A 56,892-nucleotide genomic window follows, 5' to 3' on the forward strand; every position below is an offset into this window, starting at 1 on the left:
GCCGACTGGTCGAGCCGGCCCGGCGAGCTGTGCCGCGTCGTCCTGATCGAGCTGCTGGCCTGGCAGTTCGCCAGCCCGGTTCGCTGGATCGAGACACAGGACCTGCTGTTCGGCGCCGAAGGGTCCGGAGGCCTGGGTGTCGAGCGCTTCATCGAGGTCGGTGTGGGCCAGGCGCCCACCGTGGCGAACCTCGCGTCCTCGACGCTCAAGCTGCCCGGTCGCCTCGGTGGTCCGGTCGAGGTGCTCAACTTCGAGCGCGACAACGCCGCGGTCTTCTCGACCGACGAGGAGCAGGTCGTCGAGGAGGACGAGGCTCCGGCCGAGGCCGCCACGGCGACGGATGCGGCTCCAGCCGCTGCGGCGCCCTCCGCTGCCACCTCGAGCGGGCCGCGTCCGGCGGACCTTTCGTTCGACGCGGCCGATGCCACCACGGTCCTTATCGCCTGGTGGACCAAGATGCGTCTGGACCAGATCGGTGCAGCCGACTCGATCGAGTCGCTGTGCGACGGTGCATCCTCGCGCCGCAACCAGCTGCTCGTCGATCTGGGCGGCGAGCTCGGTCTCGGTGCGATCGACGGTGCGGCAGATGCCGACCTGCCGACCTTGTCGGCCCAGGTCAAGGGTCTGGCCCGCGGCTACAAGCCGTTCGGGCCAGTGCTCAGCGAGGCTCTTGGCGATCACCTCAAGAAGGTGCTCGGCCCGACCGGCCGGCGCCAGTCCTCGATCGCCGAGCGGGTCACCGACGTGTGGCAGCTCGGACCGGGCTGGGCGAGTCACGCACTCGTCGAGCTCGCGCTGTCGAGCCGCGAGGGTGCCAGCATCCGCGGCGGCGACTACGGCTCGTTGAGCGGGCTGGGCTCGGCCGCTGACGCCGATGCTGCGATCGACGCGAGCGTGCAGGCCGTGGGCGCTCGCCACGGCGTCAACGTCGACCTGCCGGCGACCGGCGGGGGAGAGGCCACGATCGACGCGGCCGCCCTCGGCGAGTTCACCGCCCAGATCACGGGGCCCGATGGCGTCCTCGCCTCGTCGGCCCGACTGGTCCTGGACCAGCTCGGACTCAACGACGTGCCGCCCGCGGTCGAGACCGACGAGGCTGCGGCCGAGGTGCTCGCCCGGGTGGAGAGCGAGCTCGGCAGCGACTGGGCCAAGCTCACCGCTCCGGCGTTCGACGAGCTCAAGGCCGTCCTGCTGGACGACCGATGGGCCAGCGCACGTGAAGACCTTGCGCGCATCGCGACCGGCGACACCGTCGAGGCGTGCTTCGTGGGTGCCGGACCGGCCGTCGCGGCCCAGGCCACCTGGCACTCGACCCACTCGGACCCCGCACTTGCGGACCGGTTCAAGCAGATCGCGGCTGACGCCCTGAGCTCGACGAAGGGCACATGGGCCGATGAGCTCGCGGTCGTGACCGGCGCCAGCCGGGGATCCATCGCGGCCGCCGTGACCGGCAAGCTCCTGGCTGGGGGAGCGACCGTCATCGCGACGACGTCGGGCCTGGACTCGGCCCGGCTCGGGTTCTACAAGGAGCTCTACCGCACCCACGCGATCGATGGCGCAGCGCTGTGGATCGTCCCGGCCAACATGGCCTCGTTCGCCGACGTCGATGCCTTGTCGAGCTGGATCTCCAGCGAGCAGACGCAGACCCGCGCCGGGACCACAACTGTCCTGAAGCCCGCCATGACGCCGACGCTGCTGTTCCCGTTCGCCTCCGGCCGGGTCGCAGGAGACCTGACCGACGCTGGCAGCCGCACCGAGATCGACATGCGGATCCTCGTGTGGTCGGTCGAGCGGTTGATCGGCCGGTTGTCGGCCCGCACCCAGGATCGTGACCTCGCGTCGACGTTGCACGTCGTCCTCCCGGGCTCGCCCAACCGCGGAATGTTCGGCGGCGACGGCGGCTACGGCGAGGCCAAGTCGGCGCTCGACGCGCTGGTGGCTCGCTGGTCCGCGGAGCGTACGTGGGCCGAACGCGTGACCTTGAGCCACGCCATCATCGGCTGGGTCCGCGGCACCGGCCTGATGGGCGGCAACGACCCGTTGGTCGAGGCCGTCGAGGCGGCCGGTGTTCGCACGTGGTCGCCCGATGCGATGGCCGAGGCGCTGATGGACACCTGCTCGGCCGAGGCGCGGGCAGCAGCCCGTCTGGAGCCGCTGACGGTCGACCTGACCGGCGGCCTGGGCGGCGCCAAGCTCGACATGAAGGCGCTGGCCGAGGGCATCGAGAGCCCAGCCGTCGTCGAGGAGGATCCAGGCGCCACCATCACGGCGCTGGCCGGATCGCCCGCACAGCTGGACCGGGTCGAGCAGATCGACTGGGCGCCGACCGATGCGCAGCCCGAGGACCTCGTGGTCATCGTGGGTGCCGGCGAGCTCGGTCCGTACGGCTCCTCACGTACCCGCTACGAGATGGAGGTCTCGGACGAGCTGTCCGCGGCCGGCGTGCTCGAGCTGGCCTGGACAACCGGGCTGGTCTCGTGGGACGAGCAGGGTGGCGGCTGGTTCGACACCGCGACGCAGGACAAGGTCGCCGAGGCCGATCTGGTCGAGCGCTACGAGGCCACTGTCCGCGAGGCCGTCGGCATTCGTCGCTACGTCGATGAGGGCACCATGATCGACAACACGGCGCCGCTGCTGACGTCGGTGTTCCTCGACAACGATCTGTCGTTCACGGTCTCCAGCGAGTCCGAGGCGCGCGCACTGAGCGCCGCGGATCCCGAGCGCACGGTCATCACTGCCACCGCGGATGGTGACTGGACCGTGACTCGCAAGGCCGGCACCGAGATTCGAGTGCCGCGCCGCATGGAGCTGACCCGCACGGTCGGCGGCCAGATCCCGACCGGCTTCGATCCCACGGTGTGGGGCGTGCCGGCCGAGATGGTCGAGTCGATCGACCGGGTCGCGCTGTGGAACCTGATCTGCACCGTCGACGCGTTCCTGTCCAGCGGCTTCGATCCGTCCGAGCTGATGCGCTGGGTCCACCCGGCGATGGTCGCCAACACGCAGGGCACCGGCATGGGCGGCATGCAGTCGATGCAGTCGCTCTACCTGGACACGTTGCTCGGCGAGAGCAAGGCCAACGACATCCTGCAGGAGGCGCTGCCGAACGTCATCGCAGCGCACGTCGTGCAGTCGTACGTCGGCTCGTACGGCGCCATGATCCACCCCGTCGCCGCGTGTGCCACGACGGCCGTCTCGGTCGAGGAGGGCGTTGACAAGATCCGGCTCGGCAAGGCGGACTTCGTTGTGGCGGGCGGCTTCGACGACCTGAGCGTCGAGGGCATCGTCGGCTTCGGCGACATGTCGGCCACGGCCGACTCCGGAGCCATGCGGGCCAAGGGTCTCGAGGACCGCTACTTCAGCCGGGCCAACGACCGTCGCTACGGCGGATTCGTGGAGTCGCAGGGTGGCGGCACGATCCTGCTGGCCCGCGGTGACGTTGCCGCTCGGATGGGGCTTCCTGTCCTGGGTGTCGTCGCGTACGCCGGTTCGTTCGCCGATGGCGTGCACACCTCGATTCCGGCTCCGGGCATCGGAGCGCTCGCCGCGGCTCGCGGCGGACGTGAGTCGGGCCTGGCCCGCTCGTTGCGGTCGCTCGGCGTGACCGCCGACGACATCGGCGTGCTCTCCAAGCACGACACCTCGACCGGCGTCAACGAGCGCAACGAGTCCGAGCTCCACGAGCGCATCGCCACGGCGATCGGTCGCAGCGACGGCAACCCCCTGTACGTCATGTCGCAGAAGGCCATGACCGGTCACGCGAAGGGCGGTGCGGCGGCATTCCAGCTCATCGGCTTGTGCCAGGTCCTGTCGGGCGGGGTCATCCCGCCCAACCGGAGCCTGGACTGCGTCGACGATGATCTTGCCGAGCACGAGCACCTCGTCTGGCTGCGTCAGCCGCTCGAGACCGGGCAGCTCAAGGCCGGGCTCCTGACGAGCCTGGGCTTCGGGCACGTGGCCGGACTGCTCGCGATCGTGCACCCACAGGCATTCCTTGCAACCTTGAGCGGTGAGGAGCGCGACTCCTACGCCGCCCGTGCGGAAGCGCGGTTGATCGAGGGTCGGATGCGTCTGGTCAGGGCGATGTACGGCGGTCCCTCGCTGTACACGCGTCCTGCAGACCGGCGCCTCGGCAGCGAGGGAGTGCGGAAGCGGGAGGCTGGAATGCTCCTGGATCCGCAGGCACGGCTGGGTGAGGACGACGCCTATTTCGGGGCGTCCTGCTAGTGACGATCGCCGGAGTCGGAGTCGATCTGGTCCACGTTCCCACGTTCGCGGACCAGCTCGACCAACCCGGCACCACGTTCGTCACGGCATTCCTGCCCGGCGAGCGAAGTGACGCGCGGAGTCATCCCTCCGACGCTGCGCGTCACTTCGCTGCCCGCTGGGCGGCCAAGGAAGCGGTCATCAAGGCCTGGTCGGCATCGATGTACGGCCAGGCGCCGTTGATGGACGAGCACGTGCACCACCTGATCGAGCTGGTGTCCGATGCGTGGGGTCGCCCCCGCATCCGTCTGCACGGCGAGGTCGCCAAGCACCTCGACGGGCACACACTCGAGGTGTCCCTGAGCCACGACGGCGACTACGCCATCGCGTACGTCGTCCTGCACCGGCCGTAGCCGGTTCAGGCCTGCTCGGCGCTCAGCAGGTAGGCCATGACGAGACGCTTGAGCTCGATGATCGACTCGCTGTGCTCCTGGCCGTCGCGGATCGAGAAGTTGAGCATCGAGTAGACGACGTGCACCAGCACCTCGGCCATGATGGTGCGGCGTTCGCGCGGGGTGCCGGGCGTCAGCGGCGCGAGTGCCGGGGAGACCTCGGCGGCGAGCCCGCGCTCGGTCACCGCGGCGGTTGCCCGGGTGGCGGGGGTCGACTGCACCGCGAGCCAGACCGCTCGACGTGAGGGGTCGCTGACCCACAGTGCGGCCATGTGATCGATGAACCGGTTGAGGAACTTGAGCCAGTCCAGGGTCGGGATCGCCTCGGCGAAGCTCTGCAGCTCCATGCGGACGGCCACGGCGTCGACCCGGTCGAGCTCGCACACGATGACGTACTTGTTCTGGAAGAACTGGTACAACGTGCCGATCGGGAGGCCGGCCCGGTGGGCGACCTCCTCGCAGGTGAACGACTCGAACCCAACCTCGAGCAGCAGCTCACGGGAGACCCGCAGCAGGTGGTCGAACTTCTTGTGGCTGCGCTCCTGCGTGGGGCGGCGCCGGGGTTCAAGGATCTCGGCCGTCACGCGCGCCACCCTATCTTGAAGCGGCCCGTCCCGCGGCAACCAGTGGAACGATCATGTCGCCGATCCCGTCGAACCCGCTGCCGACCGTCTGTCCGTGGGAGTGCCGGTAGTGGATGCCCTCCAGGATCACGGCGAGTTTGAAGAATGCCAGTGCGAGGTGGAAGCCGATGTCGCTGACGTCCCGGCCGGAGCCTTCGGCGTAGCGTGCGAGCACTGCGTCGCGGCTCAGGTAGCCGGGGGCGAGCGCTGCATCGGTGACGAGTGCGGCCCCGTCGGCCGACGGGGGAGCGACCTCGGCGAGCTGCTGGTAGGCCAGCAGGACCGCGACGTCGGTCAGTGGGTCGCCGAGGGTGCTCATCTCCCAGTCGAGCACCGCGGTCACCCGGTCGTTGTCGTCGACCAGCACGTTGTCGAGGCGATAGTCGCCGTGCACGATGGTGCCCTCAGAGCTGGTCGGGATCGTGCCCTCGAGCTGCGCGATGAGCTCGTCCATGCCCGGGAGCTCGCGGCTCGTCGACGAGACCAGCTGCTTCTTCCAGCGTGAGACCTGGCGACCGAGATAGCCGTCGGGCCGGCCGAAGTCGCCCAGCCCGACCTCCTGGTAGTCGACCGCGTGCAGCGCCACGAGGGTGTCCACGAGTCGTTCGGTGATCGCGCCGGTGCGCTCGGCACCGAGCGGCTCGAGCTGCGCCGCCCGGCTGTACGGCGTACCGGCGACCCGCTCCATGACGTAGAACGGGGCGCCGAGCACCTCGGTGTCCTCGCAGTGCGCGAACATCCGCGGCACGGGCACGTCGGTGGGTGCCAGCGCCGCCATGACCCGGTGCTCCCGGCCCATGTCGTGCGCCGTGGCCAGCACGTGCCCCAGAGGGGGGCGCCGGACGACGAGGTCACGGCTGCCGTTGCTGACGATGTACGTCAGGTTGGACTTGCCGCCCGTGATCAGGCTCGCGGTCAGCGGCCCGTCCAGGATGCCGGGGTGCTTCTGTCCCAGCCAGCCCTGCAGCGCAGTGAGATCGAGGCCCTTCGGATCGGTCATGCTCAGTCCGTCGGTCCGCCGGCGACGTAGATGACCTGGCCGGAGACAAACCCGGCACCCTCGCTGACGAGGAACGAGGCCATGTGGGCGATGTCCTCGGGCTGACCGACACGGGCGACCGGGATCTGCTCGGCGCTGAACTTGAGGAAGTCGTCGAACGGCACCTTCATGCGCTCGGCGGTGGCGGCGGTCATGTCGGTCTGGATGAAGCCCGGCGCGATGGCGTTCGCGGTGATGCCGAACTTGCCGAGCTCGATCGCGAGGGTCTTGGTGAAGCCCTGGAGACCGGCCTTGGCGGCCGAGTAGTTGGCCTGGCCGCGGTTGCCCAGCGCCGAGGTGCTGGACAGGTTGACGATCCGGCCGTACTTGGCCTCGGTCATGTACTTCTGGGCGTACTTGGTCATCAGGAACGAGCCACGCAGGTGGACGCCCATGACGAGGTCCCAGTCCTCGACGCTCATCTTGAACAGCAGGTTGTCGCGCAGGATCCCGGCGTTGTTGATCAGCACGGTCGGTGCGCCGAGCTCGCTGGTGATGCGCTCGAAGGCGGCCGCGACCTGCTCCTCGTTGCTGACATCGGCGCCCACGGCGAGCGCCTTGCCGCCGGCTGCGGTGACGGCGTCGACGGTCGCGGCGCACGACGCTTCGTCGAGGTCGACGATGGCAACCTGGAAGCCGTCGGCGGCCAGGCGCTTGGCCACTGCCGCGCCGATGCCTCGTGCGGCTCCGGTGATGATCGCTGTACGGGTTTCGGTCACGGGTTGCTCCTTCGACGGCGCGCCTAAGCGCTTGCTTAGTAACTTCTCCAGCACGGTATCGCACCGGAGGTGGAGTGTGCGAGATCACCTCCGAAAATAGCGCGCTAGAAGGTGAAGGATTCCTCATGTTTGTGTATAGTTGAGGAAAACCTCATGTTTTAGGAGACCTTGTGACGCAGCTCGACACCCCCTCGGTTGTCTCGGCACCGGATCAGACCGAACACCGCACGGCACTCACGCAGCGCCGTCAGGATCGGTTCGTCCGAGTCGAGCCCAAGGGCAAGCGTGTCTTCACGGCGCGCGAGCGTGCCGAGATGCTCGTCGATGAGGGCTCCTTCGTCGAGATGACGCCGTTGCGCACGGCGGGCGGGGGTAGCGGCAGCGGTGTCGTGGCCGGCTGGGGCACGACCGACGGTCACGCCGTCGTCGTGGTGTCGCACGACGCCGCGGTGGCTTCGGGCGCGATCGGTGCCGTGATGGCCGAGGCAATCATGAAGGCGCAGCGGTTCGCGATCGCGAAGGGCTACCCGATCGTCTACATCAACGACTCGGGTGGCGCCCGCATCCACGACGGCATCTTCGCGCTGCACGGTTGTGGTGGGATCTTCGCGCTGAACATCGAGGCGCAGAAGCGCATACCGCAGATCTCGTTGATCCTCGGGCCCTGTGCGGGTGCTGCGGCGTACTCGCCAGCGCTGACCGACTGGACGATCATGGTCAAGGAGCAGGGGCAGATGTTCCTGACCGGGCCCGAGATCGTCAAGGCGGCCACGGGCGAGGATGCCTCGGCCGAGGACATCGGCGGATCCGCGCTGCACACCAAGGTCAGCGGTGTCGCCCACCTCGAGGTCGACAGCGAGGAGGAGGCGTTCCACGCGACCCGCCTGCTCCTGTCGTTCCTCCCGACGCACAAGGGCGGCGCGCAGAAGCGGCACAGCCCCGTCCCGGCCAACCCCGGTGCGGTCGATCGGCTCCCCGGGCTGGTCCCGGCGAAGTCCAGCATCGTGTTCGACATGAACGCCCTGCTGGACGGCGTTCTCGACAACGGCGCCCGGCTCGAGCTCATGCCGACCCACGCGCCCAGCATCCTGACGCTCTTCGGCCGCCTCGACGGTCACGCGGTCGGCATCCTGGCCAACCAGCCGAACGCCCGCGGCGGCATCCTCGACTCCAAGGCCTCGGTCAAGGCCGCGCGGTTCGTCGAGTTCTGCGGCCGTTTCGACCTGCCGGTCCTGACGTTCGTCGACGTGCCCGGCTTCCTGCCCGGCACCGTTGAGGAGGGACGCGGCGTCATCACGCATGGCGCCAAGCTCCTCAAGGCGTACGTCGAGACCACCTCGCCCAAGCTGACCGTCGTGGTCCGCAAGGCGTACGGCGGCGCGTACATCGCGATGGGTGCCGCCTCGCTGGGTGCCCACGTCAACTGGGCCTGGTCGAGCTCGGAGATCGCCGTGATGGGTCCCGGCGGCGCCGTGGCCCTGCTGCATCGTCGGGCGCTCAAGGAGGCCGAGGAGCCGACCGTCCTGCGTGACGAGCTGGCTGCGGTCTATCGCGAGGAGGTCGCCCGGCCGTACATCGCGGCCGAGGCCGGGATCGTCGACGACGTGATCCATCCCGAGGAGACTCGCGGCCGCATGGCGGCAGCGCTCCGGATGCTGACCCACGAGTCGGCCAGCTGATGTTTGCTGCCAGGGCCGAGATCGTTGCGAACGTCTGGAAGATCGTCGCCCGCGAGGGCGACCAGGTCGGGGCCGGCGACATCCTCGCGGTGCTCGAGAGCATGAAGATGGAGATACCGGTCTACGCCGAGGCCAGCGGGCACGTCAGCAAGATCCTGGTGTCGGTCGGCCAGATCGTCCAGGAGGGCGACCCGCTGATCGAGATCGACGAGACCGCGAGCGCCTGAGGCCGCGACGGTCTGGCATCATCGGCCCGTGCCTGCCGACGAAGTAATCCACGAGCTGCCCATGCGCTGGGCGGATCTCGACTCGCTCAACCACGTCAACAACGTCGTGTACGTCGACTACGCCGTCGAGAGCCGGGCGATGCTGATCGAGGACGGGTTCCTCCCGGATCGGCCGATCAGGCGGATGACGGTGCGGTATGTCCGTCCGCTGCTGCTGAGCCGCCACCCGGTGATGATCGTGTCGACGGTCGACGGGGATGTGCTGACGCAGGAGATCTGCGTTCAGCGCGATGGTTCGCGTACCGTGTTCGCGCAGGTCGTGACGGTGCTGGGCGACCCCCAGGCGTTCGAGCGGCACGAGCCCGCCGGCACACCGTATCCCTCACGGATCAGGCGCAGCGATCTCGACCTGACCGGATCGGTCAGCGCGACCAAGGTGTTCGAGCTGCTCCAGGAGTCCCGGGTCCTGCTGATGACCAGCGGTCCGTCTCCGATCGGGCCCGGCCGATTCGTGGTGGGCACGGTCGACATCACCTACGTCCGGCCGATCGCCTGGCGACGGCAGCCGTACGAGATCCGCAGCTGGCTCGGCCGGATCGGTGACAGCTCTCTCACGATCGAGTCCGAGATGTCCGACGGCGACACCGTGCTCGTCCGGGCGACGTCGGTCCTCGTCGGGTTCGACCTGCCGAATCAGCGAGCCCGCACCGTGACCGACGAGGAGAAGGCGCACTTCGTCGCGCTCATCGGCTGAGGGCAACCGACTGTCAGTCCGCCTGGTTGACCATGAACTGGGCCGCGTGCTGCACGTACGCCCAGAACTGAGCGTCGTGCTCGGGGGAGAGGTCCGCCCGGTCGAGACCTTCACGGAAGTGCACGAGCCAGCGGTCGCGGGCCGCGGGAGTCACGGCAAAGGGCGCGTGTCGCATGCGCAGACGCGGATGTCCGCGCTCGTCGGAGTACGTGGTCGGCCCGCCCCAGTACTGCTCGAGGAACATGCGGAACCGCTCGTTGGCGGGGCCGAGGTCCTCCTCGGGGTAGAGCGGCCGGAGCAGCTCGTCGGTCGCGACACCGTCGTAGAACGTGTCGACGATCAGCTTGATGGTGTCGTGACCGCCGATCGCGTCGTAGAACGTCTGCTCGCTCATGTCGCCTCCTCGTCCACGATCGTGTGGAACGTTGCGGGGATCCGGATCCCGGACTTGTCGAAGCGAGCCTTGACCCGCTGGCGCATGGCTCGGGCGACGGTCCACTGCTGCAGGGGTGCGGTCTTGAGCACCACCCGGACGACGGCACCGTCCTTGTCGAATCGTTCGACACCCCACACCTCCGGGGGCTCGATGATCACACCGGCGAACTGCTCGTCCTCGTACATCGCGGTGGCCTCTTCCTGGAGGACCTTCTGCACCAGGTCGAGATCTGCCTCGTAGCCGACGGTGATGTCCAGGACCGTGCGGGCCCAGTTCTGGCTCTGGTTGCCGACCCGGAGGATCTCGCCGTTGCGGACGTACCAGACCGTGCCGTTGACGTCGCGCAGCCTGGTAACGCGGAGCCCGACGGCCTCGACCGTGCCGCCGGCCTCGCCGAGGTCGACGACGTCACCGACGCCGTACTGGTCCTCGAGGATCATGAAGATGCCGGACAGGAAGTCCTTGACCAGGTTCTGCGCACCGAAGCCGAACGCACCCCCGAGAATTCCCGCGCTGGCGATGATCGGCGCGACGGGCTGGCCCAGCTTGGACAGCACCATGACGATGACGATCGCCAGAGTCACCCCGGTCGTGATGCTCTTGAGCAGCGAGCCCATCGTCTCGGCACGCTGGCTGCGGCGTTCCTGCGAGCCGGGGCGCAGGTCGGCCAGGAACTCCCCGGCCTTGGAGTTGGCGATCACGCCGGGCATCGTGCCGGTGACGGCGCGGGCGACGAGGCGGTCGATCGCGCGGCACGCGAACCACCGGAACACCAGTCCCGCGACGATGATCAGCAGGATCGATCCGGGGGTCGCGACGAACCATCTGTAGGCCGTTCCGTCGGGCAGGTTCCAGTTCACGTCGAGGTGCGGCATTCCTCCAGCGTACGGGTGGATAAGATGGCGGCCATGAGGACTCCTGCTCGCGTGCTCGGACTCGCTGCCGCCTTCGTCGCCACGTTCATCGCCAGCTCTGCCGCAGCGTGGGCCGACCAGCCCGCAAGCGACGCCTGGCCAGCCGGCCCGGACCGCAGCCACCTGTATCTGCTGGTGCTTTTCGGTGGCGGAACCCTCGGGCTATTCGTGGTGATCTCGCTTTTCGGCCTGCTGACCGCCCGCAACAACTACGTACCTCCCGCGCCGGGCACCGACGTCGAGGTCCGCCCGGGCAGCTCGCCAGCCCACCACTGACTCGCCACCAGACCTCACCTCCTCGCTGGGCCTGACGTTTCTGCGGCGAGTCGCCGTGCCATGGCAGTAGAAGCGCCAGGCTCAGCGCGGGCTGTGGATGAGCGTGGGCGTGCGAGTCGTCGATCCCGCACGATCGGCGAATGGGCAGCGCTGATGGTGCAGGGCAACACGTGGTTCGACGGGCTCGACCGCTCCGGTGACGCGCGCGATGTGCTGGTCCACTGTCGTCCGGGCTCACAGCTCGGCGTGCGGGCGGGGATCCGTCCCACCGAGGGTCGGCGACTCGCACCACAAGACCCGCGGCATCGTGCAGGCGCGAAGGGCCGTCGAGCTGGCGTGCTCGCGGTCAGCGAGTCCGCGGGAGTCGCGGACCCGGATGCTCGCGGAGCTCGATGCGGGCATCGCGGGGCTCCTCGTCAACGTCCCGGTGTTCGACCTGGCGGGATCGCTGCTCGGGATCGTGGACCTGCTCGACCCGGCCTCGAGGCTGGTCATCGGGTCGGACGGCGCTGACCACCGCTCCCAGGAGCTGGGCCTGACGTTTCTGCGCACGCCTCACGGCGATTCGCGACACAAACGTCAGGCTCAGCGGGGAGGTGAGGGTCAGAAGGCTGCTTGGGCCTTCAACGCGCGGGAAAGATCGTCGAGACCCTCCGACACATAGCGCTTCGCCGCCGGGTTGGCCGACGTCGAGGCGAGCCAGCCGGCGACCTTGTCGAGCGTCTCCTGGGTCGGATTGGCCGACGGGAACAGGTAGATCAGCACGACCTGGCCGATCCAGACGCCCATGTCGTCGATGATCGTGTCGGCGACCTCGAGGTAGCGATCGACGAACGGCTCGAGGACCTCATCCTGTCCGGAGACCTGGAACGCGAGCGCGGTCGAGCGGCGGGTCTCGTTGGGTGTCAACGGGTCGACGGCCGCGATCCGCCAGGCTTCCTCCTTGGCCGCGCCGAGGGGGCGAATGGCCCGGGCCGCGGACGCATTTTCCTGGCCCGAGATCGTGTTGTCCCGCTCGAGCTCGGCGGCGATCTCCGCCTCGTCGGCGGCACCGATGCGCGCCAGCGCCGTGAGGATGGTCCACCGCAGGTCCGTGTCGACCGCGAGGCCCTCGAGTGAGCCGGCAAGGAGCTCCCGCAGCGGCTCAGGGCTCGAGGCTGTCGACGCGTACGCCCGGGCCAGAGCGAGCTGGTGGTCGCTGCCAGCCTCGGCCGCGTCCAGCAGTCCACGGACTCCCGATTCCCAACGCTCGTGCAGTGCCGGTCGCGCCGGTTCGGAGGTGTAGAGGTTGACCGCCGTCTTGCCCTGGCGCAGCAATGAGCTGACGGCAGTCAGGTCGGTCTCCGAGCCGACGCCCGCGAGCACGAGGGTCACGAAGTCCGAGGACGACAGCTCGGCGTCGCGGGTCATGTCCCAGGCCGATCCCCAGCACAGCGCGCGGGGCAGCGACTCCTCGAACGTCGCGATGCTCTCGATCAGCGTCGCGAACGACCGCTCGTCGAGCCGGATCTTGGCGTATGTCAGGTCGTCGTCGTTGAGCAGGATCAGGTCAGGCTGCTTGGTGCCCAGCAGCTCGGTGATCTGTGTCGATGCGCCGCGGATGTCCGTCTCGACCCGTTCGGTGCGCACGAGGCGCCCGTCGACCCGGTCGTACAGGCCGATCGCGATGCGGTGGCGACGCAGGGTCGGGTACGCCTCGATCGCGGTCTGCTCGACCGTGAACGACGTGAAGTAGCCCCTGTCGTCGGTTTCGAACTGGGCGCGCAGGGTGTTGACGCCGGAGGTCTGCAGCCACTCCTCGGCCCAGGCGCCGAGCTCACGGCCCGAAGCCGCCTCGAGCTCGACGAGCAGGTCACTCAGCTGCGTGTTGCCGTACGCGTGCTTGTCGAAGTACGAGCGCAGGCCGGCGAAGAAGTCCTTCTCGCCGACCCAGGCCACGAGCTGCTTGAGCGACGAGGCGCCCTTGGCGTAGGTGATGCCGTCGAAGTTGGCCTCGACCGCGTGCAGGTCGTAGTTGTCGGCCGCGATGGGGTGCGTCGACGGCAGCTGGTCCTGGCGGTAGGCCCAGTTCTTGCGCGCGTTGGTGAAGCTGGTCCACGAGTCGGTGAACCGGGTCGCGTGGGTCGCGGCGTGCGACGCGGCGAACTCGGCGAACGACTCGTTGAGCCACAGGTCGTCCCACCACTTCATCGTGACGAGGTCGCCGAACCACATGTGCGCCATCTCGTGCAGGATCGTGTTGGCCCGCTGCTCGTACGCCGCGACGGTCTGCCGGCTGCGGAAGATCATCTCGTCGCGGAACGTCACGGCGCCGGCGTTCTCCATCGCGCCCATGTTGTACTCCGGCACGAACAGCTGGTCGTACTTGCCGAACGGGTAGGCCATCTCGAAGGCGCCCTCGAAGAACTCGAAGCCCTGCTTGGTGATGAGGAAGATGTCGTCGGCGTCGAGGTGCTCGACGAGCGACTGCCGGCAGAAGATGCCGAGCGGGATCTCGCCGTACGCGCCTCGGTAGGAGTCAGTCACCGAGACGTACTCGCCGGCAATCACGGCCGTGATGTACGTCGACATGCGCTTGGTCGGCGCGAAGTGCCACGTCGCGGTGCCGGCGGCGGCGGCGACGGGCTCGGGGGTGGGGGAGTTGGACACGACGGCCCACTCGGCAGGCGCGGTGACGTGGAACTCGAACGTCGCCTTGAGGTCCGGCTGCTCGAACGTCGCGAACACGCGGCGCGCGTCGGGGACCTCGAACTGCGTGTAGAGGTAGACGCGCTGGTCGACCGGGTCGACGAAGCGGTGCAGGCCCTCGCCCGATCGGGAGTACGGCAGCGTCGTCTCGACGACGAGCTCGTTGTCCGACGCGAGTCCGGTCAGCGCGATGCGGTTGTCGTCGTACGCAGACAGGTCGACCGGAGCTCCGTTGAGCATGATCGACGAGATCTCGGCGTCGACCAGGTCGACGAACGTCGAGGATCCCGGCGTCGCGCCGAAGCGGATCGTCGTGACGGAGCCGAAGCGGGTGTCGGAGTCGAGGGTGAGGTCGAGCTGCACGTCATACGTCTCTGTGGAGACGACTGACGCGCGCTCGCTGGCTTCTTCGCGGGTGAGATTTGTACCAGGCATGTCGCCATGCTTTCACGAGATGCTTCCCCGCCCCAGTCGGGTCTGACCTCCGATCTCGGGCAGGATGAACACATGACCGAGCGCGGCGGGGGAATGGTTCAGCGTGGCAGATCCGGCGCCTCCTGCGCGCACGGAGCGGGGCGAGCGCACGCATGAAGATCCCGTTCGCGCAGTCTGAACGTTCGACCATCGGGATCGAGTGGGAGCTCGCCCTGGTCGACTCGGACTCCGGGGATCTGCGCCAGGTCGCGCGGACCGTGCTCGACGCGATAGCGCCCGCCGACGGGAGCGAGCACCCACACATCCGGCAGGAGCTGCTGCTCAACACCGTCGAGGTCGTCTCCGGTGTGTGCCACACGGTTGCCGAGGCCGGCGCCGACCTCGAGCGGGCCATCGAGGAGATCCGTGTCGTGACCGATCCCCTGAGGGTCGAGCTGATGTGTGCCGGCACGCATCCCTTTGCTGCGTGGGACCACCAGAAGGTCACCGACAAGGAGCGCTACGCGACCTTGATCGACCGCACGCAGTGGTGGGGCCGCCAGATGCTGATTTACGGCGTCCACGTCCATGTCGGCATCGAGGACCGCGACAAGGTCCTGCCGATCAGTCGGGCCATGCTGACGTACTACGGCCACTTGCAGGCGCTCAGCGCGTCCTCGCCGTTCTGGGGCGGCAAGGCGACCGGATACGCCTCCAACCGGGCGCTGATGTTCCAGCAGCTGCCGACGGCCGGACTGCCGTTCCAGTTCGAGCAGTGGACCGAGCTCGAGAGGTATGTCGACGACATGCTGCATACCGGCGTCATCGACAGCTTCGACGAGATCCGGTGGGACCTGCGTCCGGCGCCCAAGTTCGGCACGCTCGAGGTCCGCGTGTGTGACGGGATCCCCTCGCAGTCCGAGCTGCTCAGCATCGCCGCCCTGACCCACTGCCTGGTCGAGCACTTCTCGTCCGAGCTGGACGCCGGGCGTGACCTGCCGACCGTGCCGCCGTGGTTCGCGCAGGAAAACAAGTGGCGATCGGCGCGATACGGCATGGAGGCGATCCTGATCCTGGACAAGTCCGCCGAGGAGGAGCTGGTCACGACCGATCTCGAGCGGCTGCTCGAGCAGCTCGCACCGGTCGCCGAACGCCTCGGGTGCACCGAGGAGCTCGGTGGGATCCACGACATCATCGCCGGCGGCGCGTCGTACCAGCGCCAGCGTCGGGTCGCCGCAGCACACGGCGGGGAGCTGGATGTGGTGGTGGGAACGCTGGTGGAGGAAATGCGAGCCGGTCGGCCGTTGTTCCACCAGACATGACCTTGACTGACACCATCACGCCCGACACCTCGACCACGACCGAGCAGGTCGACTTCTGGTTCGACCCGCTGTGCCCGTTCGCCTGGATCACCTCACGCTGGATGCTGGAGGTCGAGAAGGTCCGCGACGTCAAGACGTCCTTCCACGTCATGAGCCTGTCCGTGCTCAACGAGGACAAGGACGTCTCGCAGGACTACAAGGACCTGATCGAGAGCGGCTGGGGACCTGTGCGCATCGCGATCGCCGTCGAGCGGGCCCACGGGTCCGAGGCGCTTCGCCCCTTCTACACCGCGATCGGCACCAAGCGTCACAACGAGGGTCGTGAGTTCGACCAGGCGATGTACGTCGAGGCGCTGGCCGAGGCCGGTCTCCCGACAGACCTCGCGGCCGCGGCCGACGACACCTCACTCGACGATGCCGTGCGTGCCTCGCACCAGGACGGCATCGAGCGGGTCGGCGAAGAGGTCGGCACGCCGGTCATCTCGATCGGCGGCACGGCATTCTTCGGACCGGTGCTGCAGAGCATCCCACGCGGCGAGGTCGCCGGTTCGGTCTTCGACGGCGCGCGCCTGCTGGCGGGCTTCCCGGACTTCTTCGAGCTCAAGCGCACCCGCAAGGGCGAGCTGTCCTTCGACTGAGTCGCACTAGGCTCGTGTCATGACGCTGCATCCCCAGTCCCGAGCACTGCTGGAGGCGCTCGAGTCCGCCGCGGCCGGCCCCGTGGCGGACACGTACGGGCAGATCCGCTCCGCCGCTCGCGAGGCCGCGCTGGCAGACACCGAACGGATCGGGCTGGACCACGTCGAGGACGTTGACGCTGCGGGGGTGGCGTGCCGGCTCTACCGGCCTCGGCAGGGTGCGCCGGTCGCGCTGTACGTGCACGGTGGTGGGTGGGTCCTGCACGACCTCGAGACGCACGATGCGTTCTGCCGCCACCTTGCTCACCAGAGTGGCTGGGCGTTGCTCGCCGTCGACTACCGCAGAGCCCCCGAGCACCCCTACCCTGCGCCGCTGGACGACGTGCAGGTCGCCGCGCACTGGTTGCGCGTGCATGACCGGGAGCACCGCGTCGATGCCTCCTTCCTGCCGGCGATCGGCGACTCGTCCGGCGCGAACCTGGTCGCCGGACTGGCGGTGCGCGAGCCTGCGGCGATCGACTTCCAGGTGTTGTTGTACCCACCAGTGGACCGGCGCGCCGACCTCGGTGGGCCAGGGGAGACCCCCGCGCTCGAAGCCGGTTCGATGGAGTGGTTCTGGCAGGCGTACGCCCCGGGCGACCTCGGCGACCTGCCGGAGGTCTCGGTCGTCAACGCGACCAACCTGGCGGACCACCCGCCGGCGCTGATCGTGAGCAACGAGCACGACCTGCTCCGTGACCAGGCCGAGGCCTACGCCGCCCAGCTCGCCGAGGCCGGCGTCGACGTCATGGGCGTCCGGGCGCTCGGCATGGTGCACTCCTACTGGCGGCAGCCGGCACTGTTCGACGCCTCGCGTTCGACCGTCACGATCGTCGGCGCACTACTTGACGCCCACCGGTCGCGCGCCCGCTGACGGCCCGCGACCGAGGGCTCGTGCGAGGCGGTCTCGTGAGTCGCATGCCGGGCTGGGAGACTGGTCCCATGCGCGTCCACATTGCGGCCGACCACGCCGGCTACGAGCTCAAGACCCACCTCATCGACTGGCTCACAGCCAACGGACATGAGCCGGTCGACCACGGTGCCCATGTGCTGGATCCGGAGGACGACTACCCGCCGTTCTGCATCGCGGCCTCCGCTGCTGCGGTCGCCGAGCCCGGTTCGCTGGGCGTCGTGATCGGCGGCTCGGGCAACGGCGAGCAGATCGCTGCCAACAAGGTCCGCGGTGCGCGCGCCGCGCTCGCCTGGAGCACTGAGACCGCCTCGCTCGCTCGTCAGCACAATGACGCCCAGGTCGTGGCCGTCGGTGCCCGCATGCACACCGCCGACGAGGCGACCGCGATTGTCGAGGCATTCCTCACGACCCCGTGGAGCCACGCCGAGCGGCACCAGCGCCGGATCGACATGCTGCTGGCGTACGAGAAGTCCGGCGAGATTGCCTGAGGGACACACCCTCCACCGGCTCGCTGAGGACCTGCATGCCGCGTACGTCGGGCGGGTCGTCGGGTCCTCGAGTCCACAGGGACGGTTCGTCCCCGAGGCGGCTCGGCTGGACGGACGTGTCCTCGAGGACGCCGAGGCGTGGGGCAAGCACCTGTTCGTCTCGTTCGTCGACCTGCCCGAGCAGGTCCACGTGCACCTTGGGCTCTACGGGACCTTCGCGATCGCCCCAGCCGTCGGACGCCCGGTCGTCGGACAGGTCCGGTGGCGCCTCGAGGCTGAGCACACGGCCGACCTGCGGGGACCGAACGCCTGCGAGCTGCTGAGTCCGCCCGATGTCGACGCGATCCTGGCCCGCCTTGGGCCTGACCCGTTGCGGCAGGACGCCGATCCCGAACGAGCCTGGCGCCGCATCCACGCGTCGACCGTCCCGATCGCGACGCTCCTGATGGACCAGTCGGTGCTGGCCGGCGTCGGCAACGTCTACCGGGCCGAGGTGCTGTTCCGACATGGGGTCCCACCGATGACAGCGGGTCGGCGACTGGCCCGCAAGCGCTGGGACGCGATGTGGGCCGACCTGGGCGGACTCATGCGGACGGGCGTCAGGTCGGGGCGGATCGACACGGTCAGACCTGAGCACGAACCCGACGCGATGGGCCGTCCGCCGCGTGCCGACGATCATGGAGGCGAGGTTTACGTCTACCGCCGTGACGGGCAAAATTGCCTCGTGTGCGATTCCGTCATCCGCCGCCGGTCAGTATCGGGCCGAAATCTGTTTTGGTGCCCGTCGTGCCAGCACCGTGGATAGGGTCGAGGGTGTGACGAACCGCCTGCGCCGCTCGCTGCCTACGGTGGCCCGGTACCTCGACGAGCGCATGCTGCGCTGGCGCACCGGGACGACCGAGGGACAGGTCGCGGTGCTCGCGGCCCTCCTGGTGGTGACCGTCGCGATCCTGGTGGCTTCGGTCGCCAACTACAGCGCCTTCCCCGTGGCGACGTTCGTGATCCCGCTCCTGCTCGGGCCAATGGCTCTTCGTTACCGGCCGCTGCTCGTCCTGATCCTGTGCGTCGGCGTCGCGGTCGCGATCACGGTGACGGTGCAGTCGGTCGGCTACGGCATGACGACAGGTCGCATCAGCACGTTGATCGTCATGGCCCTGGTCGCGATGCTGGTGCTGTTCGAGTCGAGTCGGCGGCGCAGCGGGTTGCCCGGACCGCTCGGCGAGGCGATGCTGGTCGATCTGCGGGACCGGCTCCAGGCGCAGGGCGTCGTACCGCCCCTGCCGGTCGGCTGGGCCTCGCAGTCGGCCATGCGGTCGTCCGGCGGCACCAAGTTCGCTGGTGACTTCCTCGTCGCCAACCTGTCGGAGGACGAGACCAGGCTGGAGATGATCCTGGTCGATGTGTGCGGCAAGGGGGTCGCGGCCGGCACCCAGTCGCTGCACTTCGCCGGCGCGCTCGGCGGGCTGATCGGCGCGCTTCCACCGCTGGGGCTGTTCGCGGCTGGCAACGACTTCCTGATCCGGCAGAACTGGGACGAGGGGTTCGCCACGGCCGTCCACATCCTGATCGACCTGCCGTCGGGCGACTACTCGATCATCAACGCGGGACACCCGCCGGCTCTGCGGTGGGACTCCGGAAGCCTGGTCTGGGAGATCGACGGTGCACGAGGCACGGCGCTCGGCATCATGAAACGGCCCAACTTCCAGCAGACCACAGGGACGCTGGGTGTCGGGGATGCCCTGATGTTCTACACCGACGGCGTCGTCGAGTCTCGCGCGCAGGACTTCACCGCCGGCATCGAGTGGCTGCGCACGACGGCGACGGGCATCGTCTCGAGCGGTTTCGACCAGGCCGCCCGCCGTATCCTCAAGCTTGTCGCATCGGGCGACGACGACCAGGCCGTCCTGATCCTCAGTCGGTCCGGGGTGCAGGACCCGTCGGCGGGGGACGCTGGGACCGCAGTGCGGCGGCCCGACCGCGCCCGACCGTGAGGCTGCAGATCTCGAGGAAAGCCGAAGGGCCCCTCCGAGGAGGGGCCCTGACGTGGAGCGGACGACGAGACTCGAACTCGCAACATTCTGCTTGGAAGGCGCGTTTAGCGGTGACGGTGTTCATGCAGGTCAGCGCCAATATGTGCTGTCCTGACGGTGCGAAAGTAGCACGACTTCATGACAGGCGTGGCCACTGATGGACACTGTGTGCCGGTAGTTCAGGCACGTTCCGGCACATTATCCGGCACATACCGGCACGGGTGTGGTCCTTCGGTGAAGTGCTGGACCAGAGGTCGAGACGATGAAGTCCATCAGAGCCGTCGGCCTACTGGCTCGCGCGGTCCCCAGCCGGACATGAGCCCCAACGTCCCCAAGCAGGTGGTGCTCAGGTCCTAAAGTGACGGGCAGTCATCACTACGTCGAAGGTGAGCATGAGCGAGCAGACCTGGCACGAAGCGCGTCTGATACCAACCTCGGGGATCAGCGGCGCCCCTGAGCAGGAGCGTCGAGCCACTTCCGCCCTCCTCGCCGTGCTGAGCATCGTTCCGGACTACAGCAAGCGCTTCTCGGTGCTGTGGGAGCGCCAGGCGGCAAGGTGGCTACGTACATAGAGGTGCCGTTCGATCTTGAGGGCGACCGGGTCTATCCAGACGGATTGATGCGGGTGAAGCGGGGTTCGCGCGAGTGGACGGCGCTGGTCGAGGTCAAGACCGGAAAGAACTCCCTAGAGACCACTCAACTCGAGAACTACTTGGACGTCGCCCGGGCCAACAACTTTGATGCCCTGATCACGATCAGCAACGAAATATCGCCCGTACCAGGACAGCATCCAACGAGTGTCGACAAGCGAAAACTTCGCAAAGTGGAGATTCACCACGGGTCATGGTCCTACGTGCTTGCCACTGCCATCGTCCAGAAGGAGCACCGAGGGGTCTCGGATCCGGAGCAGGCATGGATCCTTGGCGAATTGATTCGCTATCTCGAGCACGACAGATCTGGTGCTCTGGAACTAGACGACATGGGACCGAGCTGGATAGCGGTGCGAGACGCCGTATCTGCAGGCACGTTGCGATCGAGCGACAAGACGGCCGTTGAGATTGTGTCGCGTTTTGATGCGCTTCTGCGATACGCCAGTCTCCGGCTGGGGCAGCGACTCGGCACAGACGTCACTCCGTTGTTGACGCGCCAAGAGGTCGCCAATCCCACCTCACGTGCCGATTCGCTGCTGTCATCACTTGTGGAAACAGGGGAGCTTACTGGAACTATCCGCATACCCAACGCAGTCGCACCGGTCCACATCACCGCTGACCTGCGCGCCAACCGAGTGACCTGCTTCGTGGACGTTGCTGCCCCCCAACAGGGCCGGCAGACCACTCGAGTCAATTGGATTGTGCGTCAGCTCAAGGACGCGAGGCCTGACGTGAGGGTTGAGTCATTTGTCGCCCGGGCCCGCGGCGCTGGGTCCGTAGAACTCTTGGCGGACGTGCGCGAAGACCCGAAACTCTGGGCGCCGGATGCCGAGAGGGACATTCGGTCATTCCGCATTGCGCTATCGGTAGTTGCGGGTTCAAAGAGGGGTCGGGGTCGCGGGGCGTTCATAGACTCAGTCCTCGACACCTTGGACACGTTCTACGGTGAGGTTGTGCAGCACATCAAGCCTTGGGCCGCAGCCCCGCCGAAGTTGCGAGAGGCCGACCGCGGAGAACACGTCGCCGCTGAACTGGTTTCGACCGACTTGTCGTCCCAGGATGGTCCAGAGACAGTCGGGTAGAGGCGTCCCCAGCGCCGACCCCGCCGAGGGCTTGGCTACGAATCCGCACGAGCGGAAGGGCGGCATACCGCCCAGATGGGCCCACCTGCACAAGATCAACCCAACCTGGCACGACGAGCGCAGGGGCTACGCTCCGATGCAGCGGCTAGAGTTCATTCACCCACTCGTCCGACGGGGCCGAGTCGTAGCAGTGGAGTGCCATGAAGATCATCTCGACATTGCGAGATAACAGAATCAATGCCTCGAACGTGTTGATCGAGATGGGACTGTCCGAGTACGCGGAACTCGTCAAGGCCAACCTGCAGAACAACGAGTTCCAACGAAAGCGAGTATCTTCCTCCAAAACGGTCTACTCGTTGTTGAAATCTGACCTGTTGATCGGATGTGTTATCCCGCCCGTGGTGTTGGCGCTGAACTCTGAAGCCGGACTCGCCGATAGCGAAAAGGCGTCGATAGATGTATGCACTATCCTCGACAACTCGTCAAGTATCGTCATCCTCGATGGACTTCAGCGCACCTATACGATTCTCGATTTACTGGACGAGCTTGATGGAAGCCCAGAAGAGCTCGCTCGCGTAGCTGAATCCAAGATGCGCGTTGAGGTGTACGTTGGGTTGAATCGTCTAGGAATCCTCTATCGGATGCTCACCCTAAACACAGGGCAAACTCCGATGTCGCTCCGTCAGCAAATCGAAATGCTCTACAGCGACTACATCGGGGCAAATGTTGGCAACATTGAACTTCTTCGTGAGTCCGACGGAAAGTACGCCACGCAGGAGAATCAGTACGTTTTCAAGGATGTGGTGGAAGGCTTCAACGCCTACTTGAATCGAGATGAGTTGCCGTTTGATCGCTCCGGACTGCTGGAGAACATTCGTAGTTTGGAAAAGCTGTCAAAGTTGAATCAGAATACCGAGATATTCGAGGATTACATAGGCATTCTTGACGCCTTCGTACGTCGTGCCAATGATCAAATCGGCGGCACTAAACTCCCGGATGACTGGCACGAAGAAAGTGCCACTCCGTTCGGTCGAACGGTTAGCCAGGTATTCAAGAAGGCCCAGGCGATGTCGGGTCTGGGGGCTGCAATCGGCAAGCATATCGACCGCGAGGTATTAGGCGGCCTAGGCGAGGCTCGCGAACTTGTTGAACGTGTCGTGTCGGAAAACCCTGAGGATTTTCTGATTGATATCAATGCATCACTGGATTGGCTGAAAAATAACACTTCAAAAATCGGTAACGCGCAGCGGAACTTCTTCACGTTCTTCTTTAGGGACCTTCTCAACGATGAGTCCGATACCTTCTTGAATCTCGAACAGTCAGCTGGTAGTGCGCTCCGCAAGTACCAAGATCAGAACGTCTAGATCGGCTTTCGCTGTGTCGGGTGACGGTACAGAGTTCGAAGTCCGATTCGAAGCGAACGCGTTCTACCTAGTGACCAACTCGGATATGGGCGATCTCAGAGTCACGACCGGTCTGCACCTTGACGTGGGTTCTGAGGCCCATAAGTTCGAGGTGGTGCCGCTTCTGCGGACCGATTTGCACGAGAATGCGGTCCGCGAGGTCTTCTTGGCTGGGGGTACGGAGGACGTTCGTATTGGTTGGATAATCCCCGCGAATGCGCTTTCCTCAGACGCCCATGACCGTGCAACAGACTCTCACTTCCTCAAGTACGCCTACGTGACGATTCGCGAGGTTCTCAGAGATCACCAACGGCTGTTCGCGGCAAAAGTCAGGCAGGGTCAGGCGCAGGGAGTTCTCGAGTCGAGCTTCGCCGACCTGTTCCACGACAACGTTTGTTTCTTGGCAGTGTCGATGAAACGGTTTCCTGATGGATCTCCGCTGGAATGGCTGAAGCCGAGCCTGATTGGCGAAGGATACGTGCCCTTCGGTGCGAGCGACCCTGACTCGTTGCGATGGATCCCTCATGGCGAAAGTGTGGGCAAGAAGGTCAAGTTGAAGTTGATTGGCCCCGGCATTGCGCAGCCGGAAGTGGCAATCAAAATGATGACTATCGCCGCTGCAACCAGCTCGTCGCCCGTCACCCAGTTCTTCTATCTGTATCAGGTTGTCGAGTTCTTAATGGAGGTCGTGCTACGCACTTCGATAGCTACGATCGGATCCGAAATTGGGCGATCCATTGAGGCGGGTAGGTTCCAGGCTCTGCGGGACCACTTGGAAGACTTTCAGGCCGCGATGAGTGAGAAGCACCGTCTGAAGCTCTTGATGGAGTGTTGCGTCGGCAGCGGGAAAGCGGTCGGCGAACTGGAACAAGCCGCTGCAGACTTCCTTTGCACAGTCGAGGTTAAAGCGAAGACCGGGATCTCGTCGCTGTATCAGGTGCGGAATTTTGTGGTTCACCAGGTCAGGAGCATGCCGGATGAGGCCGAGGAGCAACTCCTCGTCGTAGTTCATGAGTTCGCGCGGTTCCTGTCGGCAATTCTTGCGACATTCGAAGCCGATCAACCGGACCAAGTATCAGCGCCGGCCGTTGTGGAAGACCTCACCCTCGAAGAGGACGCTATCCGCTGATGTAGCGGTATAATTTGCGTTTCGTCCAGACTTCGGCATACCGGTCTGAAGTCGGTTGGCCCGCCGCGACCGGCCTGACCCTTTCCACGGTGGAACGGTGCCGGTCAATCGACGCGAGGACACTCCACGTCACACCACCGTGATTGCACCTCGGGGCTGCTGCACCACCCTCGCCATGCTGCAGGCCGTGGCGCCGACGCCGACCATCATGAATGGGTTTGGACTGGAAGTAGCGGAGTTGCCGCTCTCCGACCAGGCGGCAGTCTCGGGCTCGGGCCCGTTGAAGGCAACAGGCGCGTCACTTTGTAATAATGGATCTGGTTGGAATGGGGATCGAGAACGCCCGGCGGCCCGATCTGTGAGAGGCCACCCAGGTCGACCGCGCTTCCTGCAGATTTCTGGCAATCTCGACCCACACTGAGGCCTTGCAAACGAATGCGGGACTTCCCGTCACTTGTATTCAGAATAGATCCTCTGGACTAAGCCGATCTCAAAGGAGGCCGGTCGCATTCCTAAAGTGGAAACGGCCAGTCGTTTACCATCGCTCTGCGCGTCAACCAGCGCCAGAGCCATGTCCGCGAAGTGATCGCTCACCTCGCCCAGTGCCAACCTTTCTTCAGCGACATACCAGTGCGCGACTCCATTGCACATCTCGAGCAGAGCGAGTCTGGCCAAGCTTGGCTCTGCCACGTGAAAAATGCCCTGCTCGACACCCGACTTAATGGTTTGACTCCAGAGCGCTTCGTACTCATCGCGTACGCGCATCACCGCATCTTTCGACGCACCTATCAGGCTCCGAACCTCACTGTCATTGACGATCGACATGAGGGGGTGGAGCCCTTCCGTCGCGACGTGTATCCGAACGAGAGCCGCCAGGCATTCAGCTGGACTTGTCAGGCCCTCCAAGGACTGCCGACCCACGGTTACGAAGCGCTCGAGACTGGTGCGCATCAGATGAACGAGCAGATCTTCCTTCGTGCCCATGTAGTGATAGAGCGAAGCTGTTGTGATGCCGGCCGCACTTGCAATTTCGCGAATGCCAGAGGCCGCAAATCCTTTCGTTGCAAACAATCGCAGCGCGGAACTAGCGATACGAGCTTCCGTTGATTCCGGAGAGACCGTCGTCGACGAAGTGTTCTTCGAGCCTGTGAGGGCACGACGCACGGCGGTAGCTTCTGCCTCAGACCTGAAATTCACGCCGTGTCTCCATCTCCTGTAATCCGTCACTTCCGACCCTTGACTCTACCTGTCGAGCAACTGTACCTTTCAGGCAACCGATCGATCGATCGGTTGCGATGAGTGCCATTGGATGCCGACCAGACGGAGCGAAAATGACGAATCTAAATACCCCGCCCGAATCGCCGCCGAGGCGGCTGGAAGCCGATTCGATCGGATTGTCCGGCGCGGTCGCGCAGTCAGCAGCTCTGGTGGGTCCCGCGGCGGGCGCGATTGTCGGCACCATTTTTGTTGCTGGATTGGCAGGGCCGGCGGCTAGTCTCGCTTTCCTTATTGGAACTGCGATTTGCTTGTGCATTGCGAAGGTGATCGGTGATCACGCCCGGTTTTTCCCTAGTGCCGGATCGTTCTACACCTACCTGACGCAGAGTTTTGGACCCAGAACGGGATTCGTAGGAGGCCTCCTGCTCTTCGGGGCCTATCTTCTCCTGCTTCCATTTCAGCTGGCGTTCTTCGGCACGTTCGTGAGCAGTCTGTTCAAGAGCGGCTGGGGGTGGGATTTGCCGTGGCAGATCCCCGCCGCGCTCTTGGTGGCCCTGAGCGTAGGCCTCGCCGTTGCAGGGGTGGCCTACTCGTTGAACGCCGGCCTCATCGGGCTAGGCGTGGAGGTCGCCATCCTGGCCATCTTCTCGTTGACAATTCTCGTGCAAGGTGGGGCGAACGGTCTTTCGCTCGAGCCCTTCAACCCGACGGCATCGCCAAAGGGCTTCATCGGCGGCGTAATGCTCGCCTGTGTCTTTACGATCTTCGCTTTCGTTGGTTTCGAATCCGCAACGACGCTAGGGGAAGAGGTGCGTGAACCCCGCAAGATCATTCCTCAAGCCGTCATGTTGACGACTCTTGTCATCGGCTTCTTCTTTCTCCTAGTGAGCTACACCGCCACGATCGGGTTCGGTGCGACGACCGCTGGCGCCGCCGAACTTGCTGCTGACCCGGCCGCGTTCAACACACTGGCCTTGGAGTTCGGCGGCCCCTGGCTATCGATCTTGATTAACCTTGCGCTTATTTCGAGCTTTGTGGCTCTGAATGTTGTCACGGTGAATGCAGGCTCCAGGATGCTGTACGCCCTGGGGCGAGACCACATGTTGCCTGAATCGCTGAGTGCGCTGAACTCGCGAAACGCCCCGGGCGCGGCCGCTTGCTGGATTGGTGGAACTGGGATCGCTGCCACCTTGCTGTTCGGCGGCATCTGGGGACCCGGCGACTACGCCAACTGGTCAGCGTTCTTCGCGACGTTCTTTTTCATTGCGGCTTACACGTTGTTGTGTATTGGAATTCTCCGCTACAAGCGGCAGCAGAGAGGGAGTAAGCGCCCCACCGGCCGCGAGATGTTGAGTGACGTAGTCCCGGTGATTGCGCTAGCAGGGCTGGCTCTCGTTTTGTACGGAAACGTGCATCCCCTCCCGCCGTCTCCTCTTCGCTACTTCATCTGGATCACCGTCGTTTTGATCATCGCAGCCAGTGCCGTCGCGGTCTATCTCGGTAGAACCCAACCCGAGCGCCTGCGCCGCGCGGGGCAGCTGCTGGCCGGTGAGGAAGTGACCTGACCCTCGGCTCGTCTTCTCCAAGCGACCGGCCAACGAAGGAGCAAAATGTCTGTACTGATTGAAGTTAGCGACGGGATCGCCGTCATCACAATTGATCGGCCTAGCAAGCTCAACGCGATGGACCCCGATGCGTACGAGGCAATCGGCGAAGCCTTTCTGAGAATCGAGAACGATCCCGACATCCTGGTTGGAATCGTTACCGGCGTCGGGCATAAGGCCTTCAGCGCGGGAGCGGACCTGAAGGAGATGCACAGCGACCGACCTGATGACGCCGGCTGGGAACCGTGGCGCCCTACGCGGTGGGATTTCGGACTCGGCACATCCAAGCCGTTGATTGCGGCAGTCAATGGTTACGCCCTTGCCGGCGGGCTCGAACTCGCTCTGGTGTGCGATATCCGAATCGCTTCCTCCAGCGCCGTGTTTGGAGCCCCCGAGGTCAAATGGGATCTCCTCGACGGCTACGGCGCCTATCGGCTGCCACGAGTCGTGGGGCTTTCGAATGCGATGGATCTTCTCTTGACAGGCCGCTTTATAGACGCCGAAGAGGCGTTGCGCATCGGACTCGTAAGTCAGATCGTCGAGGGTGGCGCGCTCATGCAGCACGCGCAGGAAATTGCTCAGACGATTTGCGCGAACGGGTCTTTGGCAGTGCGCATGACGAAGGAGCTCGTGCAGCGGGGGCTGGACAGCTCGGTCGAGGCGCACTTCCGCCTCATGCATATGTTCTACGACCGCATTGACGGATCCGACAGTCAGCGCGAGAGGCTAGATTCCTTCGCAAGCAAGCGACCGTCAGGCCGGCCCTCAACTTCAATTCCAGACCAACCAAACAGCCTGACGGAGGGTTCACGATGACCAAGATGTACGCATTTCATGGCGGTGGCGAACAGCTGACGAGATCAGTCATTGATCCATTCGATGATGATTGCGGGGCGATTATCGATGCTCCCTATTTCTTCTACATGATTCAACATCCTGAAGGAACGATCCTCTTCGATACGGGCGCTCATGTTTCATTCATCGACGACCCTCGCACGCGGCTCGGCGAGGGCGCTGACAAGTATGCAATCAGCATGAGCACGGGCGACGATGTAGTGAGCCAAATTGCTTCGGTCGGGGTCGAGCCTGAGTCGATCGACGTGATTGTGCCGTCCCACCTGCACTACGACCATTGCGGTGGGATGGAGTTCTTCCCGAACGCGAGAATCTATCTGCAGCGGGCAGAGCTTGAGTTCGCAAATAACCCTCCGATCTACCAACGCGATGTCTACGTGCCGGCCGATTACGAGCAACCACTGGACTGGAACCTGCTTGACGGTGAACACGACGTGTTCAACGACGGCAGCGTCGTCATTTTTCCCACGCCAGGGCACACCCCGGGACATCAATCAATGTTGGTGAGATTGAAAGACAGCGCTTTCATCCTCGTCGGTGACGCTGCATACGATCCCGAGAAAATGCAGCAACGTAGGCTGCCGGCCGTGATTTGGAGTCCCGACGAAATGATCGCGAGTTGGGAACTGCTTGAGGCCAAACAGCGGGAGTACGATGCGGAGCTCATCTTCACCCACGACATCAACTTCCGCGAGAAGACACGTGTCGCTCCCGCGGAGTGGTACGAGTGAACGCCGAGTCCTGGAGCGCAGTCGACGCTCGGACCATCCTCGACGTGTTGATCAGCGCGCATGAGAGCGGGCCCGATGAGCCGGCCCTCATTTACGAGGATGGAGTTGTCGTCAGCCGTAGGGACCTTTTTGAGAGGGTGGAGAGGTTCGCCGGCTATCTGGCCTGCAAGGTCGAGCCGGGAGACCGGGTGGCGATCATGCTTCCCAATCGGACCGAGTACATGATCGCCTGGTTTGCAGCGGCGGCGTGTCGCGCCACCTTGGTGTCAATCAACCCTGCTGCAAAGGTGCACGATGCGGGCCATCTGGTTCGAGACTCGGACGCGAAGCTAGCGATCATCGGAGAGGATGGGCGGTCGCTCTTCGAAACCATTCGTTCTAGTTGCCCCAGTCTCAAAGACGTCGTCGTAGTGGAGGGCAGCGAGCCCGACGGGCTCGACTCAGTGGGAAGCCCTGGTTTTTCGCTCGTGGCGAGTGCCGCAGATGCGCAACGAGCCGATATCACCAACATCTACTACACCTCAGGGACAACGGGACTCCCCAAGGGCTGCATGGTCGATCACGAGTACTGGTTGCGCTTCGTAGACCTATTCCAGCGGCGGTACGGGATGGGGCCCGAAGACCGATTTCTCTGTTGTCTCCAATTCTTCTACAACGATCCTCCCTGGCAATTGCTGCTCTCGCTGCACGCAGGGAGCCCGCTAGTTGTCATGCGGACCTTCAGCGTTCGCCGTTATTGGGACGTCGTGCGGGAGCACCGAGTAACGATCGTTTTCGGCATCGCGGCGACGGCGTACTTCCTGCTTGGCGGCGAGCCGTCTAAGGATGATCGAAATACCAAGGTTCGACTTGGTGTACAGGTTGGGATAGTGGCGAACACCCATCAACAGCTTGTCGAAAGATGGGGCTTTCCGTGGGTGGAAGGCTACGGGTTGACCGAAACCGGCCTCATCGTCTCCATGCCGCTGGATCGCGCAGAAGAGATGGTCGGAAGCGGCTCTATTGGCATGCCGTGCGGCGAGGTCGAACTCCGCATTGTGGACCACGACGACAACGATGTGGCCGAAGGCAGCATCGGCCAAATCATCGTGCGCTCGCCGGGGATGATGCGCGGCTACCTCAATCGACCCGACGAGACCGAGGCAACCATGCGCGGGGGTTGGCTGCATACCGGTGATTTGGGCTGTATCGACGACAACGGATTCGTCTACTTCAAGGGGCGACAGAAAGACATCATCCGGCGCTCAGGTGAGAACGTGGCGGCCGCCGAGATCGAAGAGGTAATTACCGTGCATCCAGGAGTGCTAGAAGCCGCCATAGTTCCGGTGGCCGATGACGCCAGAGGTGAGGAGATCAAAGCGGTCATCGTGCCGACGGATGGTACGGAATCCGAAGGTGATCTGTTCAAGGAGATCGTCGAACTCTGTCTGCAGCAGTTGGCGAAGTACAAGGTGCCCCGGTATTTCGAAATACGGAGGGAGCCGTTCGAACGCACTCCTTCCATGCGCGTCAAAAAGGATGATCTCCGAAATGTCCTCAGTGAACCTCCTGAGATGTGGGACAGAGAGTCGTCAATGGGTTGGTAGGGACCGAAAGCGATGCGCATCGAAACGCCGAAAATTCCGAAAGGTCAAATCAAATGATAGTCAATTTCAGGGTCAGGCTTCCGCAGGAGCTTCGTCCCGAAGAAACTTTGCAGTCCGAATTCCATCAGCAATACGACGCGGTCCTCGATCTATCGTCCAATCGCAACCGAACATTCTTCCAATTGCAGGAGGACATGGCCGTCGCCGCGGTCGACCATGCAGTTGTCCACGCTGAATATGAGGATGGTGACCCGGCTGACGCCCTCAACGAGGCCGTCGCGAAAATCGTGAACGACGACCCGCAGCACTTTTCCGGGTTCGGAACGATCTCGATGGAGAAGTTCAGCATCCGACGGGCCACCCAGCAGGTTGAGAAGGTCGCGTCGCTCGGCCTCTCAGGCGTCGCATTCCAGCCGTCCTTCGCCGGAATGCCAATGGACGATCGTCTTCTCTATCCCGTATACGCAAAGGCGGCCGAACTTGGTCTTCCGGTCGCGCTTCACACTGGTGTGAACTACACGACTCACAGGCCGCTCAAAAATGAGCATCCTCTGCAACTCGATCAGGTTGCCTGCGATTTCCCGGAGCTCACGCTCATTGCCTGCCACGCCGGTTGGCCCTGGGTACCAGACTTGGTTGCGGTGATGCGGAAGCACCCTTCCGTGTTCGCAGAATTCGGCGGTCTCTCTCCGAAATATGTTCTTGCCACCGGCACCGGCTGGGAGGTCATGCACCGCTTCATGAACAGTTTGCTGGCGGAACAGGTACTTTTCGGAACAGACTGGCCTGTCTTTCCAATGGACCGAGCGCTTGCAGAGTGGTCGGACGGAGACCTCAAGCCTCACGTTCTGAGAGCATTAACCGGGGGAAATGCCGAGCGGATGTTAGGCCTCGGCTAAGCCAGTCTTTTAGTTGAAGCAGCATGTCAGCAGGAGTCGTTTTTCGCGCTGGCGTGCGGTTGGCTGGCAGGGGTCTTGGTTCTACCTACTTCACTCCTTCCGCGCGACTCGAGGAAAGCCTGTCAGCACTCGCCAACACCGCGGGCGTCGTGATTGTTCTGAGTCTCCACTGAGAGTGGGCAGCGCAACCGCGGTGATATACGAGATCTACCGGAAGGTGGCAGGCGCTGACTCGCGAGATGAAATCCGCCGAACTGCAAGATCTGGTGGCGAGGGAACGCGCTGTGCAGGAAGGGATCAAGCGTCGGCCAGCTATCGGCTCATCGTCTTCGTTGAGGACCCTGTGTCGAAGAAGCCGCGAACGACGCCCGCGGGCCGACGGTAGGAACTGTTCGGACCGGCTAGGCGAGCGGACAATGCCACGTCAGGAGTTGGACAAGGTCAGTGGACTTTATGACTCGCAGGTTGGGGGTCGCTGGCTCCGGGTGATGCGAGACGAGGGCAAAGTCGAAACGATGGGCGGAGTTGCCCGCAGGGCCGACATATATTTGCTACCGCCGAACGGCGGTAGACGAAGAACTGCAGCGGGGTCAGCGAATGCTTGACGTATCCCGCGGACTGACCGTTTTATCTCGATGTCAAGAATCTTGGCGGGGAGAGATGCGGGCAGGTCGGGGGCTTTCCGACACCAAGTTGCATGGGAAAAGGCGCACCGGCAAGTAGGACGTTGGTGCATCATTTGGCGTCTGGTCCCTCGGTCATCCGTCAACCAAGATCAGGCGTTCTTCATCTCCCGAGTCACTCGTGTTGCTGCCGACCTAGTTGATCAGTGTCCCTGGTGAGATGTTCGGCTCGCGGCAATTTTGCTCGTGGCCTTTTCCTGTAGTGGTTCCTGTAGTAGTTCCTTGGTACCACGGTGAGCGTGCGAAATGCGCCACGGTAAGCGTGAGGAATGGACCACGTTCAGCGGCGAAGGCGGACCACGGTGGGCGTGGCCCGCTCACCACGATGAGCGTGGTTCATTGTCGGACGCGTCCACAGCTGCGCGCGACTCCAGACGCAGAACGTACTCCGCCTGTCGTCCGGGTCGAGGTACGTTCGTGCGTTTGATTAGCTCGGCACGAACGAGCGTGGCGACCGCCCGATCCACGGCTCTGCGAGCCGCATTTTCCTTGGCCGCTGTTGGCCACGAGCCGTCCACGGCTGGCCTCCTGTCCAGAGCTCGTGCCAGCGGCGTCCAGCCGCCCCAGTAGCGGGGCACAGGATCGGTGTCCTTGGCAGTCAGGGCCATGCGGACCAAGACGAGTCGCGCTGCATGACTGTCGAGATCAGCGTGAAGTGCCATCGCGGCTAGCGAGGCGCCCATCACTGATCACCGGGTCGCCACTGAGCGCGTCCTAGCCGATCGCGTTGATGGGTCCGGATGTTGAGTAGATACACAGCACGCTGTCCATGGCCGCCACGACGCTTGCTCGCGATGGCACCGACACCTTTAAGATCACCCACGGCGCGCGCGACATTGTGGCGCGCTTTGAGTTCCAACCTGTCGGCCTCCACCGGCCAGTCACTCGAATCTGGCATCTGGAATCCCAAGGCCTGAGCGAGCAGCTCCCAGCTACCGCTAAAGGTAGGTGCCGGCTCGTCGTCATCGGCGATCAGAGCCATCCGGACGAGCAGGATCTTCTGCCGGTGCGACAAGGCGGGATATTGGTCGTAGACGGCCTCGGCCAGATTGATACCCATCAGTGACCACTCCCGAAGGCGTGCTGTCGGCGGGAAGCCTCGGTGTGCGCGTGTCCGTCGCTGCCGGTCAGCGGTACTGATCTACGGCCAACGACGGGAGCGCAGCCGAATGACCAGCACCGGAGGTCCAAATCCCGGGCTGTACCCAAGTGGATACTCGAACGTCCCATGTCGCTGTTGCAGTCAACAAGAATCTGGGTTGGCCCCACTGGTGCACGCACGAGCGTGGGGCTCATAGTTCGCTCCTGGTGAGGTAGTTCTCCAGGGCCGAAACGCGCAGGCGCACGAGTTTGTCGCCGATGCGCAGGGCTTGGAGATCCCCACGGGCAACAAGGCGCCGCAGCGTTCTTTCGGAGACGGCGTGCTGCAGGTACTCGGCTGCTTGGGGGAACGTCAGCAGCGGATCAGGGGTGGTGGTCACGAGAGGTGTCACTTCCCGGCAGGTCACCCGGCGCGACTCCCGGTCGCTGGTGACGACCACTGTGGGGGAGCGAGCAGCGGCCAGCCGGACTTCATGTCGCCGGTCGACCGTGAGCGCACTCGCTGACGCGATGGGTGCCTACCGAGCATTGAGTCGCATCACGAATCGTGTGCGGTGCAGGTGACGCCGGGGATGGGCCAGCGTCGGGGTTGCTCAGGCAGCGAGTGCGAACACGGCCTGAGGCGGTGCGTTCGCAGTTCGTGGTTCGACCAGGGGTCGCAGGCGTGGAGGCGGATCTTCCTCGCAGTGGCGATCGATGCGTTCGAAGGCGACCTCGTGGCTGAACTGTTCGGCCCGTCGTGCGGCTCGGTTGAGGGTCGCCTCGCTCGCGATGAAGCCACGCGGGTGGTTGCGCGGATCGCGACTCGTCGACGCCAGTCCGCGCGTCTCGTGTCGCCACGTGCGCATGTCGGGCCACTGACACCGACGAGTCGGGCGCACTCGGCTGGCTTCGCTGCGATCGTCCATGCACACGTTCATGTACTGGCGGTCGCGGTAGGCGTACCGGCTCGCGGCATATACGCGCATCAGGTTGAGCACGGCACGCGCATCGGCAGCGAGCGGGTCGCCGGCCGACTCCAAATGGAGGACGTGGTCATTGAAGATGCGGCTCAGCCCGTCGATGCGTTCCCACGAGTCAATCTCGACGTTGCCGGAGTAGTCGAACCAGCGTCGAGCTGTGGGGCTCAGCGTCGGGTACAGCGCAGACAACGCATCGATGATCGGCTCAGCGAGATATTGCGCCTCGTGGGCCCTCAGGCGCTGACCCAAGGCGTTCAACTCGTTGCAGGTCATCTGCGAGGGCGTCGATGCCATGACAAATGCGGCACTGGTGCCCGCATCTGCCTGTTCGATTCCCCGCATGTGCCCATGCTGACATTCGGCTCTGACATTTCCGCAGATGCATCTGTGGTGGATCGTCATGACGGTTGGTTCGAGGTCTGGTGCAGGGAGGCGCCGGCCGGTGGCTACTGCGTGTGAGCAGATGAGGTCGCCTTGCAGCGGTGCGCGGACTCGGGTGGCCGTTGGCTGTGGGTCACGGTAGCTGTGACCTCCTTCTCTGTGTCGCCGTTCGGCGTTTGTCATGCCAGTCGCAGAACAGTGGCGTTCCCTGGCTGGTCGGCAGCGGCATAGACGTCGAGCCTTTCGGCCAGTTCACGGTCGCGGTCTGCGCTGGCGTGCTGGTATCGCATCGCGGCAGCGAACGTCGAGTGTCCGAGGCGGTGCTGCAGCTCGCGGATCGAGGCTCCTGCTCGTGCAGCGAGCGTCGCTCCGGTGTGCCGCAGGTCGTGCCAGCGCAGGTCCGGTCGGCCGACCGTACGACGGGCCCGGTCGAACATCTGCCCTCTTTGGTCGCGCGACAACGACGTGCCGTCGGCGTGTGCGAACACCAGCGCGTCGGGTCCTTCGGCGGTGTAGACCTCCATGTGATCGCTCAGCCGCTGGACCACCGAGGACGGCAACGCCACGGTGCGCAGACTGGCCACAGTCTTGGGTGAGCCGAACGTTCGGGGGTGGCCCGCAACGTCGATCAGCGCGCGCTCGACGGTGATGGTGCCGGCGTCGAGGTCGACGTGGCGCCTGGCCAACGCGAACAGCTCCCCGGCGCGCAGAGCCGACCACGCCGCAACGTCAACCGCCTCGGCGAACCTCGGTGGCATCGCTGCGCACAGGGCGCGGACCTCATCGGGGGTGGCGTGCGGGCGTTCAGCCGCGACGACCAGCCCACCTCGCTTGACCCGGCACGGATTGGCCGTGATCAGGCCGTCGTCCAGAGCAGCGTTCAGGCACGCCCGTAGGTACCGGTAGGCCTGCACCACCACAGCGGCCGGCCGCCCCGACAGGTCCGCACCAGCTGGCGATGCAGGTGCGTGAGGTGCGCCAGGGCTGTCTGCCGCCTGCCAGGCGTCCAGGAAGTTGGCGGGCAGGCGCCCTGTCTCAGCGACCTTCCAGCCGTTCGAGCGCCCCCAGGCTCGGATCGGTGCCGTGGGTTGGCGCTGTACGGCGTGACGGTGCTGGCCGTTCCTGCTGCGGTCGATGCGCTCGCGGACCTGGGTGGAGTGCGCAGCGGCGTACCACTCGCGGATCGTGGCCGGGCTCAGCGCGTTGAGGGGCTGAGCGCCGAGGTGGACACCGATCGCCTTCCCGCCGCGAGGAGCCTCAAGCATCAGCTCGCGGTCGATCCACCGCGCCAAGGCGGTGCGGTATCCCTCACGTGTGGACAGAGCCAGGTCGGTGCGCTGATCGATCCACTGAGCCATGAAGGTCGCAAGGGTGGCGCTGCCAAGATCTGGTGAGCGCCAGACTCCGCGGACGAGGTCGGCTCGCACCGTGGTCAACCAGTCGTCGGCGTGGCGCTGGGACTCAAAAGTCTGCGGGCCGCTGTGGGTGCGTCCGCGGCTGTCCTCCCAGCGCGCCTGCCACCGCCCCGAGGACAATTGTCGGACGGTGCCGAATGCTCGGCGTGGTGCCTTACGGCGCTTGTTCTGGGCGCCTTGAGAGGGCTTCGAAGTGGTGGTCATGTGGTTGGTGCTCCCGGAGAGATCCGGCACGTAAGCCGTCACTCGCCGCTCGAATTTCCATCCGGGGCGGGATACCAAACCTGCCCTGACCTGCGGTGATGCTGAGAGCGGACGACGAGACTCGAACTCGCAACATTCTGCTTGGAAGGCAGAGACTCTAGCCAATTGAGTTACGTCCGCGAAGCCTTGCGGCAACGACGAACATTCTGCCACATGCGATGTGTGGTTCACCCATCGGTGCGGGCGAGGACGTCCGCATGGCGACGGGTCTCGTCGGCGTGGAAGTGTGCAGCCTCCTGCGCCGCCCAGATGTCCCAGAACGGCGCGTAGGTCTCGCCGTCCCGGGCGAGGGCGCGTCGCTTGCGGAGCTCGGTCGGGGCGTCGACCCAGATCAGCAGGCTGAGGAACGGACGGATCACCGCAGCTCCGCTGCCCACCCCATCCAGGATCAGCACAGGTGCTGGCGGGACGTGCATGACCGGCCCGGGTCGGTCATGCGCCCAGTCCCAGCGGTGGATCGCTCCGACCGCGTCAACCGCGATGGCGTCGAGTACCGAGCGCGCGACCATCGGCGGAGTTGCGGCGAGGCCGTGCCACCCCGGGTAGACGTCATCGAGATGGAGCACCGGCGCCCCGGCCATCTCGGCGAGTTGGTCGGCCAGGCTGGTCTTGCCCGAACCGCTGGGTCCATCGACCGCGACGACCCGGGTCGAGCCGCACGCGGGCTCCCGTTGGTGGACCAGTCCGATCAGGTCGGCATACCGCTGCGAAGTCACTGGTCCAGTGTCCACTAGACTGGCGCGGCTACGGGATGTAGCGCAGCTTGGTAGCGCGCGCCGTTTGGGGCGGTGAGGTCGCAGGTTCGAATCCTGTCATCCCGACTCCTCGCGATTTGTGACGGTTTGCGCCCTGTCGGACACCGACAGCGTTGGGACCGTCACGATTCGCGAAGGGGCGGCGGGTGAGACTCCTTTGGGAGCGCCCGCGGTCTCATGAGAGACTGGTACGTCGCTGTTTCTGCCCGAGGTTTACCGGCAGCAGCGCCCACCTTCCAAGCGCCGAGATCATGCAGGAGTCAGTCACGTGAAAAGCACCACCGAGGCACTGAGCCCGACCCGGGTCAAGCTCACCATCGAGGTGCCGTTCGAGGAGTTCAAGCCCAGCCTCGATGCTGCCTACAAGACCATCGGCTCGCAGATCACGATCCCCGGCTTCCGCAAGGGCAAGGTCCCCGCGGCGATTGTCGACCAGCGTGTCGGCCGCACCGCGGTCCTCGATGAGGCCATCAACTCGGCGCTCCCCGGCTGGTACAACCAGGCCCTGCAGGACACCAAGATCCAGCCCCTGAGCCAGCCCGAGATCGATCTGGCCAAGTTCGTCGACGGCGAGCCGATCGAGGTCACCGCCGAGCTCGACGTGCGCCCCGAGCTTGATCTTCCCGACGTGTCGACGATCGAGGTGACGGTCGAGGACTCGACGGTCGCCGACGACGACATCGAGGAGCAGATCACGGCCCTGCGTGAGCGCTTCGCCACGTTCGCCGAGGTCGACCGCGCCGCCGCTGAGGGTGACTACCTGACGATCGACCTGTCCGCCGCGCAGAACGGCGAGGACATCCAGGCCGCTCAGGCCGAGGGCATGCCCTACACGATCGGCAAGGCCACGATGCTGGACGGTCTCGACGAGGCAGTCACGGGCCTCAAGGCCGGAGAGACGAAGACCTTCACGACGCAGCTTGTCGGCGGCGAGCTCGCCGGGCAGGACGTCGACGTGACCGTCACGGTCAAGGACGTCAAGGAGCAGCAGCTCCCCGAGCTCGACGAGGAGTTCGCCCAGACCGCCTCGGAGTTCGACACGATCGAAGAGCTGCGCGCCGACCTGGCCGACCGCGTCACGCGTGGCAAGCGCATGGAGCAGGCCAACGAGGCCCGCGACCTGATCCTCGACGAGATCGTCAGCCGGATCGACGCCCCACTGCCCGAGAGCCTCGTCGCCGAGGAGATCACGAGCCGTCGTGAGCAGATCGAGCAGCAGCTCGCCGCAGCCGGTGTCGAGTTCCAGACCTACCTCGACGACGAGGAGCAGACGATCGACGAGTTCGAGGCTGACCTCGAGAAGCGGGTGCGCGACTCGCTGGTCGCCCAGTTCGTGCTCGACCAGGTCGTCGCGACCGAGGAGTTCGGCATCGACGACGCCGAGCTGTCGCAGCACATCATGCGCCGCGCCCAGCAGTCCGGCGAGGACCCCAACTCGTACATCCAGCACATTATGGAGCACAACCACGTGCCCGAGATGGTGAGCGAAGTGCTGCGTGGCAAGGCGCTCGCATCGCTCGTGGAGTCGGCCAAGGTCGTCGACAAGTCCGGCAACGTGCTCGAGCTGTCCAAGCTGCAGTCCGATGGCCGCTACGCCGACGAGGTCGAGGCCACCGACGACGAGGCTCCTGCCGAGGCGTGACCGAGGACTCCCCGCGTGGGAGTTCACATTCCGTTCGGATACCGGCAGTATGGGACCCATGCCTGTCGAGCCTGCACGGACCACCGACGTGGCGGCGCTGGCTCTTGACTACGGCGACCGCCTGATCGTCGGTACGGCACGCGATCTGCACACCGCGATCTCACGGCGGGGCTTCCGGGCCACCCGGGTCGTGGGCGGTCGGCTGCCCGAGTCGCTGCACGATGCCGTCGTGACGTCGGTCTACGGGGCGATCTCGGGTGTACTGCGGGTCTCCAGCGGATCGGTGCGGGCGTTGGCGACACGTGGCATCGGCCGGCCGATCGAGCAGACCCGTCGCGGTCGACTCGTCGTCGCGGCGGTCAACGGACTGATCGGCGATGAGCTGCGCATGCTCGACGACCCCCAGGCCATCAGGATGGCCGTCCGGCACGAGGGGCAGGACGTCCCGGCTACGGCATGGCCGCTGGCCGAGGCGTTCCGTGCCGGAACGAGTCACCCCGTGGTGTTCCTGCACGGGCTGTGCGAGAACGACGAGTCGTGGTCCAACGGGGCGAAGGTGCACGGCACGACCTATCGCGAGCGGATCGTCGCCGAGACCGACGGCACGCCGGTCATGATCCGCTACAACACCGGCCTGCACATCTCCGAGAACGGCAAGCACCTGGACGCCTTGCTGCAGCAGCTCGTCGCGGCGTGGCCCGTCCCGGTCACCCGCATCACACTCGTCGGGCACTCGATGGGTGGCCTCGTCGCACGGGCCGCGACCAACCACGCCACCGCAGCCGGTCAGACCTGGCAGCACCTCGTGCGTGACGTCGTGTGTCTCGGCACACCGCACGCCGGCGCCAACCTGGAGAAGGTGGCCCACCTCGGCTCGCGTCTCCTGCGGTTCTGGCCCGAGTCAAGCCCGTTCAGCTCAATCCTGGAGACCCGCTCGGCAGGCATCGTCGACCTGCGGCATGGCTACATCACCAAGGATGAGTGGGAAGGGCAGGACCTCACCGGTCAGTGGGGTCTGGACCGGATCGCAGCTGCACCGCTGCCGCGTGCGGAATACCACTTCGTGGCAGCCACACTGGGCGCCTCGCAGCGCCACCCGCTGAGCTCGGTGCTGGGTGACCTGCTCGTGCACTTCTCCTCCGCGACAGGTGTGGGCCGGACCGGCCCGATCGTCGACGGCGCGACGTTCGAGTACCTTCCGAGCGTTCACCATTTGGCCCTGCTCAACCACCCACAGGTGGGAGACTGGCTTGTCGAGTGGCTCAATTCCCACACCCGCAACCAGCGCGCACTGCCGGCAGCACCGCAGCGCGCCTGAACCCTCGTTCGATCCGACCCCAGGAGATCCATGCCCAATCAGCTGCTCATCGCCCACAGCATCGAGATCGATGCCACGCCGGCCAAGGTCTGGTCGATCGTCTCCGACCTCAAGCGGATGGGGGAGTGGAGTCCCCAGTGCGTACGCATGAAGGTGTTCGGGGGCGAGGTCAAAGCGGGCGCCCGCACGCTCAACCTGAACCGGCAGGGCTGGAAGCGGTGGCCCACCAACGCCAAGGTCATGGACTTCGAGCCCGAGCGACTGCTGTCCTTCCGCATCCTGGAGAACCGCACCGTGTGGTCGTTCGAGCTCGAGCCGACCGAGACCGGCACCCGGCTGACCGAGAGCCGGCGGACGCCGCACGGCGTCGCCGCGGCGTCGAATGCCGCGGTCAAGGGTCTGCTGGGCGGGGTCGAGAAATTCGAGCAAGAGCTCGAGACCGGGATCGAGCAGACGTTGCAGCGCATCAAGGCCGAAGCTGAGCGGGTCTGAGGCATGGGCCAACCAGCGCTCGAGTCCTCCGTCGAGATCGCAGCCACACCTGACCAGGTCTGGGCCTCGGTCTCCGACGTCAAGGCCATGAAGCGACGCAGCCCCGAGCTCGTCGGGATGTGGCTGTTCGGCCGTCCGAAGGTGGGCCGCCGGGGGATCAACCTCAATCGCCGCAAGGGTTTCGTCTGGCCGACGACAAGCCGGATTACGCGGTGGAAGCCGCCGGCGCAGGACGACGGTCGCGGCGCGTTCACGTTCCACGTCTGGCCGACCAACGTGGACTGGTCCTACGAGACCGAGCCGACAGCCGCCGGGACGCGACTGACCGAGCGGCGCACCGCGCTGGTCGACCCTTCGCTCTCGGTCCGGTTGACCGCGAGGCTCGCCCTCGGAGGCGCGGACGGCCACGACGCCGAGATGCGCACCGGCATCGACCAGACGCTCGCGAACATCAAGGCCGAGCTCGAGCGTTGACCGAGGAGCTGCCGATCCGTCGCGTCAGCGGTCGACGAGCGTGAGCTCGAAGGCGTAGAGGTCCGGACGGTACGCGTGCCGGCCATACTCGACTGCGCGGCCCGCGTTGTCGTACGCCGTACGCTGCATCGTCAGCAGCGGGGCGCCCTTCTTCTCGCTGAGCAGGGCACCCTCCTCGACCGTTGCCCCGCGGGCGCCGATGCGCTGGCGGGCCACGCGCATCAGGATCCCGGACGCGCGGAGATGCGCGTAGAGGCCGGTCTTCTCCAGGTCGACCGCGGCCAGGTCGATGACCTCGATCGGGATGAAGTTGTGCATCAGCGCGAGTGGCTCCGCGCCGACGTAACGCAGCCGCTCGAGCGACCACACGTCGTCGCCGGTCTCGAGCTGCAGCTCGCGCGCGACATCCTCCTCGGCAGCGACCTTGCCGACCGAGATGACGTCAGTACGCGGCTTCTGACCGGCGGCGCTGAGATCGTCGTACAGGCTGGTCAGCTCGACCGAGCGACGGATCTTTCCGTGCACGACCTGCGTGCCGACACCGCGCTTGCGCACCAGCATGCCCTTGTCGACCAGCACCTGGATGGCCTGGCGCATCGTGGGCCGGGACAACCCGAGCTCCTTGGCGAGCGAGATCTCGTTGTCGATCCGCTCGCCCGGGGCGATCTTGCCGCTCAGGATCGCCTTCTCGAACTGCTCGGCGATCTGGAAGTACAGCGGGACAGGGCTGGATCTGTCGAGGGTGAACCTGGGGCCGGGCATGCGGACAATCTAGCCGCCCATGTCAGCACGTCAATATGTCAGGACAAAGGCTTGACATCGGATGTGAGGGGCGACACACTCGTGCTGATAGTTTGTCAGCACAAACCCCGAAAAGGATTGACATGACCGCGAGCGAACAGCGCCCGACCGGCCCCCGAGTAGCAGCTGCCCCCATCTCCTGGGGAGTGTGCGAGGTGCCGGGTTGGGGGCACCAGCTGCCGGCTGAGCGCGTCATGACCGAGATGGAACGCCTGGGGCTGACCGCGACCGAGTTCGGACCGGACGGATTCCTTCCGGAGGATCACGAGACGCGACGCGCCTTTCTCCAGACGTACGGGCTGCAGGCTGTCGGCGGCTTCCTCCCGGTCGTGCTGCATGATCCCTCCGCCGACCCCATGGCCGCGGTCGACTCGTTCATCGACGGCTGCCTGGCCACGGGTGCCGGGGTCGTCGTGCTGGCCGCGGCGACCGGAGTCGACGGATACGACGCTCGACCGGTCCTCGACTACGCGCAGTGGAAGAGCCTGCTGGGCAATCTCGACCGGATCGCCGACCACGCGACCGAGCGCGGCGTGCTCGCGGTGATCCACCCGCACATGGGCACGCTGGTCGAGTCGGCCGACGACGTCCAGCGCGTCGTCGACGGCGCGCACATCGGTTTCTGCATCGACACCGGACATCTGGCCGCCGCGGGAGCAGATCCCGTCGCGATCACGCTCGCCAACCTCGACCGGGTCAAGCACGTGCACCTCAAGGACGTCGACACGACGAAGGCCGCTCAGGTCGTCGCGCAGGAGATCTCGTTCTCCGACGCGGTCGCCGACGGCATGTGGCGCGTGCTCGGCACGGGCGACGTCGACATCCGCGCGATGATCACGGCGCTGCAGGGCGCGGGCTACGACGGTTGGTACGTCCTGGAGCAGGACGTCATGTTCAAGGACGGCGAACCGGAGGGCGAAGGCCCCATCGCGGACGTCCGTGCGAGTCTCGAGTACGTGAAGGCAGTGCTGGCGTGACCGATCTCGAGCTCATCACGATGGGACGCGTCGGCGTCGACATCTATCCCGAGCAGATTGGCCGCCATCTCGAGGACGTGACCTCGTTCGCCAAGTTCCTCGGCGGCAGCTCGACCAACGTGGCCGTGGCCGCGGCCCGGCTCGGTCGCCGCACCGCGACGATCACCCGCACGGGTGACGACCCGTTCGGCCGGTTCATCCACGCCGCGCTGCGTGGTTTCGGCGTCGACGACCGCTGGGTCACCCCGGTGGAAGGCCTGCCGACGCCCGTGACGTTCTGCGAGATCTTCCCGCCGGACGACTTCCCGCTGTACTTCTACCGTGAGCCCAAGGCACCCGACCTGGAGATCGACGTCGACGAGCTGGACTTCGACGCGATCCGGGCCGCCGACGTGTTCTGGGTGACGGGGACGGGCCTCTCGCAGGAGCCCAGCCGGGCTGCGCACCTGGCCGCTCTCGAGGCCCGAAGCACGGATCCGAGGGCGGGCGAGCGCATCACGGTGCTCGACCTGGACTACCGGCCGATGTTCTGGGAGTCCGCCGGGCTCGCGACCGAGCAGATGCAGGCCGCGTTGCCACATGTCACGGTTGCCGTCGGCAACCGCGAGGAGTGCGAGGTCGCAGTCGGCGAGACCGAGCCACAGGCGGCAGCCGCAGCCCTGCGCGCCACAGGCGTCGAGCTCGCGGTCGTCAAGCAGGGCCCGGCCGGTGTGCTGGGCGTGCGCGGTGACGAGTCGGTCGTCGTGCCCCCCGTCGCGGTCGACGTGGTCAACGGTCTCGGCGCAGGTGACGCCTTCGGCGGATCCCTCGTCCATGGTCTGCTGAGCGGCTGGGACCTCACGACGGTCCTGTCGTTTGCCAACGCCGCCGGCGCGTACGTCGCCGGCCAGCTCTCGTGTGCTGATGCCATGCCCACGGTCGACCAGGTCTCCGCCGTCCTGTCCCGTGGCTCCGTCGAACCCCAAGGACGTGTCCGATGATCACCGTCAACGCCGCCAGCATCGCCAAGGTCGTCCAGACCCGAGCGCTGCACCCCGAACGGATCGGCGAGCTCGCTGCCCGGCGGCAGCAGCCCCATGGTCTGGTGGGGCAGACCGGCCGGCTCCTGCTGGTCGCGGCCGACCACCCTGCCCGCGGTGCGCTGCGCGCCGGTGACAACCCCGTCGCGATGGGCGACCGGGCCGAGCTGCTCGCCCGCATGGTCCGGGCGCTCGACCGGCCCGGGGTCGACGGGGTCCTCGGCACCGCCGACATCATCGAGGACCTGTTGCTTCTCGGTGCGTTGGAGGGCAAGGTCGTGATCGGCTCGATGAACCGGGGTGGCCTGGCCGGCACGGTCTTCGAGATCGACGACCGCTTCACCGGATACGACGCCCCCGCCATCGCGGCGGCGGGCTACCAAGGGGGCAAGATGCTGTTCCGCATCGACCCCCAGGACCCGTCCACCGTCGCCACGATGCAGTCGTGCGCGCAGGCGGTCGACCAGCTCGCTGCCCACTCGATCATGGCGATGGTCGAGCCGTTCATCTCCCGGCGCGACGAATCCGGGCGGATCCGCAACGACCTGACGACCGAAGCGGTCATCCGCTCGGCGACGGTGTCGGCCGGTCTCGCCTCGACGTCGGCGTACACGTGGCTCAAGCTGCCTGTCGTGGACAACATGGAAGCCGTGCTGGCCGCGACGACGCTGCCCGTCGTCCTGCTCGGCGGCGAGGTGGCACCTGACCAGGGCGCCCAGTTCGCGGCCTGGTCGAAGGCACTGGCGAGTCCCAGCGTGCGCGGCATGGTGGTCGGCCGGACGCTGCTGTTCCCTCCCGACGGCGACGTCGAGTCCGCCGTCGACGCAACCGTGGAGTTGATGACGGCGTGAGCCAGGTCGTGCGCGCGGGAGAGGCCGCGGTCGAGCCGTTCGCCCTCGAGATCACCCCGAGGTCCGCCGGCTGGGGCTACAGCGGCCTGCGGGTCCTGGAGCTGGCGCCGGGTCAGAGCGAGACGTTCGGCACGGATGACTCCGAGCACGTCGTGGTGTCGCTGGCCGGCTCGGCCGACGTGACCGTCGACGGTCACACCTATGCACTGGAGGGCCGCAGCAGTGTCTTCGCCGGCCCCAGCGACGCGGTCTATGCGCCGCGCGATGCCGAGCTCTCGGTCGCCAGCGAGCAGGGCGGTCGATTCGCGCTGGCCTCGGCCCGCTGCGAACGGCGACTGCCGGCGGCGTACCTGCCGAAGGCCGAGGTGCCGGTCGAGATGCGCGGCGCCGGCCAGTCGAGCCGCCAGGTCAACAACTTCGGCATCCCCGGGGTGCTCGACGCCGACCGGCTGATCGCCTGCGAGGTGCTGACGCCGGGTGGCAACTGGTCGTCGTGGCCGCCGCACAAGCACGACGAGGAACGCGACGGCGAGACCGCGCTCGAGGAGATCTACTACTTCGAGGTCGCCGACGGTCCGAACGGTCCGGGGATCGGCTTCCAGCGGGTCTACGGCCACGATCATGCCGACATCGACGTGACCGCCGAGATCCGCTCCGGCGACGTCGTGCTGATCCCGCACGGCTGGCACGGTCCGTCGATCGCGGCGCCCGGCTATGACCTGTACTACCTCAATGTCATGGCCGGACCCGGCGCGGAGCGCGCCTGGCTGATCTGCGACGACCCGGCCCACACGTGGGTCCGCGACACATGGGCCGACCAGGCCATCGACCCCCGGCTGCCGTTCCCAGCCGCTGCGGAAGGAGATCGCCGATGACGATACGTCTGACCGTCGCCCAGGCCGTCGTCCGCTTCCTCGAGGCCCAGCACGTCGAGCGCGACGGCGTCGAGAACGCCTTCTTCGCGGGCTGCTGGGGCATCTTCGGCCACGGCAACGTCGCGGGTGTCGGTCAGGCGCTCCTGGAGCGCGAGCTGTCTGGCGAACCCTCCCACCTGCGCTATCACCAGGGTCGCAACGAGCAGGCCATGGTCCACGCGGCAGTCGCCTACGCCCGTCAGCGTGACCGGCTCGCCGCGATGGCTGTGACGGCCTCGGTCGGGCCCGGTGCCACCAACATGATCACCGGCGCGGCGCTGGCGACGATCAACCGGCTCCCGGTCCTGCTGCTGCCCGGCGATACGTTCGCGACCAAGGCCGCCAACCCGGTGCTGCAGGAGCTCGAAGACCCGGCCAACGGTGACATCTCGGTCAACGACGCTTTCCGGCCCGTCTCGGCCTACTTCGACCGGGTCCACCGCCCCGAGCAGCTGGCCCCCGCGCTGCTGCACGCCATGCGGGTGCTGACCGATCCCGCGGCGACCGGAGCCGTGACCCTCGCGCTGCCGCAGGACGTGCAGGCCGAGGCTTGGGACTGGCCCGACGAGCTGTTCTCCCGTCGGGTCTGGCACGTCGCGCGCCCGGTGCCGGAGCCGGCCGCCCTCGACCGAGCGGTCGCCGCGATCCGTGCTGCGAAGCGCCCGCTGGTCGTCGCCGGCGGCGGTGTCACGTACAGCAGGGCCAATGACGCACTACGTGCGTTCGCCGAGGCGACGGGCGTCCCGGTGGCCGAGACCCAGGCCGGCAAGGGCGCACTTGCGTTCGACCACCCGCAGTCAGTCGGCGCGATCGGGGCCACCGGCACGACCGCCGCCAACGCGTTGGCCGCCGAGGCCGATCTGGTCATCGGTGTGGGCACGCGCTACAGCGACTTCACGACCGCGTCCCGCACAGTCTTCGCGGCCGACGACGTGCGCTTCGTCAATCTCAACGTGTCGACGTTCGACTCGCACAAGCTCGCTGCGACGGCGTTGGTCGCCGACGCCCGCGAGGGCCTGGACGCCCTCGCCGCGGCGCTGCAGGGATGGAGGACCGATTCGGTGTACACGGACCGGGCCTCCCGGCTGGCCGCCGAGTGGGATGCGATCGTCCAGCAGGCGTACGACCGCGACGCCCAGCCGCTGCCGGCGCAGTCGGCCGTGATCGGTGCGGTCAACCAGCTGTCCGACCCGCGTGACGTCGTGCTGTGCGCCGCCGGATCCATGCCGGGGGACCTGCACAAGCTGTGGCGCACCCGCGATCGCAAGGGCTATCACGTCGAGTACGGGTTCTCCTGCATGGGCTACGAGATCGCCGGCGGGCTCGGCGTCAAGATGGCGGCGCTCGACGAGTCGGACCCCCGCGACGTGTTCGTGATGGTCGGCGACGGTTCCTACCTGATGATGAACACCGAGCTCGTGACCGCGGTCGCCGAGGGCATCAAGATCATCGTGGTGCTCGTGCAGAACCACGGATTCGCCTCGATCGGTGCGCTCTCGGAGTCGCTGGGCTCGCAGCGTTTCGGTACGCAGTACCGCTACCGCACCGACACCGGGATCGACGGCGACCGGCTGCCGGTAGACCTTGCTGCCAACGCGGCCAGCCTCGGCGCGGACGTCCTGTCGGTCACCAGCATCGATGACTTCCGCACCGCTGTCGGCCAGGCCAAGGCGTCGACCCGTACCACCGTGATCCACATCGAGACCGATCCCACGATCCCGGCGCCCGACAGCCCCGCGTGGTGGGACGTGCCCGTCGCCGAGACCTCGGTCCTGGCCTCGACGCAGGGCGCCCGCACGACGTACGACGAGCACAAGACCCATCAGCGCACGCACCTCGCACCACCGAATGAGAAGAAGGACAACGCATGACGACGTATGACCACTGGATTGCCGGCTCGAGCTCGGCCGGCGAGAGCGACCGCTTCGCCGATGTCTTCGACCCCGCTGCGGGCACCCCGCAGTCACAGGTACGACTCGCCACGGCCGGAGACATCGACGCCGCCGTGCAGGCTGCGGCCACGGCCTTCGAGACCTGGAGCGAGACGTCGGTGACGGCCCGCTCGCGGATCATGTTCGACTTCCGCCAGCTGCTCGTCGAGCACGAGGACGAGCTCGCGGCGGTCATCTCCTCCGAGCACGGCAAGACGCTCGAGGACGCGCGTGGTGAGGTCGTGCGCGGACGTGAGGTCGTGGAGTTCGCTGCCGGTATCCCGCAGCTGCTCAAGGGCGAGTTCAACGACCAGGTGTCCGGCGGCATCGACTCGCACACGTTCCGCCAGGCCATCGGCGTCGTCGCCGGCATCACGCCGTTCAACTTTCCGATCATGGTGCCGATGTGGATGCACCCCGTCGCGATCGCGTGCGGCAACTCGTTCATCCTCAAGCCGTCCGAGCGCGATCCGGGTGCATCCGACCTGGTGGCGCGGCTCTACCAGCAGGCCGGCCTGCCCGACGGCGTCTTCAACGTCGTGCACGGCGACAAGGTCGCGGTCGACGCAATCCTGGAGCACCCCGGCATTGCCGCGGTGTCATTCGTCGGCTCGACGCCGATCGCGAAGTACGTCCACGAGGGCGCGAGTCGCACCGGCAAACGGGTGCAGGCGCTCGGAGGGGCCAAGAACCACGCCGTGGTCATGCCGGACGCCAACCTGGACTTCGCCGCCGATCACATCGTCGCGGCGGGCTACGGTTCTGCCGGCCAGCGCTGCATGGCGATCAGCGCCGTTGTGGCGGTCGGACCGGCCGCCGACACGCTGGTCGACAAGATCCGCGAGCGGTCGACAGGCCTCAAGGTCAGCGTCGGCACGGACCCGGACGCCGAGATGGGCCCGGTCGTGACCGCCGCGTCCCGCGACCGCATCGTCGACTACATCGGCCAGGGCGAGGACGCTGGCGCCAAGGTCGTCGTGGACGGCCGCGGCCTGGTCGTCGAGGGCCACGAGTCGGGCTTCTTCGTCGGCCCGACGCTGCTGGACCAAGTCACCACCGACATGTCGGTCTACACCGACGAGATCTTCGGACCCGTGCTGACTGTGCTCCGGGTTCCGACGCTGGACGCCGCGATCGACCTGATCAACGCCAACCCCTATGGCAACGGCACAGCGGTGTTCACTTCCTCGGGCGAAGTGGCACGATCCTTCCAGCGGAGGGTCCACGTGGGCATGATCGGCATCAACGTGCCGGTTCCCGTGCCGATGGCCTTCCACTCCTTCGGAGGCTGGAAGGACTCACTGTTCGGCGACCACCACATCCATGGTCCCGAAGGGGTGAGGTTCTACACCCAGGCCAAGGTGGTCACCACCCGGTGGCCGCACGTCAGCGAGGAGTCCCTCGCCCAGCTGAACTTCCCGACGGCGCAATGACGTCGGGTCCCCACGGAAGAGACAGGAACATCACCACATGTTGAGATTCAAGTTAGTCGGCGCCATCGTCGCCGTCGGCGCTCTCCTGGCCGCATGCAGCGGAACGGGCAGCGACAGCGGCACGTCAGACACCGCCAAGAAGAACTACACGTACGCCGTCATCACCCACGGTGCGCCCGGCGACGCCTTCTGGGACCGGGTCAAGTCCGGCGCCGAGCAGGCCGGCAAGGACTACGGCGTCGAGGTCGACTACAGCTCGGACGCCGATCCGGCCAAGCAGTCGCAGCTGATTGACGGGGCGGTCGCCAAGAAGGTCGACGGCATCGTCGTCTCGATGGCGAACCCCGACGGCCTCGAGGCCAGCGTCAAGAAGGCCGTCGCCGCGGGCGTCCCGGTCATCACGATCAACTCCGGTGTCGACAAGTTCAAGGACTTCGGCGCCATCACCCACATCGGCCAGACCGAGACGATCGCCGGCGAGGCCGTCGGCGAGCGGCTCCAGACCGAGGGTCAGAAGAACGTCATCTGCGTCATCCAGGAGGCCGGCAACGTCGGCCTGGAGGAGCGCTGCAAGGCGATCGCCAACACCTTCGACGGCAAGGTCCAGAACCTGCAGGTCGACGGCACTGACGACAACGCGGTGCAGGCGACCATCACGTCCAAGCTGCAGGCCGACAAGGCGATCGACACCGTCGTGACCCTGGGCGGCCAGTACGCGATCGACGCGTCCTCGGCGGTCAAGGATTCCGGCAGCAAGGCCAAGGTGGCGACGTTCGACCTCTCCGAGGACGTCATCAAGCAGATCCAGGCCGGGACGATCCTGTTCGCGGTCGACCAGCAGCCCTACGTCCAGGGCTTCCTGGGTGTCACGGGCCTGTACCTCAAGTCGATCAACGGCAATGACATCGGAGGCGGCCAGCCGGTCAACTCCGGTCCCGCCTTCATCACGAAGGACAACGCCGACGCGGTCCTGCAGTTCGCTGCGAACGGCACCCGCTGACCTGATCCCGGGGTCCGGGAGACCGGGCCCCGGGGCCAGTCGGCCCCATCCACGCACCTGTGTACTGACCGATCAATGGAGCAGACATGACGACAGCCACCGTCGTTGACGAGCGGGTCGCTCGCACCTCGACCCTGACCACGTTGCTGAAGCGGCCCGAGATCGGCGCGCTCGTCGCGGCGATCGCGATCTTCGCCTTCTTTGCGATCACGACCGACGTGTTCGCGACCCCCAGCGGCGCCAGCACCTGGCTGCGCGGCGCGTCCACGATCGGCATCATGGCCGTGGCAGTGGCGCTCCTCATGATCGGCGGCGAGTTCGACCTGTCGGCAGGAGCCATGACCGGTTTCACGGGTCTGGTCGTCGGTGTGCTGACGACCGAGTACGGCCTCAACATCTGGGCCGCGATCGTCGTGTCGTTGGCGCTCGCACTGGGCGTCGGAGCGATCAACGGGATCCTGGTCATGAAGACGGGCCTCCCGAGCTTCATCGTGACCCTCGGCACCTTCTTCGTGCTGCAGGGCATCGACCTCGCCGGGACCAAGGCGCTGATCGGCCAGGTCGCGATCCAGGGCATGTCCAGCGTCCCGTACTACGACCAGGCCAAGCAGGTCTTCGGGTCGAACCTGAGCGTCAACGGCGGTCTGGTGTACGCGTCGGTGTTCTGGTGGATCGCGGTCACTGCGGTCGCCACCTGGATCCTGCTGCGCACCAAGACCGGCAACTGGATCTTCGCGGTCGGCGGCGCACAGACCGCCGCGCGCCAGGTCGGTGTGCCGGTCTTCAAGACCAAGGTCGGCTTGTTCATGACCACGGCAGGCGCCGGCTGGTTGGTCGGCATGCTCCTCCTCTTCACGACGTCCACGGTGCAGAGCAACACCGGCGTTGGCCAGGAGTTCATCTACATCATCTGCGCCGTGGTTGGCGGCTGCCTCATGACCGGCGGCTACGGCTCGGCGATCGGTGCGGCACTCGGCGCCCTGATCTACGGCATGGTCAACCAGGGGATCGTCTACTCGGGCTGGGACAACAACTGGCTCAAGGCCTTCCTCGGCGTCATGCTGCTGGGAGCGGTCCTCCTCAACGAATGGGTTCGCAAGCGAGCGGAGACGTCACGATGAAGCGCATGTTCGGCAAGTCGACCACGGTCGGTGACACAGCCACCGACCAGCACACACCGGCGGCCGCGGGCACGCCCGTCATCGAGGTCAAGAACATCGGCAAGCACTACGGCAACATCATCGCGCTGAGCGAGGTGTCGACCTCGGTCCGCGCCGGCCAGGTGACCTGCGTGCTGGGTGACAATGGTGCCGGCAAGTCGACCTTCATCAAGATCTTGTCCGGATCCCACGAGCACTCCGACGGCGAGCTGCTGATCGACGGCAAGGCCACTTCGTTCTCGAGCCCCCGTGAGGCGCTCGAGCGCGGCATCGCGACGGTCTACCAGGATCTTGCGGTGGTGTCGTTGATGCCTGTGTGGCGCAACTTCTTCCTCGGCAGCGAGCCGACGGTGGGGTGGGGTCCGTTCAAGAAGCTCGACATCGACTTCATGAAGAAGACCAGCAAGACCGAACTCGCCGCGATGGGCATCGACCTGCGTGACGTCGACCAGCCGATCGGTACGTTGTCCGGTGGCGAGCGGCAGTGCGTCGCGATCGCCCGCGCGGTCTACTTCGGTGCGCGAGTGCTGATCCTCGACGAGCCGACGGCGGCGCTCGGGGTCAAGCAGTCCGGCGTGGTGCTGAAGTACATCGCCAAGGCCCGCGATCGCGGCCTCGGCGTCGTGTTCATCACCCACAACCCGCACCACGCGTATCCCGTGGGGGACCGGTTCATGCTGCTGCGCCGCGGCAAGAGCATGGGCGACTTCCCCAAGGCCGAGATGTCGCTCGACGACCTGACCGCCATGATGGCCGGCGGTGCCGAGCTGGAGTCGCTGGCCCACGAGCTGGAGACAGCAATGGGCGCGGACTCGGACGTGGCCCGGGGGTTCAAGTCCGGGGTGGACGGATGACCGCCGATCTGCGGGTCGGCATCGTCGGGCTCGGCTGGATGGGCCAGGTCCACGCGCGTGCGCTCAGCCGGCTGACGCAGCACTACACCGACAGCCCCTTGGTCCCACGGCTCGTCGCGGTGGCTGACACGGCCGGCGACGACCGCACCGAGCGGGCGGCACGGGCGTACGGATTCGAGCACGTCTTCACCGACTGGCGCGATCTGGTGGCTCGGGACGACATCGACCTGGTGTGCGTGACCGGCCCCAACTTCATCCACCGTGACGTCGCGGTCGCCGCGGCGCAGGCCGGCAAGCACCTGTGGGTCGAGAAACCGGCCGGACGCAGCTCGGTCGAGACCCGCGAGATCGCTGCCGCGGTGGAGGCGGCCGGCGTGCAGTCCGCGGCCGGCTTCAACTACCGCAACGTGCCGGCCGTCGAGCTGGCCCGTGAGCTGGTGTCCACCGGCCGCCTCGGCAGGATCGAGCACACCACGGTCCGGTTCATCTCTGACTATGCGGCCCACCCCGACGGGGCGCTGTCATGGCGATTCCAGAACGAGTTCGCTGGCAGCGGTGTGCTCGGCGACCTGGTCAGTCACGCGGCCGATCTGGCCCGGCACGTCGTCACCGACATTGCCGAGCTGGTGGTCGACCGGGCCACGTTCATCGAGCAGCGTCCGCAGGCGGCGCAGGGCGCCCTGCACTACGAGCGCGGTTCCGGCGAGCTGGGGCACGTCGAGAATGAGGACTACGTCAATGCGCTGCTGCGTTTCGCCGACGGTTCGCGCGGCATCCTGGAGTCCAGCCGTTGTGCCGTCGGCGAGCAGAACACCTACGGAATCGAGGTGCACGGCACCGCCGGCGCCCTCGCGTGGGACTTCCGCCGGATGAACGAGCTGCGGGTGTGCGTCGACCAGGACTTCCAGAACGCCTTTTATGCGACGCACTACGCCGCACCCGGCGACGGTGAGTTCGGCGCGTTCCAGCCGGGGGCGAACAACCCGATGGGCTTCGACGACCTCAAGGTCATCGAGGCCCGCCGGCTGGTCGAGTCGATTGCGACCGGCAAGCCGGTCGGTGCCACTATCCACGATGCGGTCGTGGCCGCAGAGGTCGTCGACGCGATGCTGGAGTCCTCCTCCGAACGAAAGTGGGTCATGCTGTGAGTCTTCGAATCGGTGTCATCGGCGCCGGTGCCATGGGCGCAGACCACATCCGCACGCTGACCAGCAGCGTCCCCTCGGCGCGGGTCTCGGAGGTCTACGACTTCGACACCGGCACCGCCCGGGCCGCAGCGCGTCCGGCCTTCGCGGACGTCGTGTCGTCGGCCGAGGCGCTGATTGATTCGTCGTCCGTCGACGCGGTCATCATCGCGTCGCCGGACCACACGCACGCCGACCTCGTGCGTGCCTGCCTCGACGCGGGCAAGCACGTCCTGTGCGAGAAGCCACTCGCGGTCAACCCCGAGGAGTCCCGCAGCGTCGTCGACGCCGAGGTCGCGGGCGGCCGCCGCCTCGTCCAGGTCGGCTTCATGCGGCGCTACGACCCGGGCTACACCGAGCTGCGCGATGAGCTGCGTTCCGGCCGGCTCGGCGACGTACGCCTGGTGCACCACGTCCACCGCAACGCCTCGAGCCACACCAGCGCGACCGATGCGGGGATCGTGACCGGGTCGATGATCCATGAGCTCGACACGGTCCGCTGGCTGCTGGACGACGAGGTCGCCGAGATCGAGATCGTGTCACCGGTGACCGAGGGGCTGCGTGACCCGCAGCTCGCGACGATCAGGATGAGCCGCGGCACGATCGTGAGCGCCGAGGTCTTCGTCAATGCGTCGTACGGCTACGACATCCGTTGCGAGGTCGTCGGCACGTCCGGCACGGCCGAGCTTCGTCCACTGGCACGCATCAGCACCCGTCGGGCCGGTGCGGAGTCCACCGCGATCCGGGACGACTTCGTTGCTCACTTCGCCACCGCATATCGGCTGGAACTCGCGTCGTGGGTCGAGGACACATTGCGGGACACCGTGCGAGGCCCGAGCGCCTGGGACGGCCATGTCGCCAATGTCATCGCCTCGGCCGGCGTCGCCTCGCTGGTCGTCGGTGGACGGCAACCTGTTCACACCGGTGATCGACCGGATCTCTACGCCGGCTGATCGGAACCCGACACCGCCGGATCGCTGCTCGGCGACCACTGCATGCGGGCGGGTACCGGTCGTCGATCGTGCCCGAAGTCCCATCCCGAAAGGACCTCACATGACCATCAGGATCGGACTGATCGGCGCAGGCCGGATCGGTGCCTCTCACGCGAGGATCATCGCGCGACGCGTCCCGGAGGCGACCCTGGTCGCTGTGGCCGACCCGCGCCCCGGTGTCGCGGCGACACTTGCGGAGCCGCTGGGTGCCCGCGGTCAGACGGACGTCGAAGCACTCCTCGGTGCCGACGACATCGACGCGGTTGTGATCGCGGCATCCTCGACGGCCCATGCCGAGCTGATCGTCTCGGCCGCGGAGGCCGGCCAGCACGTGTTCTGCGAGAAGCCCGCAGGGATGAGCCTGGAGGAGATCGACCGCGGCATCGCGGCGACGGCGAAGGCCGGTGTGGTCCTTCAGGTTGGGTTCAACCGGCGATTCGCAGCCGACTTCCGCGCCGCGCACGAGGCCATCGGCGGCGGCCGGATCGGCGCCGTGCGCCAACTGCGGTCCGTGACTCGCGACCCGGGATCGGGACCGTCCGACCCCGACGCGGTGCCGCCGTGGACCATCTTCACCCAGACGTTGATCCACGACTTCGACACCCTCAACTGGCTGAATCCCGGCGCGCGTGCGCTTGACGTAGTGGTCACGGCCGGCTCGCTCACCGCCCCGGGTCATCCGACGCTGCTGGACCACGCCACCGTCGTGATCCGCTACGACAACGGCGCGATCGCGACCGCCGAGGCGAGCTTCGCTGCCGCGTACGGCTATGACGTACGCGGAGAGGTGCTCGGCTCGGGCGGCATGGTGACGGCGGGTGACGGCGCGTCGACGTCGATGCGTCTCCACGACGCAACCGGACGGATCGCCGCGACCGCGCACGGCGACGTCGAGCTCATGGTCGACGCGTACACCGGCGAGCTCACCGAGTTCGCGATGGCGGTCCGGGACCGGCGGGCACCTTCCGTGACCGGCCAGGACGCCCGGGCGGCGTTCGCGATCGCCCAGGCCTGCATCGAGTCGTACGAGTCGGGCGCCCGCGCGCAGGTGGCGTCATGACGTCGCAGCTCGCCGTGTGCGCCGAGATGGTCTTCACCGACCTGCCGTTGCTCGAGCGGATCGAGCGCATCCACGGGGCAGGCCTCGCGGTCGAGATCTGGGGCTGGACCGACAAGGATGCGACTGCGTTGGCCTCCACCGGGGCGATGTTCACCTCGATGACCGGCTACGTGACGGGGGATCTCATCACTCCCGAGGGTTCCGACGAGCTGCTGCGGACCGCAGAGCTGTCGATCCCGTTCGCCCAGTCGATCGGTTGCCCTTCGCTGAACCTGCACGGTACGGGCCTCGGCGACGGGGGTATCCCGGTCCGCCCGGTCGAGGTGGTGACCGGCGACATGTGGTTGACCGCGGGGCGAACCCTGGGTCGGATCGCCGAGCTGGGGGAGCGGCACGGCATCACCTTCGTGCTCGAGAACCTCAACACCGAGGTCGACCACCCGGGCACCCCGTTCGGGCGGGCCGCGGACACGCTGGCGCTGGTCAGCGCCGTGGGCAGCCCGCACCTCAAGATGAATCTCGATCTCTACCACGCGCAGATCGGCGAGGGGAACCTCGTCGAGCTGATCCGGCGGTCGGCGCCGCACCTGGGCGAGGTCCAGGTCGCCGATGTCCCCGGCCGGTGCGAGCCGGGCACGGGCGAGGTCAGCTGGCCGTTCGTGGCGCGGGCCCTCGTCGACGCCGGCTACGACGGTGTCATCGCGATGGAGGCCTTCGCATCCCAGTCCGGCACGGCAGGCTCTGACCTGGCGATCGAGCGCTTCCGCGAGACGTTCACGATCCACCCCGGGCCCACGGATCTCCCATGACCTCGGGGCGCGCTCGGGAGGCCGCCGCGGCGATGCGAGACCTCAGCGCGGGCACATCCTCGTATGCCATGAGCGAACAGCGGCGTTTTCGCGTGTGTTCGAACCTCGGGCCGTCTAGGTTTGGGAACGTGAACACACCGGATACCAACAGCCCCATGTCGCCGAGAATGGCCGGCGAGGCCGGCCCGTCGGATCTCGACGGCCACATCTACCAGCGACTGCTCAAGGAACGCATCGTGTTCCTGGGCTCGGAGGTCCGCGACTCCAACTCCAACGCGATCTGTGCGCAGATGCTGCTGCTCAACGCCGAGGACCCGCAGGCCGACATCTTCTTGTACATCAACTCCCCGGGCGGCTCCGTCGACTCGGGCATGGCGATCTACGACACGATGCAGTTCATCTCCAACGACGTTGCGACGTTCGGCATGGGCCTGGCGGCCTCGATGGGACAGTTCCTGCTCGCCGCCGGCACCGCTGGCAAGCGCTACGCGTTGCCGCACGCGCGCATCATGATGCACCAGCCCTCGGGCGGCATCGGTGGCTCGGCGTCGGACATCAAGATCCAGGCCCAGCAGAGCGTGCTGCTCAAGAAGCAGCTCAACGAGCTGCAGGCACAGCACAGCGGCCAGACCGTCGAGCAGATCGAGCTCGACTCCGACCGCGACCGGTGGTTCACACCGGAGCAGGCCAAGGAGTACGGACTCATCGATCACGTCGTCGCGAACGCAGGAGATCTGAACTCATGAGCTATTACATCCCGCAATGGGAAGAGCGCACCTCCTACGGCTTCCGCCGCATCGACCCCTACACCAAGCTGTTCGAGGACCGCATCATCATGCTGGGCACCCCGATCAGCGATGACGTGGCCAACGCGGTCATGGCGCAGCTCATGTCGCTGCAGGCCATGGATCCCGACCGCGACATCAGCATCTACATCAACAGCCCCGGTGGTTCGTTCACCGCGCTGACCGCGATCTACGACACGATCCGCTACATCAAGCCGGACGTGCAGACGCTGTGCCTGGGTCAGGCTGCTTCGGCTGCCGCGATCCTGCTCGCGGCTGGCACACCGGGCAAGCGGCTGGCGCTGCCCAACAGCCGCATCCTGATCCACCAGCCCTATACCGAGGGCACCGGTGGACAGATCTCCGACCTCGAGATCCAGGCCAACGAGATCTTCCGGATGCGCGAGCTGATGGAGAAGATGCTCGCCGAGGCCACGGGCAAGCCGATCGAGGAGATCAGCAAGGACGTCGATCGCGACAAGATCCTGACTGCGGAGCAGGCGGTCGAGTACGGCCTGGTCGACGAGGTCCTCAACACGCTCAAGGTTCCCGCGGTCTGACGACACGCACGATCATGACCGGCCCGGCGACCGCGACGAGACGGCATTTCGCCGCTAGGGT

54 protein-coding genes and 2 tRNA genes (1 of these 56 cut by a window edge) are annotated in these 56,892 nt (G+C 66.2%); 41 read left to right on the forward strand and 15 right to left on the reverse strand.

All coding sequences use genetic code 11. The annotated features are described in order from the left end of the window. Positions 1-4,227, forward strand: the end of a protein-coding gene (locus tag C6I20_RS03910; RefSeq protein ID WP_254052241.1) for a type I polyketide synthase. The gene continues 4,770 nt to the left of window position 1, outside the view; the window shows 4,227 of its 8,997 coding nt (coding positions 4,771-8,997); the start codon falls outside the window, past its left edge; it ends in the stop codon at positions 4,225-4,227. Further along, complete coding sequence (locus tag C6I20_RS03915; RefSeq protein ID WP_118394764.1) at positions 4,227-4,619, forward strand: holo-ACP synthase; 393 nt, start codon at positions 4,227-4,229, stop codon at positions 4,617-4,619. Before C6I20_RS03910 ends, C6I20_RS03915 begins: the two co-directional genes overlap by 1 nt. A gap of 5 nt (positions 4,620-4,624) precedes the next feature. Here the strand turns inward: C6I20_RS03915 and C6I20_RS03920 are convergent, their stop codons facing one another. From C6I20_RS03920 to fabG, 3 genes are read right to left on the reverse strand one after another with little or no spacing between them, the layout of a single operon-like run. Beyond that, positions 4,625-5,242, reverse strand: coding sequence for a TetR/AcrR family transcriptional regulator (locus C6I20_RS03920; RefSeq protein ID WP_254052242.1), 618 nt, complete (start codon positions 5,240-5,242; stop codon positions 4,625-4,627). A 10-nt stretch (positions 5,243-5,252) separates the two neighbouring features. Further along, entirely contained in the window at positions 5,253-6,281 is a 1,029-nt protein-coding gene (locus C6I20_RS03925) for a phosphotransferase family protein (protein ID WP_118394766.1), read from the reverse strand. Positions 6,282-6,283: 2 nt separating this feature from the next. Continuing rightward, positions 6,284-7,039: a 3-oxoacyl-ACP reductase FabG gene (gene fabG, locus C6I20_RS03930; RefSeq protein ID WP_118394767.1), complete on the reverse strand. Its 756-nt coding sequence runs from the start codon at positions 7,037-7,039 to the stop codon at positions 6,284-6,286. Positions 7,040-7,209: 170 nt separating this feature from the next. Between fabG and C6I20_RS03935 the strand changes: the two genes are divergently transcribed. The 3 genes from C6I20_RS03935 to C6I20_RS03945 are packed head-to-tail and all read left to right on the forward strand — an operon-like array spanning position 7,210 to position 9,699. Then, positions 7,210-8,718 (forward strand): acyl-CoA carboxylase subunit beta, encoded by a 1,509-nt coding sequence (locus C6I20_RS03935; protein ID WP_118394768.1) that lies wholly within the window; start codon positions 7,210-7,212, stop codon positions 8,716-8,718. Continuing rightward, complete coding sequence (locus C6I20_RS03940; RefSeq protein ID WP_118394769.1) at positions 8,718-8,945, forward strand: biotin/lipoyl-binding carrier protein; 228 nt, start codon at positions 8,718-8,720, stop codon at positions 8,943-8,945. Before C6I20_RS03935 ends, C6I20_RS03940 begins: the two co-directional genes overlap by 1 nt. A gap of 28 nt (positions 8,946-8,973) precedes the next feature. Beyond that, entirely contained in the window at positions 8,974-9,699 is a 726-nt protein-coding gene (locus C6I20_RS03945) for a thioesterase family protein (RefSeq protein WP_162891098.1), read from the forward strand. 13 nt (positions 9,700-9,712) lie between these two features. Here the strand turns inward: C6I20_RS03945 and C6I20_RS03950 are convergent, their stop codons facing one another. Beyond that, a complete protein-coding gene (locus tag C6I20_RS03950) occupies positions 9,713-10,093 on the reverse strand; it encodes a globin (protein WP_118394771.1) in 381 nt (126 codons plus the stop codon). Next, positions 10,090-11,010, reverse strand: a complete 921-nt coding sequence (locus tag C6I20_RS03955) for a mechanosensitive ion channel family protein (protein WP_118394772.1) — start codon at positions 11,008-11,010, stop codon at positions 10,090-10,092. The genes C6I20_RS03950 and C6I20_RS03955 overlap by 4 nt, the downstream gene beginning before the upstream one ends. A 33-nt stretch (positions 11,011-11,043) precedes the next feature. Between C6I20_RS03955 and C6I20_RS03960 the strand changes: the two genes are divergently transcribed. Then, a complete protein-coding gene (locus tag C6I20_RS03960; RefSeq protein WP_162891099.1) occupies positions 11,044-11,325 on the forward strand; it encodes a hypothetical protein in 282 nt (93 codons plus the stop codon). A gap of 234 nt (positions 11,326-11,559) precedes the next feature. Here C6I20_RS03960 and C6I20_RS17010 read toward each other — a convergent pair whose 3' ends face one another. Together C6I20_RS17010 and pepN are read right to left on the reverse strand one after the other, a co-directional pair. Continuing rightward, complete coding sequence (locus C6I20_RS17010; RefSeq protein WP_162891100.1) at positions 11,560-11,727, reverse strand: hypothetical protein; 168 nt, start codon at positions 11,725-11,727, stop codon at positions 11,560-11,562. 201 nt (positions 11,728-11,928) lie between these two features. Next, on the reverse strand, positions 11,929-14,448 hold the full coding sequence (gene pepN / locus C6I20_RS03970) for an aminopeptidase N (protein WP_118394775.1): 2,520 nt from the start codon (positions 14,446-14,448) through the stop codon (positions 11,929-11,931). A 152-nt stretch (positions 14,449-14,600) separates the two neighbouring features. Between pepN and C6I20_RS03975 the strand changes: the two genes are divergently transcribed. The 10 genes from C6I20_RS03975 to C6I20_RS04015 all read left to right on the forward strand — a co-directional run bounded on the left by C6I20_RS03975 (position 14,601) and on the right by C6I20_RS04015 (position 24,121). Then, positions 14,601-15,749, forward strand: coding sequence for a glutamate--cysteine ligase (locus C6I20_RS03975; RefSeq protein ID WP_118394776.1), 1,149 nt, complete (start codon positions 14,601-14,603; stop codon positions 15,747-15,749). Further along, the gene (locus C6I20_RS03980) at positions 15,746-16,387 is read left to right on the forward strand and encodes a disulfide bond formation protein DsbA (protein ID WP_118394777.1); all 642 of its coding nucleotides are present in this window, start codon (positions 15,746-15,748) and stop codon (positions 16,385-16,387) included. Before C6I20_RS03975 ends, C6I20_RS03980 begins: the two co-directional genes overlap by 4 nt. 19 nt (positions 16,388-16,406) lie before the next feature. Beyond that, positions 16,407-17,300, forward strand: a complete 894-nt coding sequence (locus C6I20_RS03985) for an alpha/beta hydrolase (RefSeq protein WP_118394778.1) — start codon at positions 16,407-16,409, stop codon at positions 17,298-17,300. Positions 17,301-17,368: 68 nt separating this feature from the next. Then, positions 17,369-17,827: a ribose-5-phosphate isomerase gene (locus C6I20_RS03990; RefSeq protein ID WP_118394779.1), complete on the forward strand. Its 459-nt coding sequence runs from the start codon at positions 17,369-17,371 to the stop codon at positions 17,825-17,827. After that, entirely contained in the window at positions 17,820-18,632 is an 813-nt protein-coding gene (locus C6I20_RS03995) for an Fpg/Nei family DNA glycosylase (RefSeq protein WP_118394780.1), read from the forward strand. The genes C6I20_RS03990 and C6I20_RS03995 overlap by 8 nt, the downstream gene beginning before the upstream one ends. 10 nt (positions 18,633-18,642) lie before the next feature. Beyond that, on the forward strand, positions 18,643-19,818 hold the full coding sequence (locus C6I20_RS04000; RefSeq protein WP_118394781.1) for a PP2C family protein-serine/threonine phosphatase: 1,176 nt from the start codon (positions 18,643-18,645) through the stop codon (positions 19,816-19,818). A gap of 431 nt (positions 19,819-20,249) precedes the next feature. Further along, complete coding sequence (locus C6I20_RS17315; RefSeq protein WP_216822985.1) at positions 20,250-20,429, forward strand: hypothetical protein; 180 nt, start codon at positions 20,250-20,252, stop codon at positions 20,427-20,429. Further along, entirely contained in the window at positions 20,414-21,589 is a 1,176-nt protein-coding gene (locus C6I20_RS04005; protein WP_254052244.1) for a hypothetical protein, read from the forward strand. The genes C6I20_RS17315 and C6I20_RS04005 overlap by 16 nt, the downstream gene beginning before the upstream one ends. Positions 21,590-21,789: 200 nt before the next feature. Next, positions 21,790-22,953: a hypothetical protein gene (locus C6I20_RS04010; RefSeq protein WP_118394782.1), complete on the forward strand. Its 1,164-nt coding sequence runs from the start codon at positions 21,790-21,792 to the stop codon at positions 22,951-22,953. 13 nt (positions 22,954-22,966) lie between these two features. Then, positions 22,967-24,121, forward strand: a complete 1,155-nt coding sequence (locus C6I20_RS04015; RefSeq protein ID WP_118394783.1) for a hypothetical protein — start codon at positions 22,967-22,969, stop codon at positions 24,119-24,121. 450 nt (positions 24,122-24,571) lie between these two features. On the opposite strand, the gene C6I20_RS04020 is transcribed toward C6I20_RS04015, so the two are convergent. Then, the gene (locus C6I20_RS04020; RefSeq protein WP_162891101.1) at positions 24,572-25,285 is read right to left on the reverse strand and encodes a TetR/AcrR family transcriptional regulator; all 714 of its coding nucleotides are present in this window, start codon (positions 25,283-25,285) and stop codon (positions 24,572-24,574) included. 167 nt (positions 25,286-25,452) lie between these two features. Here C6I20_RS04020 and C6I20_RS04025 point away from each other — a divergent pair, with 167 nt between their 5' ends. From C6I20_RS04025 to C6I20_RS04045, 5 genes are read left to right on the forward strand one after another with little or no spacing between them, the layout of a single operon-like run. Further along, a complete protein-coding gene (locus tag C6I20_RS04025; RefSeq protein WP_162891102.1) occupies positions 25,453-26,904 on the forward strand; it encodes an APC family permease in 1,452 nt (483 codons plus the stop codon). A 45-nt stretch (positions 26,905-26,949) separates the two neighbouring features. After that, positions 26,950-27,759 (forward strand): enoyl-CoA hydratase/isomerase family protein, encoded by an 810-nt coding sequence (locus C6I20_RS04030; RefSeq protein ID WP_118394786.1) that lies wholly within the window; start codon positions 26,950-26,952, stop codon positions 27,757-27,759. After that, a complete protein-coding gene (locus C6I20_RS04035; RefSeq protein ID WP_118394787.1) occupies positions 27,756-28,529 on the forward strand; it encodes an N-acyl homoserine lactonase family protein in 774 nt (257 codons plus the stop codon). The genes C6I20_RS04030 and C6I20_RS04035 overlap by 4 nt, the downstream gene beginning before the upstream one ends. Further along, positions 28,526-30,115 carry a class I adenylate-forming enzyme family protein gene (locus C6I20_RS04040; protein ID WP_162891103.1) on the forward strand — a complete coding sequence of 530 codons (1,590 nt, stop codon included), beginning with the start codon at positions 28,526-28,528 and terminating at the stop codon, positions 30,113-30,115. Before C6I20_RS04035 ends, C6I20_RS04040 begins: the two co-directional genes overlap by 4 nt. Before the next feature lie 53 nt (positions 30,116-30,168). Next, positions 30,169-31,014 (forward strand): amidohydrolase family protein, encoded by an 846-nt coding sequence (locus C6I20_RS04045; RefSeq protein ID WP_118394789.1) that lies wholly within the window; start codon positions 30,169-30,171, stop codon positions 31,012-31,014. A 1,365-nt stretch (positions 31,015-32,379) separates the two neighbouring features. On the opposite strand, the gene C6I20_RS17015 is transcribed toward C6I20_RS04045, so the two are convergent. The 6 genes from C6I20_RS17015 to C6I20_RS04075 form a co-directional block, all read right to left on the reverse strand. Further along, a complete protein-coding gene (locus C6I20_RS17015; RefSeq protein ID WP_162891104.1) occupies positions 32,380-32,757 on the reverse strand; it encodes a hypothetical protein in 378 nt (125 codons plus the stop codon). Positions 32,758-32,989: 232 nt separating this feature from the next. Beyond that, the gene (locus tag C6I20_RS04055; RefSeq protein ID WP_162891105.1) at positions 32,990-33,238 is read right to left on the reverse strand and encodes a helix-turn-helix domain-containing protein; all 249 of its coding nucleotides are present in this window, start codon (positions 33,236-33,238) and stop codon (positions 32,990-32,992) included. 153 nt (positions 33,239-33,391) lie between these two features. Next, positions 33,392-34,102, reverse strand: a complete 711-nt coding sequence (locus C6I20_RS04060) for a hypothetical protein (RefSeq protein ID WP_118394792.1) — start codon at positions 34,100-34,102, stop codon at positions 33,392-33,394. A 218-nt stretch (positions 34,103-34,320) separates the two neighbouring features. Then, entirely contained in the window at positions 34,321-35,760 is a 1,440-nt protein-coding gene (locus C6I20_RS04065) for a histone-like nucleoid-structuring protein Lsr2 (protein WP_162891106.1), read from the reverse strand. A 106-nt stretch (positions 35,761-35,866) separates the two neighbouring features. Next, positions 35,867-35,940: transfer RNA gene (locus C6I20_RS04070), tRNA-Gly, on the reverse strand. Positions 35,941-35,987: 47 nt separating this feature from the next. Further along, positions 35,988-36,536 (reverse strand): (d)CMP kinase, encoded by a 549-nt coding sequence (locus tag C6I20_RS04075; RefSeq protein WP_254052245.1) that lies wholly within the window; start codon positions 36,534-36,536, stop codon positions 35,988-35,990. Between the two features lie 31 nt (positions 36,537-36,567). Between C6I20_RS04075 and C6I20_RS04080 the strand changes: the two genes are divergently transcribed. The 5 genes from C6I20_RS04080 (at position 36,568) to C6I20_RS04100 (ending at position 40,501) form a co-directional block, all read left to right on the forward strand. Next, positions 36,568-36,641 (forward strand) — tRNA-Pro (locus C6I20_RS04080). A 202-nt stretch (positions 36,642-36,843) separates the two neighbouring features. After that, positions 36,844-38,217, forward strand: coding sequence for a trigger factor (gene tig, locus C6I20_RS04085; protein WP_118394794.1), 1,374 nt, complete (start codon positions 36,844-36,846; stop codon positions 38,215-38,217). 58 nt (positions 38,218-38,275) lie between these two features. Continuing rightward, complete coding sequence (locus tag C6I20_RS04090) at positions 38,276-39,535, forward strand: triacylglycerol lipase (RefSeq protein WP_162891107.1); 1,260 nt, start codon at positions 38,276-38,278, stop codon at positions 39,533-39,535. Positions 39,536-39,565: 30 nt separating this feature from the next. Further along, positions 39,566-40,027, forward strand: a complete 462-nt coding sequence (locus C6I20_RS04095; RefSeq protein ID WP_118394796.1) for an SRPBCC family protein — start codon at positions 39,566-39,568, stop codon at positions 40,025-40,027. A gap of 3 nt (positions 40,028-40,030) precedes the next feature. Next, on the forward strand, positions 40,031-40,501 hold the full coding sequence (locus C6I20_RS04100; protein ID WP_118394797.1) for an SRPBCC family protein: 471 nt from the start codon (positions 40,031-40,033) through the stop codon (positions 40,499-40,501). 24 nt (positions 40,502-40,525) lie between these two features. Here the strand turns inward: C6I20_RS04100 and C6I20_RS04105 are convergent, their stop codons facing one another. After that, positions 40,526-41,263, reverse strand: a complete 738-nt coding sequence (locus tag C6I20_RS04105; protein WP_118394798.1) for a GntR family transcriptional regulator — start codon at positions 41,261-41,263, stop codon at positions 40,526-40,528. Positions 41,264-41,385: 122 nt separating this feature from the next. Between C6I20_RS04105 and C6I20_RS04110 the strand changes: the two genes are divergently transcribed. The 15 genes from C6I20_RS04110 to C6I20_RS04180 all read left to right on the forward strand — a co-directional run bounded on the left by C6I20_RS04110 (position 41,386) and on the right by C6I20_RS04180 (position 56,831). Next, complete coding sequence (locus C6I20_RS04110) at positions 41,386-42,279, forward strand: TIM barrel protein (RefSeq protein ID WP_118394799.1); 894 nt, start codon at positions 41,386-41,388, stop codon at positions 42,277-42,279. Then, positions 42,276-43,259, forward strand: a complete 984-nt coding sequence (gene iolC / locus C6I20_RS04115) for a 5-dehydro-2-deoxygluconokinase (RefSeq protein WP_256372163.1) — start codon at positions 42,276-42,278, stop codon at positions 43,257-43,259. The genes C6I20_RS04110 and iolC overlap by 4 nt, the downstream gene beginning before the upstream one ends. Next, a complete protein-coding gene (locus C6I20_RS04120; RefSeq protein WP_118394800.1) occupies positions 43,256-44,149 on the forward strand; it encodes an aldolase in 894 nt (297 codons plus the stop codon). The genes iolC and C6I20_RS04120 overlap by 4 nt, the downstream gene beginning before the upstream one ends. Further along, positions 44,146-45,024 carry a 5-deoxy-glucuronate isomerase gene (gene iolB, locus C6I20_RS04125; protein ID WP_118394801.1) on the forward strand — a complete coding sequence of 293 codons (879 nt, stop codon included), beginning with the start codon at positions 44,146-44,148 and terminating at the stop codon, positions 45,022-45,024. The genes C6I20_RS04120 and iolB overlap by 4 nt, the downstream gene beginning before the upstream one ends. Next, positions 45,021-46,934, forward strand: coding sequence for a 3D-(3,5/4)-trihydroxycyclohexane-1,2-dione acylhydrolase (decyclizing) (gene iolD / locus C6I20_RS04130; protein WP_118394802.1), 1,914 nt, complete (start codon positions 45,021-45,023; stop codon positions 46,932-46,934). The genes iolB and iolD overlap by 4 nt, the downstream gene beginning before the upstream one ends. Beyond that, complete coding sequence (locus C6I20_RS04135; protein ID WP_118394803.1) at positions 46,931-48,427, forward strand: CoA-acylating methylmalonate-semialdehyde dehydrogenase; 1,497 nt, start codon at positions 46,931-46,933, stop codon at positions 48,425-48,427. Before iolD ends, C6I20_RS04135 begins: the two co-directional genes overlap by 4 nt. Before the next feature lie 37 nt (positions 48,428-48,464). Next, positions 48,465-49,427 carry a sugar ABC transporter substrate-binding protein gene (locus C6I20_RS04140; protein ID WP_118394804.1) on the forward strand — a complete coding sequence of 321 codons (963 nt, stop codon included), beginning with the start codon at positions 48,465-48,467 and terminating at the stop codon, positions 49,425-49,427. A gap of 86 nt (positions 49,428-49,513) precedes the next feature. Continuing rightward, positions 49,514-50,548 carry an ABC transporter permease gene (locus tag C6I20_RS04145; protein ID WP_118394805.1) on the forward strand — a complete coding sequence of 345 codons (1,035 nt, stop codon included), beginning with the start codon at positions 49,514-49,516 and terminating at the stop codon, positions 50,546-50,548. Next, on the forward strand, positions 50,545-51,441 hold the full coding sequence (locus C6I20_RS04150) for an ATP-binding cassette domain-containing protein (RefSeq protein WP_118394806.1): 897 nt from the start codon (positions 50,545-50,547) through the stop codon (positions 51,439-51,441). Before C6I20_RS04145 ends, C6I20_RS04150 begins: the two co-directional genes overlap by 4 nt. After that, positions 51,438-52,589, forward strand: coding sequence for a Gfo/Idh/MocA family protein (locus C6I20_RS04155; protein WP_118394807.1), 1,152 nt, complete (start codon positions 51,438-51,440; stop codon positions 52,587-52,589). Before C6I20_RS04150 ends, C6I20_RS04155 begins: the two co-directional genes overlap by 4 nt. Beyond that, positions 52,586-53,578 carry a Gfo/Idh/MocA family oxidoreductase gene (locus C6I20_RS04160; RefSeq protein ID WP_118394808.1) on the forward strand — a complete coding sequence of 331 codons (993 nt, stop codon included), beginning with the start codon at positions 52,586-52,588 and terminating at the stop codon, positions 53,576-53,578. Before C6I20_RS04155 ends, C6I20_RS04160 begins: the two co-directional genes overlap by 4 nt. Before the next feature lie 100 nt (positions 53,579-53,678). Further along, positions 53,679-54,677: a Gfo/Idh/MocA family oxidoreductase gene (locus C6I20_RS04165; RefSeq protein ID WP_118394809.1), complete on the forward strand. Its 999-nt coding sequence runs from the start codon at positions 53,679-53,681 to the stop codon at positions 54,675-54,677. Continuing rightward, entirely contained in the window at positions 54,674-55,486 is an 813-nt protein-coding gene (locus C6I20_RS04170) for a TIM barrel protein (RefSeq protein WP_118394810.1), read from the forward strand. The genes C6I20_RS04165 and C6I20_RS04170 overlap by 4 nt, the downstream gene beginning before the upstream one ends. A gap of 167 nt (positions 55,487-55,653) precedes the next feature. Beyond that, a complete protein-coding gene (locus C6I20_RS04175; RefSeq protein WP_118394811.1) occupies positions 55,654-56,232 on the forward strand; it encodes an ATP-dependent Clp protease proteolytic subunit in 579 nt (192 codons plus the stop codon). Further along, on the forward strand, positions 56,229-56,831 hold the full coding sequence (locus C6I20_RS04180; protein ID WP_118394812.1) for an ATP-dependent Clp protease proteolytic subunit: 603 nt from the start codon (positions 56,229-56,231) through the stop codon (positions 56,829-56,831). Before C6I20_RS04175 ends, C6I20_RS04180 begins: the two co-directional genes overlap by 4 nt. The last annotated feature ends 61 nt before the right edge of the window (positions 56,832-56,892 follow it).

The organism is Aeromicrobium sp. A1-2 (assembly GCF_003443875.1).
In the GTDB taxonomy this organism is placed as follows: domain Bacteria; phylum Actinomycetota; class Actinomycetes; order Propionibacteriales; family Nocardioidaceae; genus Aeromicrobium.

Bases quoted from the DNA above. Each gene is read 5' to 3' on its own strand.
- C6I20_RS04155 (WP_118394807.1), top strand. From the start codon at position 51,438: ATGACCGCCGATCTGCGGGTCGGCATCGTCGGGCTCGGCTGGATGGGC.
- C6I20_RS04180 (WP_118394812.1), top strand. From the start codon at position 56,229: ATGAGCTATTACATCCCGCAATGGGAAGAGCGCACCTCCTACGGCTTC.
- C6I20_RS04025 (WP_162891102.1), top strand. From the start codon at position 25,453: ATGACGAATCTAAATACCCCGCCCGAATCGCCGCCGAGGCGGCTGGAA.
- C6I20_RS04060 (WP_118394792.1), bottom strand. From the start codon at position 34,102: ATGCGGGGAATCGAACAGGCAGATGCGGGCACCAGTGCCGCATTTGTC.
- C6I20_RS04175 (WP_118394811.1), top strand. From the start codon at position 55,654: ATGGCCGGCGAGGCCGGCCCGTCGGATCTCGACGGCCACATCTACCAG.
- C6I20_RS17010 (WP_162891100.1), bottom strand. From the start codon at position 11,727: ATGCCCGCATCGAGCTCCGCGAGCATCCGGGTCCGCGACTCCCGCGGA.
- C6I20_RS03940 (WP_118394769.1), top strand. From the start codon at position 8,718: ATGTTTGCTGCCAGGGCCGAGATCGTTGCGAACGTCTGGAAGATCGTC.
- C6I20_RS04105 (WP_118394798.1), bottom strand. From the start codon at position 41,263: ATGCCCGGCCCCAGGTTCACCCTCGACAGATCCAGCCCTGTCCCGCTG.
- C6I20_RS04090 (WP_162891107.1), top strand. From the start codon at position 38,276: ATGCCTGTCGAGCCTGCACGGACCACCGACGTGGCGGCGCTGGCTCTT.
- C6I20_RS04165 (WP_118394809.1), top strand. From the start codon at position 53,679: ATGACCATCAGGATCGGACTGATCGGCGCAGGCCGGATCGGTGCCTCT.
- C6I20_RS04030 (WP_118394786.1), top strand. From the start codon at position 26,950: ATGTCTGTACTGATTGAAGTTAGCGACGGGATCGCCGTCATCACAATT.
- C6I20_RS04095 (WP_118394796.1), top strand. From the start codon at position 39,566: ATGCCCAATCAGCTGCTCATCGCCCACAGCATCGAGATCGATGCCACG.
- C6I20_RS04120 (WP_118394800.1), top strand. From the start codon at position 43,256: ATGATCACCGTCAACGCCGCCAGCATCGCCAAGGTCGTCCAGACCCGA.
- C6I20_RS03990 (WP_118394779.1), top strand. From the start codon at position 17,369: ATGCGCGTCCACATTGCGGCCGACCACGCCGGCTACGAGCTCAAGACC.
- C6I20_RS03955 (WP_118394772.1), bottom strand. From the start codon at position 11,010: ATGCCGCACCTCGACGTGAACTGGAACCTGCCCGACGGAACGGCCTAC.
- C6I20_RS03950 (WP_118394771.1), bottom strand. From the start codon at position 10,093: ATGAGCGAGCAGACGTTCTACGACGCGATCGGCGGTCACGACACCATC.
- C6I20_RS04110 (WP_118394799.1), top strand. From the start codon at position 41,386: ATGACCGCGAGCGAACAGCGCCCGACCGGCCCCCGAGTAGCAGCTGCC.
- C6I20_RS04145 (WP_118394805.1), top strand. From the start codon at position 49,514: ATGACGACAGCCACCGTCGTTGACGAGCGGGTCGCTCGCACCTCGACC.
- C6I20_RS04135 (WP_118394803.1), top strand. From the start codon at position 46,931: ATGACGACGTATGACCACTGGATTGCCGGCTCGAGCTCGGCCGGCGAG.
- C6I20_RS04010 (WP_118394782.1), top strand. From the start codon at position 21,790: ATGAAGATCATCTCGACATTGCGAGATAACAGAATCAATGCCTCGAAC.
- C6I20_RS03985 (WP_118394778.1), top strand. From the start codon at position 16,407: ATGACGCTGCATCCCCAGTCCCGAGCACTGCTGGAGGCGCTCGAGTCC.
- C6I20_RS04045 (WP_118394789.1), top strand. From the start codon at position 30,169: ATGATAGTCAATTTCAGGGTCAGGCTTCCGCAGGAGCTTCGTCCCGAA.
- C6I20_RS04140 (WP_118394804.1), top strand. From the start codon at position 48,465: ATGTTGAGATTCAAGTTAGTCGGCGCCATCGTCGCCGTCGGCGCTCTC.
- C6I20_RS03975 (WP_118394776.1), top strand. From the start codon at position 14,601: ATGAAGATCCCGTTCGCGCAGTCTGAACGTTCGACCATCGGGATCGAG.
- pepN (WP_118394775.1), bottom strand. From the start codon at position 14,448: ATGCCTGGTACAAATCTCACCCGCGAAGAAGCCAGCGAGCGCGCGTCA.
- iolD (WP_118394802.1), top strand. From the start codon at position 45,021: ATGACGATACGTCTGACCGTCGCCCAGGCCGTCGTCCGCTTCCTCGAG.
- C6I20_RS03960 (WP_162891099.1), top strand. From the start codon at position 11,044: ATGAGGACTCCTGCTCGCGTGCTCGGACTCGCTGCCGCCTTCGTCGCC.
- C6I20_RS04035 (WP_118394787.1), top strand. From the start codon at position 27,756: ATGACCAAGATGTACGCATTTCATGGCGGTGGCGAACAGCTGACGAGA.
- C6I20_RS03925 (WP_118394766.1), bottom strand. From the start codon at position 6,281: ATGACCGATCCGAAGGGCCTCGATCTCACTGCGCTGCAGGGCTGGCTG.
- C6I20_RS17015 (WP_162891104.1), bottom strand. From the start codon at position 32,757: ATGGGTATCAATCTGGCCGAGGCCGTCTACGACCAATATCCCGCCTTG.
- C6I20_RS04100 (WP_118394797.1), top strand. From the start codon at position 40,031: ATGGGCCAACCAGCGCTCGAGTCCTCCGTCGAGATCGCAGCCACACCT.
- C6I20_RS03980 (WP_118394777.1), top strand. From the start codon at position 15,746: ATGACCTTGACTGACACCATCACGCCCGACACCTCGACCACGACCGAG.
- C6I20_RS04065 (WP_162891106.1), bottom strand. From the start codon at position 35,760: ATGACCACCACTTCGAAGCCCTCTCAAGGCGCCCAGAACAAGCGCCGT.
- C6I20_RS17315 (WP_216822985.1), top strand. From the start codon at position 20,250: ATGAGCGAGCAGACCTGGCACGAAGCGCGTCTGATACCAACCTCGGGG.
- C6I20_RS04150 (WP_118394806.1), top strand. From the start codon at position 50,545: ATGAAGCGCATGTTCGGCAAGTCGACCACGGTCGGTGACACAGCCACC.
- C6I20_RS04170 (WP_118394810.1), top strand. From the start codon at position 54,674: ATGACGTCGCAGCTCGCCGTGTGCGCCGAGATGGTCTTCACCGACCTG.